Source organism: Kitasatospora sp. LaBMicrA B282 (assembly GCF_050325825.1).
GTDB lineage: Bacteria > Actinomycetota > Actinomycetes > Streptomycetales > Streptomycetaceae > Kitasatospora.
In genome coordinates, this window is the sequence record NZ_JBNQTI010000045.1 from 1 (window position 1) to 52,497 (window position 52,497).

Annotated in this window: 45 protein-coding genes, 1 tRNA gene and 1 pseudogene; 23 read left to right on the plus strand and 24 right to left on the minus strand. The window is 73.7% G+C overall.

Going from position 1 to position 52,497, the window contains the following annotated elements; translation table 11 throughout:
- Positions 1-211: 211 nt before the first annotated feature.
- Positions 212-454: a hypothetical protein gene (locus ACQRUO_RS15255; RefSeq protein ID WP_428316434.1), complete on the minus strand. Its 243-nt coding sequence runs from the start codon at positions 452-454 to the stop codon at positions 212-214.
- A gap of 435 nt (positions 455-889) precedes the next feature.
- On the opposite strand from ACQRUO_RS15255, the gene ACQRUO_RS15260 reads away from it, so the two are divergent.
- Positions 890-1,249, plus strand: a complete 360-nt coding sequence (locus ACQRUO_RS15260; protein ID WP_428316435.1) for a hypothetical protein — start codon at positions 890-892, stop codon at positions 1,247-1,249.
- Positions 1,250-1,411: 162 nt separating this feature from the next.
- Here ACQRUO_RS15260 and ACQRUO_RS15265 read toward each other — a convergent pair whose 3' ends face one another.
- The 5 genes from ACQRUO_RS15265 to ssd all read right to left on the minus strand — a co-directional run bounded on the left by ACQRUO_RS15265 (position 1,412) and on the right by ssd (position 6,439).
- Complete coding sequence (locus ACQRUO_RS15265) at positions 1,412-1,777, minus strand: hypothetical protein (RefSeq protein WP_428316436.1); 366 nt, start codon at positions 1,775-1,777, stop codon at positions 1,412-1,414.
- 111 nt (positions 1,778-1,888) lie between these two features.
- A complete protein-coding gene (locus ACQRUO_RS15270) occupies positions 1,889-2,746 on the minus strand; it encodes a type II secretion system F family protein (protein WP_428316437.1) in 858 nt (285 codons plus the stop codon).
- Complete coding sequence (locus ACQRUO_RS15275) at positions 2,743-4,008, minus strand: type II secretion system F family protein (RefSeq protein ID WP_428316438.1); 1,266 nt, start codon at positions 4,006-4,008, stop codon at positions 2,743-2,745. Before ACQRUO_RS15275 ends, ACQRUO_RS15270 begins: the two co-directional genes overlap by 4 nt.
- Positions 4,008-5,330, minus strand: coding sequence for a TadA family conjugal transfer-associated ATPase (locus ACQRUO_RS15280; RefSeq protein ID WP_428316439.1), 1,323 nt, complete (start codon positions 5,328-5,330; stop codon positions 4,008-4,010). Before ACQRUO_RS15280 ends, ACQRUO_RS15275 begins: the two co-directional genes overlap by 1 nt.
- A complete protein-coding gene (gene ssd / locus ACQRUO_RS15285; protein WP_428316440.1) occupies positions 5,327-6,439 on the minus strand; it encodes a septum site-determining protein Ssd in 1,113 nt (370 codons plus the stop codon). Before ssd ends, ACQRUO_RS15280 begins: the two co-directional genes overlap by 4 nt.
- Before the next feature lie 954 nt (positions 6,440-7,393).
- On the opposite strand from ssd, the pseudogene ACQRUO_RS15290 reads away from it, so the two are divergent.
- A pseudogene (locus tag ACQRUO_RS15290) lies at positions 7,394-8,188 on the plus strand (HAD family hydrolase); the annotation flags it as partial.
- A 506-nt stretch (positions 8,189-8,694) separates the two neighbouring features.
- On the opposite strand, the gene ACQRUO_RS15295 reads toward ACQRUO_RS15290, so the two are convergent.
- Positions 8,695-9,627 (minus strand): oxidoreductase, encoded by a 933-nt coding sequence (locus ACQRUO_RS15295; RefSeq protein ID WP_428316441.1) that lies wholly within the window; start codon positions 9,625-9,627, stop codon positions 8,695-8,697.
- Between the two features lie 199 nt (positions 9,628-9,826).
- Here ACQRUO_RS15295 and ACQRUO_RS15300 point away from each other — a divergent pair, with 199 nt between their 5' ends.
- A complete protein-coding gene (locus tag ACQRUO_RS15300; RefSeq protein WP_428316442.1) occupies positions 9,827-10,912 on the plus strand; it encodes an ATP-binding protein in 1,086 nt (361 codons plus the stop codon).
- Positions 10,913-11,334: 422 nt separating this feature from the next.
- Complete coding sequence (locus ACQRUO_RS15305; protein ID WP_428316443.1) at positions 11,335-13,677, plus strand: SulP family inorganic anion transporter; 2,343 nt, start codon at positions 11,335-11,337, stop codon at positions 13,675-13,677.
- A 242-nt stretch (positions 13,678-13,919) separates the two neighbouring features.
- On the opposite strand, the gene ACQRUO_RS15310 is transcribed toward ACQRUO_RS15305, so the two are convergent.
- A complete protein-coding gene (locus tag ACQRUO_RS15310) occupies positions 13,920-14,849 on the minus strand; it encodes a chitinase (RefSeq protein ID WP_428316444.1) in 930 nt (309 codons plus the stop codon).
- A gap of 239 nt (positions 14,850-15,088) precedes the next feature.
- A complete protein-coding gene (locus tag ACQRUO_RS15315) occupies positions 15,089-15,529 on the minus strand; it encodes a hypothetical protein (protein ID WP_428316445.1) in 441 nt (146 codons plus the stop codon).
- Between the two features lie 581 nt (positions 15,530-16,110).
- On the opposite strand from ACQRUO_RS15315, the gene acs reads away from it, so the two are divergent.
- Complete coding sequence (gene acs / locus ACQRUO_RS15320; protein ID WP_428316446.1) at positions 16,111-18,096, plus strand: acetate--CoA ligase; 1,986 nt, start codon at positions 16,111-16,113, stop codon at positions 18,094-18,096.
- Positions 18,097-18,221: 125 nt separating this feature from the next.
- Here acs and ACQRUO_RS15325 read toward each other — a convergent pair whose 3' ends face one another.
- Complete coding sequence (locus tag ACQRUO_RS15325; protein ID WP_428316447.1) at positions 18,222-20,219, minus strand: serine hydrolase; 1,998 nt, start codon at positions 20,217-20,219, stop codon at positions 18,222-18,224.
- A gap of 488 nt (positions 20,220-20,707) precedes the next feature.
- Between ACQRUO_RS15325 and nhaA the strand changes: the two genes are divergently transcribed.
- The 4 genes from nhaA to ACQRUO_RS15345 all read left to right on the plus strand — a co-directional run bounded on the left by nhaA (position 20,708) and on the right by ACQRUO_RS15345 (position 24,168).
- Positions 20,708-22,066 (plus strand): Na+/H+ antiporter NhaA, encoded by a 1,359-nt coding sequence (gene nhaA / locus ACQRUO_RS15330; RefSeq protein ID WP_428316474.1) that lies wholly within the window; start codon positions 20,708-20,710, stop codon positions 22,064-22,066.
- Positions 22,067-22,228: 162 nt separating this feature from the next.
- Positions 22,229-22,696, plus strand: coding sequence for a phage holin family protein (locus ACQRUO_RS15335; RefSeq protein ID WP_428316448.1), 468 nt, complete (start codon positions 22,229-22,231; stop codon positions 22,694-22,696).
- A gap of 86 nt (positions 22,697-22,782) precedes the next feature.
- A complete protein-coding gene (locus ACQRUO_RS15340; protein ID WP_428316449.1) occupies positions 22,783-23,817 on the plus strand; it encodes an alpha/beta fold hydrolase in 1,035 nt (344 codons plus the stop codon).
- Positions 23,818-23,967: 150 nt separating this feature from the next.
- A complete protein-coding gene (locus tag ACQRUO_RS15345) occupies positions 23,968-24,168 on the plus strand; it encodes a hypothetical protein (protein WP_428316450.1) in 201 nt (66 codons plus the stop codon).
- Between the two features lie 59 nt (positions 24,169-24,227).
- On the opposite strand, the gene ACQRUO_RS15350 is transcribed toward ACQRUO_RS15345, so the two are convergent.
- From ACQRUO_RS15350 to nth, 4 genes are all read right to left on the minus strand, one after another.
- On the minus strand, positions 24,228-24,929 hold the full coding sequence (locus ACQRUO_RS15350; protein WP_428316451.1) for a metal-dependent hydrolase: 702 nt from the start codon (positions 24,927-24,929) through the stop codon (positions 24,228-24,230).
- Between the two features lie 196 nt (positions 24,930-25,125).
- The gene (locus ACQRUO_RS15355; RefSeq protein ID WP_428316452.1) at positions 25,126-26,313 is read right to left on the minus strand and encodes a MarP family serine protease; all 1,188 of its coding nucleotides are present in this window, start codon (positions 26,311-26,313) and stop codon (positions 25,126-25,128) included.
- Between the two features lie 55 nt (positions 26,314-26,368).
- Entirely contained in the window at positions 26,369-27,037 is a 669-nt protein-coding gene (locus tag ACQRUO_RS15360; RefSeq protein ID WP_428316453.1) for an NUDIX hydrolase, read from the minus strand.
- Complete coding sequence (gene nth, locus ACQRUO_RS15365; protein ID WP_428316454.1) at positions 27,034-27,888, minus strand: endonuclease III; 855 nt, start codon at positions 27,886-27,888, stop codon at positions 27,034-27,036. The genes ACQRUO_RS15360 and nth overlap by 4 nt, the downstream gene beginning before the upstream one ends.
- 220 nt (positions 27,889-28,108) lie before the next feature.
- Here nth and ACQRUO_RS15370 point away from each other — a divergent pair, with 220 nt between their 5' ends.
- On the plus strand, positions 28,109-28,579 hold the full coding sequence (locus tag ACQRUO_RS15370) for a DIP1984 family protein (protein ID WP_428316455.1): 471 nt from the start codon (positions 28,109-28,111) through the stop codon (positions 28,577-28,579).
- Between the two features lie 261 nt (positions 28,580-28,840).
- On the opposite strand, the gene ACQRUO_RS15375 is transcribed toward ACQRUO_RS15370, so the two are convergent.
- Positions 28,841-29,269 (minus strand): hypothetical protein, encoded by a 429-nt coding sequence (locus ACQRUO_RS15375; RefSeq protein WP_428316456.1) that lies wholly within the window; start codon positions 29,267-29,269, stop codon positions 28,841-28,843.
- A gap of 434 nt (positions 29,270-29,703) precedes the next feature.
- Between ACQRUO_RS15375 and ACQRUO_RS15380 the strand changes: the two genes are divergently transcribed.
- Positions 29,704-30,378, plus strand: a complete 675-nt coding sequence (locus ACQRUO_RS15380; RefSeq protein ID WP_030288117.1) for a Crp/Fnr family transcriptional regulator — start codon at positions 29,704-29,706, stop codon at positions 30,376-30,378.
- Positions 30,379-30,443: 65 nt separating this feature from the next.
- Here the strand turns inward: ACQRUO_RS15380 and ACQRUO_RS15385 are convergent, their stop codons facing one another.
- The 5 genes from ACQRUO_RS15385 to ACQRUO_RS15405 all read right to left on the minus strand — a co-directional run bounded on the left by ACQRUO_RS15385 (position 30,444) and on the right by ACQRUO_RS15405 (position 33,186).
- The gene (locus tag ACQRUO_RS15385; protein WP_428316457.1) at positions 30,444-31,265 is read right to left on the minus strand and encodes an MBL fold metallo-hydrolase; all 822 of its coding nucleotides are present in this window, start codon (positions 31,263-31,265) and stop codon (positions 30,444-30,446) included.
- A gap of 81 nt (positions 31,266-31,346) precedes the next feature.
- A complete protein-coding gene (locus tag ACQRUO_RS15390) occupies positions 31,347-31,511 on the minus strand; it encodes a hypothetical protein (protein WP_428316458.1) in 165 nt (54 codons plus the stop codon).
- The gene (locus tag ACQRUO_RS15395; protein WP_428316459.1) at positions 31,498-32,478 is read right to left on the minus strand and encodes an NUDIX hydrolase; all 981 of its coding nucleotides are present in this window, start codon (positions 32,476-32,478) and stop codon (positions 31,498-31,500) included. The genes ACQRUO_RS15390 and ACQRUO_RS15395 overlap by 14 nt, the downstream gene beginning before the upstream one ends.
- An 85-nt stretch (positions 32,479-32,563) precedes the next feature.
- Complete coding sequence (locus ACQRUO_RS15400; RefSeq protein ID WP_428316460.1) at positions 32,564-33,028, minus strand: RidA family protein; 465 nt, start codon at positions 33,026-33,028, stop codon at positions 32,564-32,566.
- Positions 33,028-33,186, minus strand: coding sequence for a DUF4177 domain-containing protein (locus ACQRUO_RS15405; RefSeq protein WP_100889483.1), 159 nt, complete (start codon positions 33,184-33,186; stop codon positions 33,028-33,030). Before ACQRUO_RS15405 ends, ACQRUO_RS15400 begins: the two co-directional genes overlap by 1 nt.
- A gap of 301 nt (positions 33,187-33,487) precedes the next feature.
- On the opposite strand from ACQRUO_RS15405, the gene ACQRUO_RS15410 reads away from it, so the two are divergent.
- Both ACQRUO_RS15410 and ACQRUO_RS15415 read left to right on the plus strand, forming a co-directional pair.
- Positions 33,488-34,504, plus strand: coding sequence for an ArsA-related P-loop ATPase (locus ACQRUO_RS15410; RefSeq protein WP_428316475.1), 1,017 nt, complete (start codon positions 33,488-33,490; stop codon positions 34,502-34,504).
- Positions 34,501-35,796 carry an ArsA family ATPase gene (locus ACQRUO_RS15415; protein ID WP_428316461.1) on the plus strand — a complete coding sequence of 432 codons (1,296 nt, stop codon included), beginning with the start codon at positions 34,501-34,503 and terminating at the stop codon, positions 35,794-35,796. The genes ACQRUO_RS15410 and ACQRUO_RS15415 overlap by 4 nt, the downstream gene beginning before the upstream one ends.
- 51 nt (positions 35,797-35,847) lie before the next feature.
- On the opposite strand, the gene ACQRUO_RS15420 is transcribed toward ACQRUO_RS15415, so the two are convergent.
- On the minus strand, positions 35,848-36,171 hold the full coding sequence (locus ACQRUO_RS15420) for a WhiB family transcriptional regulator (RefSeq protein ID WP_428316476.1): 324 nt from the start codon (positions 36,169-36,171) through the stop codon (positions 35,848-35,850).
- A gap of 677 nt (positions 36,172-36,848) precedes the next feature.
- Between ACQRUO_RS15420 and ACQRUO_RS15425 the strand changes: the two genes are divergently transcribed.
- Entirely contained in the window at positions 36,849-39,224 is a 2,376-nt protein-coding gene (locus tag ACQRUO_RS15425) for a transglycosylase domain-containing protein (protein WP_428316462.1), read from the plus strand.
- A gap of 206 nt (positions 39,225-39,430) precedes the next feature.
- Here the strand turns inward: ACQRUO_RS15425 and ACQRUO_RS15430 are convergent, their stop codons facing one another.
- Positions 39,431-39,889: a GatB/YqeY domain-containing protein gene (locus tag ACQRUO_RS15430; protein ID WP_428316463.1), complete on the minus strand. Its 459-nt coding sequence runs from the start codon at positions 39,887-39,889 to the stop codon at positions 39,431-39,433.
- A 218-nt stretch (positions 39,890-40,107) separates the two neighbouring features.
- On the opposite strand from ACQRUO_RS15430, the gene ACQRUO_RS15435 reads away from it, so the two are divergent.
- From ACQRUO_RS15435 to ACQRUO_RS15445, 3 genes are all read left to right on the plus strand, one after another.
- Entirely contained in the window at positions 40,108-41,052 is a 945-nt protein-coding gene (locus ACQRUO_RS15435) for a metallophosphoesterase (protein WP_428316464.1), read from the plus strand.
- Between the two features lie 77 nt (positions 41,053-41,129).
- Positions 41,130-41,203, plus strand: a tRNA-Pro gene (locus ACQRUO_RS15440).
- A gap of 309 nt (positions 41,204-41,512) precedes the next feature.
- Positions 41,513-42,286: a ScbR family autoregulator-binding transcription factor gene (locus ACQRUO_RS15445; protein WP_428316465.1), complete on the plus strand. Its 774-nt coding sequence runs from the start codon at positions 41,513-41,515 to the stop codon at positions 42,284-42,286.
- 36 nt (positions 42,287-42,322) lie between these two features.
- Here ACQRUO_RS15445 and ACQRUO_RS15450 read toward each other — a convergent pair whose 3' ends face one another.
- Positions 42,323-43,183 carry a phytanoyl-CoA dioxygenase family protein gene (locus tag ACQRUO_RS15450; RefSeq protein ID WP_428316466.1) on the minus strand — a complete coding sequence of 287 codons (861 nt, stop codon included), beginning with the start codon at positions 43,181-43,183 and terminating at the stop codon, positions 42,323-42,325.
- Between the two features lie 330 nt (positions 43,184-43,513).
- Between ACQRUO_RS15450 and ACQRUO_RS15455 the strand changes: the two genes are divergently transcribed.
- From ACQRUO_RS15455 to ACQRUO_RS15480, 6 genes are all read left to right on the plus strand, one after another.
- Positions 43,514-44,137: a SigE family RNA polymerase sigma factor gene (locus tag ACQRUO_RS15455; protein ID WP_428316467.1), complete on the plus strand. Its 624-nt coding sequence runs from the start codon at positions 43,514-43,516 to the stop codon at positions 44,135-44,137.
- Positions 44,134-45,105, plus strand: coding sequence for a hypothetical protein (locus ACQRUO_RS15460; protein ID WP_428316468.1), 972 nt, complete (start codon positions 44,134-44,136; stop codon positions 45,103-45,105). The genes ACQRUO_RS15455 and ACQRUO_RS15460 overlap by 4 nt, the downstream gene beginning before the upstream one ends.
- Before the next feature lie 119 nt (positions 45,106-45,224).
- Entirely contained in the window at positions 45,225-46,253 is a 1,029-nt protein-coding gene (locus tag ACQRUO_RS15465) for an N-acetylmuramic acid 6-phosphate etherase (RefSeq protein ID WP_428316469.1), read from the plus strand.
- Positions 46,250-47,170 (plus strand): N-acetylglucosamine kinase, encoded by a 921-nt coding sequence (locus ACQRUO_RS15470; protein ID WP_428316470.1) that lies wholly within the window; start codon positions 46,250-46,252, stop codon positions 47,168-47,170. The genes ACQRUO_RS15465 and ACQRUO_RS15470 overlap by 4 nt, the downstream gene beginning before the upstream one ends.
- A 161-nt stretch (positions 47,171-47,331) precedes the next feature.
- On the plus strand, positions 47,332-48,984 hold the full coding sequence (locus tag ACQRUO_RS15475) for an alkaline phosphatase family protein (protein ID WP_428316471.1): 1,653 nt from the start codon (positions 47,332-47,334) through the stop codon (positions 48,982-48,984).
- A 131-nt stretch (positions 48,985-49,115) separates the two neighbouring features.
- On the plus strand, positions 49,116-51,302 hold the full coding sequence (locus ACQRUO_RS15480; RefSeq protein WP_428316472.1) for an MMPL family transporter: 2,187 nt from the start codon (positions 49,116-49,118) through the stop codon (positions 51,300-51,302).
- Positions 51,303-51,338: 36 nt separating this feature from the next.
- Here the strand turns inward: ACQRUO_RS15480 and ACQRUO_RS15485 are convergent.
- A partial coding sequence (locus ACQRUO_RS15485; RefSeq protein ID WP_428316473.1) for a helix-turn-helix transcriptional regulator occupies positions 51,339-52,497 on the minus strand: 1,159 nt, incomplete at its 5' end.

Sequence of the window (52,497 nt, forward strand, 5' to 3'; positions counted from 1 at the left end):
GGGGGGTGGGGCCCGGTGAGATTGGATAAAAAAAAAAAGAAAAGAAGGGATCAAACATCCTTTCCCCCCTCCCCGGCGGCACCTTGTCCTGCCCCATGTGCACTGGCACTGACACACCTGAGGCCACCCATGCGTACTACCGCATGGGTGGCCTCGACGGTGCCGGGATTGAGACTGTGCTGCCGTTAGCCAGCGGCACGGCGGTGAGCCGTTAGACGATGTGGACGCGCTCCATGGTGCCGTCCTTATCGCGCAACAGCACCTCCTTCCCGGAGTCCATCTGCTCCGCCAGGAACCCATACACCTGTACAGAGCGGTTGATGGCATCTGCCCGGGATAGGCCGGTGACGCCCATGAGCTTTGCGAGGGCCTGGAGTGCAGCCGGGATCAAAGTGATGCTGAAACGCTCGCTGTCCCCGGAGCGAGTGGCCTTCGGCTCAGATTCTCGAGTCATGCGGGGTCCTTCCTCCTCCCCCTGCCGTTGCCTGCACGCTGTGTGCAAACGTGCCTCAAGGCTAGCATTAGAGGACTCAATACGCACCGATGAATGTACGGTTTTGCGCCTTCACCGGTGCCCTGGGGGTACAGTTGCCGTAGCTCGTCCGCGCTAACGACGTGGACGAGCTACGTGGCGCACGTATGCCACGCGGGTGCCTCCGCCCAAAGTGGGTGGACCGCGAGAGGAGAACCCATGTCGCTCAACGTCTCCGGTGACCACCGAAGGCTCTTGAGGCCTGCTTCTCAGCGTGCTGCTGTGCCCTAGCTCAGGGACCGCACCTGGCTGAGGGCGGCTTCAGCGCATCAGACCGTCAGGTTGCGCTGAGGGGCAGCCGGGGACTCCGGGGTCACCAGCGATCCCGGGCCCGGCCGCACAGAAAGTACGCCATACATGCCGAATTCGAACGAGTCGGACGAAGTGCCCTCGCAGGAGGCTGAAATCCGGATCAGGGTGACGCCGCTCGGCCGGCCTGAGGACATCGACAAGCCCACGGCGGATGCCTACGCGGCTATCTCGGTGACCAAGGACGGGGCCAAGAGCGAACTGTCCGTGCCGGGCAACAACACCAACCAGCTGATCCAGGCCACCAGCGAGATCTCCAAGCTGCTGGTCCTCGCCGCAGCCCTGATCGCCGTTCTGTGGATCGGGTCAGCGGCCGGGGTGCCCTGGTACATCGAGTCCGTCATCGCCCTGCTCCTGGTGATCGCCATGATCATCGTCATCACGGAGTACAAGCGCACCGAGAGCTGACTCGCTCGCGCATGACCTTGTCGTCCAGGAACAGCGCCACCAACGCCGTGGCCTCCGTTCAGCCGGAGGCCACGGCGATTCTGCATGGTTTCGCGGGCCAACGTGCCTCATGTGCCGGAACAGATCACTCTTGGGCTGACCTGCGAGAAGCCCTTGACAACCCTAGATAAAGTTCGTGCCGACCGCGTACTCCGCGGTCGACATACCGAGGTCGGTGGCACCGGCGAACTTCCGCCGCATGCGGTCCGCGACCCTGTGGAGCGCGCCGCACCTGGCACCGACCGCTCGCCACCCGGCGCGGCACTTGGCGCGGCACCTGGGCACGGCTCCCGCACCGCGCAGCAGCGGCCCACCCCGCGCCACCGGCACCGGCACCGGCCCGGACCCGCCGCCAGAAACCGGCCCCGGCCCCACGCCGGTCACCGGGCCGCCGCCGAGGCGCAGTCGGTTCACCCGCCGGTTCCGCCGGGAGGGAACGTAGGTCACCACCGGCACCGTCCGGGTGGCGACGTCACTCAGCTCGTTCATGGATCTGTTCTCCTTAGTCTGTGAGAGGGACCGCCGGCCGTGGACGACCGCCGTCCCCTGCGAACCACTTCACTCACCGCGGTGCCCTGACCCGGCACCACGGCCGCCCGCTCAGAGCTGCCGGCCGAAGGCGGCCGCCAGCCCGACCACCACCGGGACGACGCCGATCAGGACGAAGGCCGGCAGGAAGCAGAGCCCCAGCGGTGCCGTCGCCAGCACCCCGGCCCGGCGCACCCGGGCGTGTGCCGCACGCGTGGCGGCCGCCCGTTGTACGACGGCCAGTCCGGCCAGCGAGGCGGCCGGCGGCGTTCCGCTGATCGTCGTCCGCACCAGGCAGCGGGCGAGCGGGGCCAGCGCCGGGGACTCGTCCCCGAGCCGTTCCCAGACGGCCACCGGCGGTGCGCCCAGGGCCAGTTCCGCCGCGACGCCGGTCAACCGCGACTCCATCGGGTTGCCGATCGTGCGGGCAACGGCCTCGGCCGCCTGGTCCGGCGCCGCCGAGGAGCCGAGGCAGGCGGCCAGCAGCTCGGCGGTCAGCGGGAGTTGTGCCAGCAGCAGCTCCTGCTCGCGGGCCGCCCGCCGGAGTACGGCCCGGCGGCCGGGCCGCACCCGCCACAGCAACAGCGCGAGCAGGACACCGCCCAGGACCCCTGCCACTCCGGGCAGCACCGTGCCCGCCAGCAGCCCGACGAGCATCGGCACAGCCCGTTCGACGCGTTGGTGCCGTCGGCCCGGCAGCTCCGGCCGGCCCGTTGCCGGCGACCGGCTCGGCGGCCCGGCCGCCCCCGGAACGGACAGTTGCCAGGAGGCCGTTCGCCGCCGGGCCCGTCGTCGACCGAGCAGCCCGCGCAGCCATCGCCCAGCGCCGGCCACCAGCAGCACCGCCGGGGTGAACCCGAGGACGCCGATCACCAGCGGCAGCAGCTGCACCGGCAAGGCCGGCTCGAACCCACTCGGGCGGCCGTTCACCAGGACACCTCCAGCCCTGGGCTCCCCACCAGCCCGCCCGTCGGACGGGGCCGGTGGCTGCGGACCGCCCCGCGGGTACCGGCACGGTGCCGACCGGAAGCACGGGTTCGCCGCACCGCCTCCCACCACCGTCGCTCGCGCCCGCGGCCTCGATGCAGCCCGCCACGACCCGCACCGGTCCGGACCGCCGGGCGACGACTGCCCCGGCGCACCGGCACCGGGCCGGCAATGCCCCGGGGCCCGCCGACAACCGTCGGCGGCTCCGAGCGGCCTGGCTGCTGCGGCACAGCGGCCCGGGCGGCGGGTCTCGCCGCCGCTCCTCCGTGGATCCCCAGATCGGCGAGTGCGTCACGCACGATCCGGCCGCTCCAGTACAGCCCGACCGCCTCCAGGACGGCGCCGGCCGCCAGGCACCCCCAGCCCAGCGGGGTGTGCAGCAGGATCCCCACCGGCGCCGCCCCGAGGGCGGAGCCCAGCACCAGCCCGAAGGCGGGGAGCGCTGCGAGCAGAGCGACCGTCGTGCGTGGCCCGGCCAACTCGCCCTGCACCTCCTCCCGCAGCGCCAGGTCCGCCCGCAGCGCGTCGGCCACCTGGTCGAGCGCGGCGGCCAGTCCGGTGCCGCTCTCCGTCGCGACCTGCCAGCAGGCGGCGAGCGCGGCACCGCCGCCACCGCCCGGCAGGGTCGCCAGCCATCGCAGCGCGGCCGGGATGTCGGCCCCGAAGCGGCCGGCCACCAGCCGGGCCACCGCCTCCTCCCCGAGCCGCTCCAGCAGGCCGGCCGTGGCCCGCCCGGGGCCCGTGACCGTGTCCAGCGCCTGCTCCGGGGTCGCACCGCTGCGGAGCTCCCCCGAGAGCGCGGCACACAGTTCGATCACCGCGGTCGCCCGCGCGTGCTCGGCCCGAGCCGCCCGGCGCCGCTCCCGCCAACGGCAACTGGGGAAGATCAGCAACACCGCGGCCACCGCCGGGACCGGCGAACGCAGCAGGTACCCCGCCACCACCCCGCAGGGCACCGACAGCAGCTCGGGGACCAGCCAGCGCGGCCACAACGGCCCCGGCCGCAGCAACCAGCGCAGGCGCTGCAGCCCGACCCGCAGCAGGACCTGGGCACCGCCCCACCGGTCCAGCACGGCGCGCGATCGCCGCCGCACCCGGGCCCGGTGGTTCAGCCAGGCCCAGGCCGCCACCGCCGCCGCACCGAGCAGCGCGACGAGCACGCAGTCGACCTGTCGCCCGGTCGGCACCGGCATCCACCCGCTCATCACTGCCTCCCGTCGAGCGCGACGCCACGGGCCGCGCAGAGCTCTGTCAGGCGCTGCCAACCGGGGCCGTGGACGACCGATCCGTCCGCCCCGAAGCGCACCGCGGGAACCGTGACGGCGAGCCCACCGACATCGCCCGCCAGGGTGTGCAGCTCCGCCACCCGCCGCCGACCGGTGGCCTGGTCCCGGACCAGGTGGATCACCAGGTCCAGGGCGGCGCGCAGTTGGCTGTGCAGGGCCGTGCGTTCCAGCCCGGCCATCGAGCCGAGGGCTTCCAGCCGGACCGGAACGTCGGCGGCGGTATTGGCGTGCACCGTGCCGCAGCCGCCCTCGTGGCCGGTGTTGAGCGCGGCCAGCAGGTCCAGCACCTCGCCGCCGCGCACCTCCCCCACGACCAGGCGGTCCGGCCGCATCCGCAGGGCCTGGCGGACCAGGTCCCGCAGGGTGAGCTCGCCGAGACCCTCCTGGTTGGGCGGCCTGCCCTGCAGGCGCACCACGTGCGGGTGGCGGGGTCGCAGCTCGGCCGAGTCCTCGGCGATGACGACCCGTTCGTTCGGGCCGACCAGGCCGAGCAGGGCGTTCAGCAAGGCGGTCTTCCCGCTGCCCGTCCCCCCGCTGACCAGCAGCGAGAGCCGTGCCCGGACGATGGCGCCGAGCAGCCCGGCAGCGGCCGGCGGGATCGTGCCGAGCGCGACCAACTCGTCGATCTCGAAGGGCCGCCGACGGCTGATCCGCAGCGAGATGTGGGTGCAGTCGGTCGCGATCGGCGGGAGCACCGCATGGAGCCGGGTGCCGTCCGGCAGGCGGGCGTCGACCCAGGGGCGGGCGTCGTCGAGCCGGCGACCGGCCGCGGTGGCCAGGCGGTGGGCCAGGTGCCGCACCGCCGCCGCGTCCGCGAACCGCACGCCGGGCTCGGGGCGGAGCCCACCGCCGCGGTCGGCCCAGACCTCGTCGGGCCCGTTGACCAGGACATCGGTGATGCCGGGCGCGCGCAGCAGGGCCTCCAACGGCCCGGCGCCGACGAGTTCGGCGCGCAGCGCGCCCACCGTCTCCAGCAGGTCGTCGCCACCGAGCGGCGGGCGGGCGGCGCGCAACGCGGCGGTCAGCTCGGCCGTGGTCGGCGCAGCGCCCGCCTCGGCCAGCCGCAGCCGGACCGCATCGAGCAGGTCGGTGCCGGGCTCGGGCGGGGCGGTGCCCGGGGTGGTGACGGTCCGGCGTCCGAGGACGGCCGGGGTGGACCGTGGCCGCCCGCGCCCGGGCGCTGCGGGCCACGGCAGGTGGCGGTCCGGTGAGTGGCCGACGAGGCCGGCGTGGGCGCTCATGAGCGTGGTCCCCCTTCGCTGCTGGGCAGGACGTGGTCGAGGTAGGTGACGCAGAACCGGGCGAGCGGGCCGCGGCCCCGCAGGCCGGGCGGACGACCGCGCTCGGCATCGAGCCGGAGCCGGGCCTCGTCCGGGATCTCCCCGGCCAGCGGCAGGCCGAGCCCGCGGGCGACCTCGGCTCCTCGCAGGCCTGCCGAGCCGGGCAGCCGGACCACCGCGCGCAGGTCGGCCAGTTGTGGCGCGGCGGTGGCCGCGACGCGGCCGGCGGCCGCCAGCGCGCGCAGCTCCGCGGGTACCACCAGGAGGCCGGTGTCGGCCTGGTCCAGTGCCAGGCCGGCTGCGCGGTCGAGGTGGCGTGGCAGGTCGAGGACGACCAGGCCACCGCGTCTTCGTGCGGCGGTGAGAACGCTGCGCATGGCCGTCGGCGGGATCGGTGGGGCGCTTCCGCGGTCCCAGGACAGGGCGCTGATCCGGTGCAACCGGGGCAGCGCCTGGACGAGTTCGGTGCCGTTGACGCGGCCGCGGGCCGTGGCCAGGTCGGGCCAGCGCAGCCCGTCGACCGCCTCGCCGCCGAGCAGCAGGTCGACCCCGCCGCCGAGCGGATCGGCGTCGATCAGCATGGCCCGGTGGCCGAGCCGGGCGGCCGTGACCGCCAGGGCACAGGCGAGCGTGGAGGAGCCCGCACCGCCTCGGCCGCCCAGGACGGCGACGGTCAGCGCCGCGTCGCCCGGGCCCTCCACGGCATCGGCGATCCGGTCCAGCAGCCAGGTCTGCGCCGCCGGGAGGAACAGCACCTGCTCGGCGCCGAGTTGGACGCCACGGGCCCAGACCCCGCAGTCCTCGGGGGCGAGGCCGAGCAGCACCACGCCGGGCCGCCTGGGCAGCTCCGCGCAGCGCTCGTACTGGTCGTCGCCGAGCAGGACGAGCGGGGCGCTCTCCCAGAGCCGGCGGGGCGGGGCCCCGGAAGGCAGCCGGGGCTCGGCCCCGGCCGCCGCGCAGAGTCTGACCAGGTGCTCCGCGAGGGCTTCGTCCTCGGTGATGATCAACGGGCCGGCCGAGCCGGGGGCTTCGAGCGCCGGCTCGACAAATTCGAGCACGGGTGCGGACATGGTGGCCTCCCCAGGGCGGAATCCTCCCGAGACCCCGCAGGCCGGGCACCGCGGACTTCGCGAGCGAAGGCGTGCGGTGGACCCGGTCCGGCGCGGCGCGGGTGCGGACGATGGCGCCGCGGCCCTGCATCGCCCTGGTCGGCAGCTGTACGCCACCGGTCGGGCCGGGCCTCGGCTTGCGCACTACGGTGCCGCCGTCCCGCCCATGCCGCTGCGACCCTTCGATTCGCTGTGGATAACCCCGGGGATGTGGATATCCGAACTCACCCGGACGGCCTCACATCACTCGTCCGAGGAGTTCCGCACACCGAAATTGACGAGGCCGCGCAGTGGACTCCACACACCACCCGGATAACTACTCACAGTAACCATCGGGCTGGACTGCCGCCGCTCGCGGGATCACCCGGATCGCCACCCCCGCGCCCCTCAGCAGTCACCCGAGGCACGGCGCCAGGCCCGGAAAATGGCCCCGGACATGCGACGACCCCCGCCGGGGGGGAGAGCGGGGGTCGTCTATCCACGGCCCGACTCGGGGGGGAGGAGCCGGACCGGGTTAGCACGGTCGCGAACGATCCGTGACTTCCATGGTGTACCCGAGCGGCCAGAAACACAAACCAGCATGCCCTCGCGTCCACCGAATGGCCGTGCCGATCGGACCGCCATCTATCCTCGGTTCCTGTGGACGCCACCGAGAACGCCGATACCGCCAGCGGTACCGAGAACACCGCTCCGGAGAGCGCAGCGAATGTCACGCCGGACGACGGCCGGACCGCTCCGCAGACGATCGACGAGCCCGCGGCCGGGCCCGCCGACGCCGGCGACGACGCGCCCGGTCCCGACGCCCGCACCGGCACCGCGCCACACGGTGCCCACCCCACGGCCGCGCCGGAGCCCGCTCCCGGCCGCCACGGCGCCGGCCACCGGGCCACCGCGCTCCCGGCCGTCGACTTCACCCGTACGGCGGCGTTCTTCGACCTCGACAAGACGATCATCGCCAAGTCGAGCGCCCTGGCCTTCAGCCGCCCCTTCTACCAGGGCGGCCTGATCAACCGTCGGGCCGTGCTGAAGAGCGCCTACGCGCAGTTCGTCTTCCTGGTCGGCGGCGCGGACCACGACCAGATGGAGAAGATGCGGCAGTACCTCTCCGCACTGACCCGCGGCTGGAACGTCCAGCAGGTCCGCGAGATCGTGGCCGAGACGCTGCACGGCCTGATCGCGCCGATCATCTACGAGGAGGCCGCCGCACTGATCGAGCAACACCACGCCGCCGGACGGGACGTGGTGATCGTCAGCAGTTCCGGCGCGGAGGTCGTCGAGCCGATCGGCGCGCTGCTCGGGGCCGACCACGTGATCGCCACCCGGCTGGCCATCGAGGACGGCTGCTACACCGGCGAGATCGAGTACTACGCGTATGCCGAGAACAAGGCGGCGGCGATCCGCGAGTTGGCCGACCGCAAGGGCTACAACCTCGCCGACAGCTACGCGTACAGCGACTCGGTCACCGACCTGCCCCTGCTGGAGGCCGTCGGCCGCCCGTCGGCCGTGAACCCGGACCGGGCGCTGCGCAAGGAGGCCGCCGCCCGCGACTGGCCGGTCCTGGTCTTCGACCGGCCGATCGAACTGCACCGCCGACTGCCGGAGTTCAAGGCCCCGAGCCGCTCCGTGCTGGCCGTGGTGGCGGTCGGCACCGCCTGCCTGAGCGCGGGACTGGTCTGGCAGCTGGCGAGGCGGCGCCGCCCGGTCGGCTGACCTGCCCCGAGGCTCGTCGCGCCCCGGCCGCAACGGGACGCTCCCACGGGCCCGGCCGGCCCGCCGGAAGCCCGCCCGGCGGCGGACGGCGAGGACTGCCAGCCAGTCAGACCATGTCAAATGGGACAAAAGGTAAAGACTTCGCCATTCGAGTTCCGTTTGCCCAGGATCCGAGATACAAAGGACTCACGGCCCGCGAGACCCGGAAGGACCCGAAGAGGTCAGACCGACACCGCAGTTCAGGCCCCACGGACCGCGTACAACCTCCGAGCACCCACGTGCAGCCGACCCGCGATCGGGCCGCCGCACCAGGCGAACGGGCAGGATCCCCGCCTGATGGGCACATCCGGTGCACGCATGGTCACCCGGATCGTTGTACCAGCGGCGACACCAGCAGTCGGGGTGTCGCCGCAACTCTGTGCGCAGCCGGGCGCACTGCCCGATCCGCCGGCCGGGGCGACGGCGCAGCGACCGCCGCACCCGTCGCCACCGCCCGGCCGCACCGCTCAGACCATGCCGCGCTGCATCGCCTCGCACACCGCCGTGCTCTCCCGGACCCCGAGCCGCAGCGCCCTGCCGCAGTGCGTGATCCAGCGGGCCATGCCCTCCGCCGTCCCCGACAGGTAGCCCGCGAGCGCCTCCCGGTAGGCCGTGGTGCCGAGTTCGACCAGGCCCACCTCCGCCGGGCAGATCGCCTTCGGGTCCAGCCCCTCGGCGATCAGCACGATCCGCTGGGCGGCCCGGGCCACCAGGCCGTCGTGGCTGCCGAACGGCCGCAGCGCGAGCAGTTCGCCGTGCACCACCGCGGCGATCACCAGCGCGGGCGCCGCCCCCTGGGCGCCGGCCGTGCGGGCCGCGAGCAGTTGGGCGAGCTGGTCGAGTCGGGCCGCCACCTCGCCGGCCGGCGGTGCGGGCGGCAACGGCGTCGGGACGCCGTCCACAGCTCCGCCGGCCGGCACCGAGCCCTGGCCGGGCTCCACGTCGGGGGCGGCCGCCACGCCGTCCAGGGGTGCGATGTCGACCGGGAAGAGCTCGTCGAGGGCGTCGCCGTCCTGGCGCGGCCGCCCGGCCGCCGGGCTCGCGTCGCCCGCGGCCAGCAGGTGCAGGCGGGCCAGGACCTGCAGCGGCGAGGTGCGCCAGACGCTGAGCAGCTGGCCCGCCTCCGCCGAGATCCGCAGCGAGGCGCCCACCACGCGGTCCTCCGGCCCGGCACTGAAGTCACTGCGTCGGCGCACCTCCTCCAGCGGCCAGTCGGCACCGGCCAGTGCCGCCGACGCGCGGGCGCCGCGCAGAGCGGCCTCGGAGGTGACCTCGGGGGCGCGGCGCCGCATCACCCGGTGGCCGTAGAGCCGGTCCACCGCCTTGCGGACCTCGGCGACGGCTTCGGGCACCCCGGGCAGCTCGGCCAGCGGGACAAGCGGATCAGTTCCAGTGCTCACCTACCCGAGAGTAACGACACCCCCGCCGCAGGCCGCACAGCAACCCCGGCATCACCCGTTCGAGGCAATCCACCGTTCCCTCCCGCACACCACCCCAAACCCGGTCTACGATGGCAACTCTCGGATACGATAACGATTATCAACAAGTCCGCCGATCGCCACCCCGAGCCGCTCGACGGACCGAGAGCCGGAGTCCCAGATGAAGATCGCCTTCGTCGGCAAGGGCGGCAGTGGCAAGACCACGCTGTCGGCACTGTTCATCCGCCATCTGGCGGCCGCCGGCAGACCGGTGATCGCGGTGGACGCCGACATCAACCAGCACCTGGGCCCGGCACTCGGCCTGACGGACGATCAGGCGGCCCGACTCCCCGCGCTCGGCACCCATCTGCCCGAGATCAAGGAGTACCTGCGCGGCAGCAACCCGCGGATCGGCTCGGCCGCGGAGATGATCAAGACCACGCCGCCCGGCCGGGGTTCGCGACTGCTGCGGGTCGTCGAGGAGAACCCGGTGTACGCGGCCTGCGCCCGCCCGGTGGCGTTGGACGAGGGTTCGGTGCGACTGCTGGTCACCGGCGCGTTCGCCGAGGAGGACCTCGGCGTCTCCTGCTACCACTCCAAGGTCGGCGCGGTCGAGTTGATGCTCAACCACCTGGTCGACGGCCCCGACGAGTACGTGGTCACCGACATGACCGCCGGCTCCGACTCCTTCGCCTCCGGGCTCTTCACCCGCTTCGACCTGACCTTCCTGGTGGCCGAACCGACCCGCAAGGGGGTCTCGGTCTACCGCCAGTACAAGGAGTACGCCCGGGACTTCGGCATCGCCCTGCGCGTGGTCGGGAACAAGGTGCAGTCCGCCGAGGACTTCGCGTTCCTGCGCCGCGAGGTCGGCGAGGACCTGCTCGCCGTCTTCGGCCAGTCGACCTGGGTCCGCCAGCTGGAGCAGGGCGCCGAACCGCCCCTGGACTCGCTGGAGCCGGAGAACCGCGCCGTCCTGCAGCTGCTGCGCGCCGAGCTGGACGCAGCGCACCAGCACCGCGACCCGCGCCGGTACACCGCGCAGGCCGTCCACTTCCACCTGCGAAACGCCGAGAGTTGGGGCAATGCCAAGGCGGGCGTCGACCTGGCGACCCAGGTCGACCCGTCGTTCGTCCTCGAGTCCGCGGCGCTCGACGCCCACGACGGCGAACCTGCGGCCGGGCCGGCGGAGCCCGCCTGCGCCGCCGCAGCAGCCGCGCCGGCCGCCGAGACCGTCCCGGACACCGACCCGGCCGGCGCCGCGGTCTGAGCCGGCATCACCCGGAGGGCCGGGCACCCGCGACGCACGCGGGCGCTCGGCCCTCCGGCGTACCGGCCACCCGTCGACATGGCGTCATACCCCGCTGACCTGCGGTGATACCACCTGGGGGCGCCTGCCTGAGACCCTCACAGGGGCGCTCGGTGAACTCCGCACGCCGTCCACCGGAGTGAATCTCCACCAGAAGGCTCCCGCACACACTTGCGCTATGCGAAGCTTCCATTACTCATAGTTTACCAAGTCTTGGTGCGTGAGATCGGTGGCCAGAGCTCTGCGCCCGCCTCCGGCGCAGCTCCGCAGCCACCCCAGCTCCTGTCGTGCCCCAGGCAGTCGTCCCGATCGACCGCACCGGCGCCGGACTTGGCCGCAGCACTGGACGCGACGGCGTCCGTTCCCCGGAAGGACGGGAAGCCATGGCCCTCGACACTCCCCCTCTCCCGCCTCGCACCGACGTCACCACGGAGAGCCACGCCCCGCCGGCCCGGGCCGTGCCCGGCCCACAGCCGGAGTCCGCGGCGACCGCCCGTCACGGTGGCCCGAGCCGACCGGATCTGGCGGCCTCCCTGGCGGTCTTCCTGTTCGCGGTGCCGTTCTCGCTCGGCATCGCGCTGGCCGCCGGTGCGCCGCTGACGGCCGGGCTGATCGCGGCGGGAGCCGGCGGCATCGTGGCCGGACTGCTGGGCGGAACGCCCCTGCAGGTCAGCGGCCCGTCAGCCGCGCTCATCGTGATCGTCGCCAGCCTGACCGCCCGCTACGGCTGGCAGGCCACCTGCGCCATCACGGTCGGCGCCGGGCTGTTGCAGCTCCTGCTCGGCTCGCTGCGGGCAGCCAGGTCCGCCCTGGCACTGTCCCCGGCGGTGGTCCACGGCATGCTGGCCGGCGTCGGCATCACCATCGCGGTCGCCCAGCTCCACGTGGTGCTGGGCGGCAGCCCGCAGGGATCGACACCGGCCGACCTGCTCGCCCTGCCGGCCCAGCTGTCCGGGCCGCACCTGCCGGCGGTCGCGGTGGGTCTGCTGGCCATCGCGGTGCTCTGCGGGTGGCCACGGCTGCACCGGCTGCCCGGCCGGGCCGGCCGGGTCGGCGCCCTGCTGGGGCAGGTACCCGCCGCCCTGGTGGCGGTGGCCGCCGGCACCGCACTGGCGATGGCCTGCGACTTCCGGCTGGCCCGGGTGGAGCTCGCCGACTGGAGCCTGCGCGACCTGCCCGTGCTGCCGCACGGCCCGGTGCTCGGCGTGCTCGGCGCCGTCCTGACGGTCGCCGCGGTCTCCGGCGTGGAGTCACTGCTCTGCGCGGTGGCCGTCGACCGGCAGAGCGGGCTGCCCGGTGACCTCGACCGCGAGCTTCGCGGGCAGGGCGTCGCCAATCTGGTCAGCGGCCTGCTGGGCGGACTCCCGGTGGCCGGCGGCACGATCCGCAGCGAGGTCAACCTTCGCGCCGGCGCCCGCACCCGCTGGTCCGCCGTGCTGCACGGCTGCTGGGTGCTGCTGGCCGCGGCCGCGCTCACCGGCGGGCTGCGCCGCATCCCGCTCGCCGCTCTGGCGGCGCTGGTGCTGGTGGTCGGCCTCCGGATGGTGGGTGCCGCGCACATCCGCAAGGTGCACCGCCACCGCGAGTTCGCCGTCTACCTGGCCACCGTGCTCGGCGTGATCCTGCTCGGCGTCCCGCTCGGGGTGGCCACCGGGGCCGCCATGACCGCGGTGCTCGGCCTCTACCGACTCGGCCGGGCCAACATCGAGGTGGGGAGCGATCGGCACGGCGGTCGCGAGCTGCGCCTGCACGGCCCGCTGACCTTCCTCTCGGTGCCGCGGCTCACCGGAGCGCTCGCCGCGATCCCGCTCGGCACCCCGGTCACCATCCGGCACGACGGCGCGTTCCTGGACCACTCCGCCTTCGAGGCCCTGCGGACCTGGCGGTCGGACCGGATCGCCCGCGGCGACCGGATCACCATGGTGACCGACCGCCACGACGAGCAGGTCCTGAACCCCGACGGCACGGTCCTCCCCGCCGACGACGCCGGCCCGCACCGCTGCCGCGCCTGGACCCCGTGGGTCGGCCACCACTGCATCGACCAGGAGGACGACCCGCACGGGCGGCTGCTCAGCGGGGTCCGCGGGTTCCAGGTGCACACCGCCCCGCTAATCCGCCCCGAGCTGGCCCGCCTGGCCCGGGAAGGGCAGAGCCCCTCCCAGCTCTTCCTGACCTGTGCCGACTCCCGCCTGGTCACCAGCATGATCACCAACAGCGGCCCGGGCGACCTCTTCACGGTCCGCAACATCGGCAACCTGGTGCCCGCGCCGCACGAGCCCGGCGCGGCCGACGACTCGGTGGCCGCGGCGGTGCAGTACGCGGTGGAGGTCCTGGAGGTGCGCAGCATCACGGTGTGCGGGCACTCCGGGTGCGGCGCGATGAAGGCGCTGCTGAACGGCGTACACGAGCAACCCGGTCGGCCCACTCCGCTGGCCCGCTGGCTGCGCAACGGGCGCGGGTCGCTGGCCCGGCTCGCCCGGGTCCCGGCGGAGTTCACGGACCGACCGGTGGTCGATCAGGTGGAGCAGCTCTGCATCACCAACGTGATCCAGCAGCTCGACCAGTTGCTGACCAATCCGGCGGTCGAGGAGCGCGTGCTGGACGGCACGCTGACGCTGGTCGGCATGTACTTCGACTTCGCCACCGCCCAGACCTACGTACTCGACCGGGAGAGCGGGAGGTTCAGCCCCGTCGTGGGAACCCGACAGATCGCCAGCGCCGCCTGACGCCGGCCGCGCGCCAGCAGCCACCCGGCAGCAGACACCAGGCGACAGACACCAGGCACCGGGTGCGCAGCAGGCGGCGCACCGGGTGTGCCGGCCGGGCCGGGAAGCCCGACCGGTCAGGCCGGCACACCCTCCGTCCACCGGCGACCCCACCAACCAGCGACCCTGCCGACCGGTGGCCCCGTCAACCGATGCCCGCCGACCGATGCCCCGCCAACCAGCGATCCGGCAGCCCGTGATCGTCAGCCAGTGATCTTGTTGAAGATCTTGGAGTACGCGTACCCCGTGCCCTTGTCGTAACCGTCGACTTCCCAGAACGCCAGCTCCTGCACGCCCTTGCCGGCCGCGAAGCTCTCCAGGGTGGCGGCGTTCGCCTGGGTGAAGTTCTCGTTGTCGTCGTTGCGACCCGCGATCGGGGTCAGGCCCAGGCGGCCCCAGACCTGGGCCGAGCTGCCGCCGTAGAGTCCGGCCAGCTGCCCGTGCGTCGCGTTGGCGGCCGACTCCGCGTCCTTCAGGGCGTTCTGGCCGTTGCCGAAGTCCATGGTCATGATGTTGACCAGGTTCACCCGGACGCCCTTGCTCTTGGCGTCCTTGAGCAGGTCGAGGGCGTTGGACTCCAGACCGGTCGGGTCGACCGGGACGGTGAAGTCGACCTGTACCGAGGGGTTGGCCTTCTGCAGCGCCGCGAGGGCCTGGTCCCGGCGGGCGTTGGCCGCGGTGTCGTCCAGCACGCTGCCCTCGATGTCGAAGTCGAGCCGGGTGATGCCGTAGGTCTTGACCACGTTGGCATAGCTCGCGGTGAGGGCGGAGACCGAGGAGCAGGTCTGGGCCAGTTCGCCGCCCGACTCGCCGCCGAAGGAGATGATCACGTTCCCGCCGGCCGACTTGAGGGCGTTGACCTGCCCGGTGAAGGCACCGAGCGCGTCGTTGCCGTCCTCCCACATGGGGGTGCAGCCCGACTTCGGGGTGAGGAAGGCCAGGGTGTAGTAGCGCACCCCGCTCGCCTGGTGGTCGGCGGCGAGGTCGCCCGCGTCCGACCCGCCGATCTGCAGGTAGGGGGCGGCGTAGTGGGCGGGGAAGGCGGAGGCCGCCTGCGCGGGGGTGGCGCTGAGGCCGAGGCAGGCCGGCAGCAGCGCCGAGGCCGCTGCGGCGAGGCGGATCTTCTTGTCCATGACAACCTTTCAGATGCCAACCTGTCCGGCCCGCGGGGCACCCCAACACGGCGCCCCATGAGACACCATGACGGGGCGCCGGACCGAAGTCGGCACGCGGAGTGGGGGATCCACCAGTTAGTAAAGGTTCCTAACCGGAACTGCGATGGTGTCGCCCGGCCAGGAACCTGTCAAGGGAATGCGCACGCCCTGGCATCGGCAGCGCCGGCCGACACCAGGGCGCGCCCCGCCTCATCCCCTCAGTCGATCACCCGCGCCAGGTCCGCCGGCGTGACGTACCCGGGCCAACGACCGTCCGAAAAGAGGTGGATCCCGGCGTCCTGGTAGCACTGGTCGACCAGCTGGGAGCAGATCTGGTGCCGGGTGTCCGCGACGTACCCCTTGACCAGCCCGCCACCGGGCAGGCGGAGCCGGTGGGTCGCCAGGGCCGCGTAGTCGAGGAAGCTGTACGGCACCCCCAGGTACCGGCGGGCGGCGGCGATTATCGCCACCCGCTGATCGCTCGTCAGCGCTATCCGATCACTGGACCACAGGGTCTGATGACCCCCGTAGGTCGACAGCGGCACCTGCCGCGCGCCACCGGGTTCGGCCTCGACCACCTCGTCGTCACCGACCAGGATGAAGGCGTGCTCGTAGTCGGCGAAACCGTCGCCATTGAGCCACTGGCCCAGGCGAATCAACCGACCGATATCGCCACCCATGTGCACCACGGCGAAATCGCCGGGTCTCGGCAGCGGGGCGGATGGAACAGGAGATTCCGACATGGCTCAACTCCCCTGAGTGCCACGCCAGCGAGCGCACGCCGCCGCGCCACTGCGGCCACACCAGGCCCAGGCGAATCGGTGGCGGCCTTGCTGGGCTGATGACTTCAGTGGAGTACCGGCCACACCAGGCGTCAAGGCTCGCCGCAGCACCTGAAACGAGGTCGTCCACGACTCCCGAAACCTGCGGGGACGCGCCATCACCCACGACTCGACCGCAACATGACACACTGCGAGCAAAACAGATCACGAAACGGTGGAAAACAGACACCAATCCGCTTCACGTGCACGTAGCCTTGCCCCTGACGACCAACAATCGATCAAAGGTCTACACCAATTTGGCAGGGCCCCTTGTCAAGTGACCTGTTCAGCTGGTGAGCTGTGCGCTGGGACACACGGGACAATCCCTCAGCAGGGGGTATATCCCGCAACACTGGCGCCCATTTCCCGCGGGGCTCGCGAGGGAAAGCGCCGCGAACAAACTCGATGAGGAGTACGCGTTGAGCAACGAGAGCCTGGAGAACCTGCTCAAGGAGGAGCGGCGCTTCGCCCCGCCCGCCGAGCTCGCCGCAGCAGCCAACGTCACCGCCGCCGCGTACGCGCAGGCCTCCGAGGACCGGCTCGGGTTCTGGGCCGAGCAGGCCCGCCGCCTCGACTGGGCCGTCGAGCCGACCCAGACGCTTGACTGGTCCAACCCGCCGTTCGCGAAGTGGTTCGCCGACGGCAAGCTGAACGTCGCCTACAACTGCGTCGACCGCCACGTCGAGGCCGGCCTCGGCGACCGGGTCGCCATCCACTTCGAGGGCGAGCCCGGCGACAGCCGCGCGATCACCTACGCCGAGCTGAAGGACGAGGTCTCGCGGGCGGCCAACGCGCTGCTGGAGCTCGGTGTCGCCAAGGGCGACCGGGTCGCGGTGTACCTGCCGATGATCCCCGAGGCGGTCGTCACCATGCTGGCCTGCGCCCGGATCGGCGCGGCCCACTCGGTGGTCTTCGGCGGCTTCTCCGCCGACGCCGTCGCCTCCCGGATCCAGGACGCCGACGCCAAGGTGGTCATCACCTCCGACGGCGGTTACCGACGCGGCAAGCCGTCCGCGCTCAAGCCGGCCATCGACGAGGCGCTGGCCCGTCCGGACGTCCAGGTCGAGCACGTCCTGGTGGTCCGCCGCACCGGCCAGGAGATCGCCTGGACCGAGGGCCGCGACGTGTGGTGGCACGAGCTGGTCGAGCGTCAGTCCGCCGAGCACACCCCCGAGGCGCACGATGCCGAGCAGCCGCTCTTCATCCTGTACACCTCCGGCACCACCGGGAAGCCGAAGGGCATCCTGCACACCTCCGGCGGCTACCTCACCCAGGCCTCGTACACGCACCACGCGGTCTTCGACCTCAAGCCGGAGACCGACGTCTACTGGTGCACCGCCGACATCGGCTGGGTCACCGGCCACTCGTACATCGTCTACGGCCCGCTCTCCAACGGCGCCACCCAGGTGATCTACGAGGGCACCCCGGACACCCCGCACCAGGGCCGGTTCTGGGAGATCATCCAGAAGTACAAGGTCAGCATCCTCTACACCGCCCCCACCGCGATCCGCACCTTCATGAAGTGGGGCGACGACATCCCGGCGAAGTTCGACCTGTCCTCGCTGCGGATCCTGGGCAGCGTCGGCGAGCCGATCAACCCCGAGGCGTGGATCTGGTACCGCAACCACATCGGCGCCGGGAGCACCCCGATCGTCGACACCTGGTGGCAGACCGAGACCGGCGCCATGATGATCAGCCCGCTGCCGGGCGTCACCGAGACCAAGCCGGGCTCGGCCCAGCGCGCGCTGCCGGGCATCGCCGCCACCGTCGTCGACGACGAGGGCCGCGAGGTGCCGAACGGCTCCGGCGGCTACCTGGTGCTCACCGAGCCGTGGCCGTCCATGCTGCGCACCATCTGGGGCGACGACCAGCGCTACATCGACACCTACTGGTCGCGCTTCGGCCACGGTCACGACGCGAGCATCCCCGAGTGGCGCTACTTCGCGGGTGACGGCGCGAAGAAGGACGAGGACGGCGACATCTGGCTGCTCGGCCGGGTGGACGACGTCATGCTCGTCTCCGGTCACAACATCTCGACCACCGAGGTCGAGTCGGCCCTGGTCGGCCACCCCGCCGTGGCCGAGTCGGCCGTGGTCGGCGCCACCGACGCGACGACCGGTCAGGCGATCGTCGCCTTCGTGATCCTGCGCGGCAACGCCGCCGAGAGCGACGAGCTGATCGCCGAGCTGCGCAACCACGTCGGCAAGACGCTGGGCCCGATCGCGAAGCCGAAGCAGATCAAGGTGGTCACCGAGCTGCCCAAGACCCGCTCCGGCAAGATCATGCGCCGCCTGCTGCGCGACATCGCCGAGGGCCGCGAGGTCGGCGACACCACCACGCTGGCCGACTCCTCGGTGATGAACCTGATCCAGTCCCAGCTGCCGTCGGCCGGTAGCGAGGACTGAGTCACCGGGCGGCCGTCGCTCCGAACGGGCTGAACCGGACGGACTGAACCGAACGGGCTGAACCGAACGGCTGTGGGCCTCCCCCGCGCGAAGCGGAGGGGGCCCACAGCCGTTTCTGCGGTCGGTCAGCAGCGCTGCCGGTCGGCGTCGGCGGCCAGCTCGCGCAGCGTCACGTGCGCGGCCTGCAGGAACCGGCGGCGTTTGGCCGGCGGGGAGCTGACCAGCGCCACCAGACCGGTCCCGGCCTGCGGGTCGAAGCCGGCGAACGCGAGGAACCCACGGGTGCCGCCCTCGTGGAAGAGGACCTGCTGCGCCTCCGCCCGGCGGTCCCAGGCACCCAGGGCAGCAGGAGCACCCGCAGTACCCGCAGCACCCCAACCGTCCCGACCGTCCCGGGCACCCCAGTCGTCCCGCGCACCCCGGCCGTCCCGGACCCGCTCCTCGCCCGGCACCGCCGCCCGACCGCGCCCGACCGCGCCGCCGGCGGAGTCCCAGGCCGCGCTGTCCCGGGCAGCCGGCGCCCGTGGGCCGCCGCGCCACCCACCACCCGTCCGGTCCGCGGGCATCCGGGCCGCCGCCCGCCCGGCCCGACCCCGCACCCCGGACATGCGGGAGGCCGCAGCCCCCTGGGGCAGACCGAGCAGCACCTGCCGCAGCCGCTGCTCGGGACTCGACGCGCTCGGCTCCCTTGCCGTCGCCTGACCGCCCAGCTCCCAGGCCGCCTGACGGTCCATCTCCTCAGCTGCCTCCGCCCGCTCGGCCTCCCCGCCGATCGCCCCGACCAGTTGCTGCTTCCAGCCCAGGCAGATCCCCCCGCCGGTGGCCCGCCAGGGTGCCCGCGGCCGGCGGACCTCGCTCAGCGCGGTCCGCAGCGACGCGTCGAGCCCGTCGGCGGCACCGGCCACCACCAGCGCCTGGAGGTAGCGGAGCATGTCGTCGGCGCTGGACCGCAACGCGGCCGCACCGGGGAGCGCCGGCATCCGGAACGACGGGACCCGACGGCCCCGCCGGTACCCGCTGCCCACCTCTCCGCCCGGCCCGCAGGAGGTGTCCAGCAACCCGAGCGGGGCGCAGACCCGGTCCGCGAGCAGGTCCTCGTACCGCAGGCCGGCCGCGTTCTCCAGCACCAGTCCGAGCAGCCCGCAGCCGAGGCTGGAGTAGCGCACCTGGTTCCCGGGCGTGCCGCGCACCGGCGTGCGGGCCAGCGAGTGCAGCAGGTGGGCCACGCCGAAGGTCGCGCAGGGCCGGGTGAACCAGTGCGGCGTGGTGCTCGGCAGCAGGCCGACCGGCAGCCGGGGCAGGCCGGAGGTGTGGGTGGCGAGGTGCAGCAGGGTGATCGGGCGTTCCTTCGGGTACCCGGGGACGGCACCCGCCGGCAGGTACTGCTCGATCGGATCGTCGTACCGCACCTCGCCGCGCGCCACCATCTCGGCGAGCAGCAGCGCCGTGAAGGTCTTGGTCACCGAGCCGAGCTCGAACCGGGTGTCGGCCCGGACCGGCCGCAGGGCCGCCGGATCGGTGTACCCGCGGCAGGCGACGGCCCGCTGCTCGCCCTGGATCACCGCGACCGCGATGCCGCTGTGCGGCGGCAGGCCCTGGAAGAGCGGTCGCAGCCGGCGTTCGATCCGCAGGGCGTCGGCGGTGGCGAGTTCCCGGCCCGGCGCGCGCCGGGCGCCGGCGAGCCGGACGGCACCGCGGGAGGGCGCACGGACGGCACCGCGGGAGGGCGCACGACCCGGGGAGTCGGCAGGCGGCACGCCACCAGCCGGCGCGTCCCCGGCGGCCGACCCGCGCAGCGAGAGCGCGACGGGCGGGTGGGACCGCAGTTGGCGGGCCGGCAGTGCGGTGGCGCCGGCGGGCCGGCCGGTGAACGCGACCTGCGGCGCGGTGTCGGGCACGGCTGCCGGGGCCGGCGTGAGGGGGGTGCTGGTCGGGTCGGACGGGGTGGTGGGCCGGGGCGGGACCGCGGGCGGGGGCGGAACGGGCGAACGCCCGGCCGGCGGTAACAGGGGCGGCGTGCTCTGCGCGCCCTCACCTCCCGCTGCTGGGTTCGGCACGGCGGTCCGGCCGGACGGCACCGCCGCGGTGGGCCCGGCCTGCTCGGCCGGTTCCTGAACGGACATGGGGTTGCCTCCGAATGGAGTCGATTGCGGCCGCTTCTCCGCGCGGCGCGTTGACATGACGATAAGTTCGCCCACGCTCCGCCGCATGCGCTCGACCTGGGCCGCAACCGCGGAAGTCGAGGCTCCCCCACCCCCACCCAGGCCGCCCCGACGCCACCCTGGCGCCACCCGCACCGCCGCCCGGCTTGCCCCAGCACCCCACCTTCTGCGCCAATAAAATATGACAATACGGATATCACTCTCGGCCTCCCGTAGACTGTCAAGGTCGCAACAAGATCGGCGACAGTTCTCCGAGGCGCGCCGGGAAGTCTGGTCGGCACTGCACCACCGGTGCATCCACCCGTCCGTCCCGCGCCCTGGAGGTCCCCCGCGTGGCCAGCCCGCCGCCCCATGACCACTCGACGGACCGCCCGGACCGCTCGGCGGACCGGCCGTCAGACGGCTCGCCGGACCGCTCGACCACGCACCCGCGCCGTCAGTTCCTCGGCCTGCTCCCGCTGCCCGAGCGCCGCTACCTGGCCGAGGCCCTGCGCACCGAGACGGTCGGCGGCATCCTGCTGCTGCTCGCCGCCGTCGCCGCGCTCGTCTGGGCGAACGTCTGGCCGCACGCCTACCAGAGCGTGCTGCACCACCCGGTCGGCCCCTCCGCCCCGCTCCACCTGAACCTCCCGCTGGAGGCCTGGGCCAAGGACGGGCTGCTGACCGTCTTCTTCTTCGTCGCCGGCATCGAGCTCAAGCGCGAGTTCGTCGCCGGTGAACTGCGCAGCCCCAGTGCCGCGCTGCTGCCGGTGGTCGCCGCGGTCAGCGGCGTGGTGCTGCCCGCGATCGTCTTCACGGTGGCCAACAGCGGGGCCGGCGGGCACCCCGGCGGCTGGGCGATCCCGACCGCCACCGACATCGCCTTCGCGCTCGGCGTGCTCGCCGTGGTGGGCAGTCACCTGCCCTCCGCGCTCCGCGCGTTCCTGCTCACCCTGGCCGTGGTGGACGACCTGATCGCCATCCTGATCATCGCGGTCTTCTACAGCTCCGGGATCAGGTTCTGGGCGCTCGGGCTCGCGCTGGCGGGGCTGGTGCTGTTCTGGTTCCTGCACCGGCGCGGCGTCCACGGCTGGTACCTGTTCGTCCCGCTGGCCCTGGTCATCTGGGCGCTGATGCACGAGAGCGGGATCCACCCGACGGTGGCCGGCGTGGCGATGGGCCTGATGCTGCGTTGCCACCGGGAGGGCGCCGAGGAGCACTCGCCGGGCGAGCACATCGAGCACCTGGTCCGCCCGCTCTCCGCGGGGGTGGCGGTGCCCGTCTTCGCGCTGTTCGCGGCGGGGGTGACGATCTCGTCCGGCGCGATCCGGGACGTCTTCACCCAGGCGATGCCGCTGGGCGTCGTGCTCGGTCTGCTGGTCGGCAAGACCGTGGGCATCTTCGGCGGCACCTGGCTGGCCGCGCGGTTCACCAGGGCCGAGCTGAACCCCCAGCTCAGTTGGTCCGACCTGTTCGCGGTGTCCACCCTGGCCGGCATCGGCTTCACCGTCTCGCTGCTGATCAGCGAGCTGGCCTTCCCGAACGACCCCGAACTGGCCGACCGGGCCAAGGCGGCGGTGCTGATCGGGTCGCTGCTCTGCGCGCTGGTGGCGACCGTGCTGCTCAAGCTGCGCAACCGGCACTACCGGCAGCTCTGCGAGGAGGAGGACCGGGACAGCGACGGCGACGGGATCCCGGACGTCTACCAGCGCGACGACCGCCCAGCGGACGACCAGCACCAGGACGACCAACACCAGGACGACCGCCAACGGGACAGCCGCCCGACGGCCGGCGACGGCACGGCCCGGCCTGGCCCGGTCACCGGCTGACGGGGCGCCGGGCATGATGGGATGGTCTGCGAACCGGAGAGCTGCCGGGCGGCTGCGGAAGGGTGACACGTCATCCGGCTCGGTCGGCCTGAAGTGGTGCCTGACTGGCCGGTAGGGGCATGATTCTGAGCTGTCCGGAATCTCAGCAGAGGAGAAGACCAGATGTCCGCAGGAACCGCAGGCCCGTCCGACAGCACCCGGCCGCCCTACGAGGGCGAGCGCTCGGTCGGTCAGCTGTTCGCCGCGGCCACGGCTGACCTGTCGGCCCTGGTCCACGACGAGATCGCGCTGGCCAAGGCGGAGATCCGACAGGACGTCAAGCGCGGCGTGGCCGGCAGCGTCTCGATCGTGGTGGCCGGCGTGGTCGCGCTGGCCTCGATCCCGATGTTCAGCTTCGCGGCGGCCTACCTGCTGAAGTACTGGGGGGTGCCGCTCGGCGGCGCCTTCGCCCTGGTCGGCGTGGCCTTCCTGCTGCTGGCGGGCCTGCTCGGCCTGCTGGCCTGGCGCTCCTTCAAGAAGATCGAGCCGCCGCGCCGCACCATCGAGGGCGCGCAGGCCACCGCCGACGTGCTGAAGAACGCGCGGCCCCGGCCGGCCACCGCCGAGGAGCGCGCGGCCCTGGAGCACTGAGCCGGGTTCCGGAACCCGGCGCCTCGGTTGTAGCCCGAACGAGTGCCGGGACGATGTTCCCGGCCCGAATGTGACACGCTCTCCGTATGCCGCTCGACCAGACGCCCGTTCCGCCAGCCACCACCGTCCCGCACGCCGGTTCGACCCCCGAGGACCCGGCCGACGGCTCGGGCGCGGCGGGCCGGCCCCTCGGCGCGTCGCCGCTGGGCGGACGGACCGCCGGCTGGAACGTCCGGGTCGCCGGTCCGTGGGTGCACCGCGACCTGGCCGCGAACGGCGCCCGGTTCCACATCGCGGAGCAGGGTGACGGCCCGTTGGTGCTGCTGGTGCACGGCTGGCCGCAGTACTGGTGGACCTGGCGGCACCAGATGGCGGCCCTGGCCGAGGCCGGGTTCCGCGCGGTGGCGCTGGACCTGCGCGGCATGGGCGGCAGCGACCGCACCCCGCGCGGCTACGACCCGACCAACCTGGCGCTCGACATCACCGGTGTGATCCGCTCGCTCGGCGAGCACAGCGCCCACCTGGTCGGCCACGACACCGGCGGAGCGCTCTCCTGGGTCGCCGCGGTGATGCGGCCCTCGGTGATCCAGAGCCTGACCGTGGTCTCGGCCGCGCACCCGCGGCACCTGCGCCGGGCCCTGCTGCGCGACCGCCGGCAGATGGCCGCCTTCGACCACGTGCTGGCCTTCCAGCGTCCCTGGATACCGGAGCGCCGGCTGGTCGCGGACGACGCCGCGCAGGTCGGGGACTTCCTCGCGGCCTGGACCGGCCCGAACACGCTCTCCGCGGAGGCGGTCGAGAACTACCGCAAGGCGATCCAGATCCCGAGCACCGCGCACTGCTCGATCGAGCCGTACCGCTGGCTGGTCCGGTCGATGGCCCGCCCGGACGGCCTGCAGTTCGCCCGCCGGATGAAGAAGCCGGTCACCGCGCCCACCCTGCACGTCCAGGGCGCGGCCGACCCGGTGCTGCTCGCGCAGACGGCGCTCGGCGCGGGCGAGTACGTCTCCGCCCCGTACCGGTGGCGGCTGCTGCCCGGGGTGGGCCACTTCCCGCACGAGGAGGTGCCGGAGGAGTTCAGTGCCGAGCTGGTCTCCTGGGTCCGCGAGCACAAGCGGTAGGGCCGATTGGGCGCGTCCCCGGGCCGGACGCATATCGGCCCCACTCGGGCGATATGACGAGATGTTCGCATGCCGGGGGCATAGGCCGATTCGCCCGAACGAACGGGGTTACCCCCACCGGCCTACGGGCATCCATTCCTTATGACCTGGATGCCCGATCGAACCGCCGCACCTCGCGGGCGACGTGTCAGCCGCAGCCCGCAGAACGCCGCCTACCCGACCTCGGCCGCCCTGCCCGCCTGGCCGCACGAGGCCGACCACCCGGCCGTCGAGCCGCATCCGCTGGGCATCCCCCGCATCCTCGGCCGACGCGCCCGCTGGTTCGGCGCCCGGTTGCGCCGCGAGGCCTGAGCTCCGCGCCGCAGCGCGGGGCTCAGGCCTCGCTCCCGATCGTCCGACCCGACGCCGGGTCAGCTGACGAACGCCGTGCCGACCGTGCTGAAGGCGAGGAACGCCACGGTCGCCACCGTCATCAGCGGGACCAGCACCTTGGTCTCCATGTCGTTGCCGCTGCGCTTGATCAGCACGATCTCGTAGCGCTGCTTGTGCGGCCACAGCCAGGGCGCACCCATCTTGGTCAGGCTGTCGCCGAGCAGGTGCGCCAGCGTGCCCAGGGCCACCGCGTACGGCAGCCAGCCCGGCGCGTTGGGCATCCACCGGTCCAGCACGAAGGTGCCCAGCACCGACAGGCCGAGGACGCTCAGCCAGGTGGTGTGACCCTCGCCCGGCACGTGTATCCGCAGCGCCTTGACCGCCAGCGCGAGCAGGAAGAACGTCATCCCCAGGGTGAACGGCCGGCCCAGGTAGGTGACGCCGGCCCAGGTGCCGCCGCCCATCAGGGCGACGAAGAGCAGCGAGTGGGTGGCGTGCCGGTGGCCGCCGGAGATCCAGGCCACGAAGCGGCAGAGCATCTTGGAGACCGGGCCGAGGAAGTTGGCGATGGTCCCGTCGTGGTGGTCCAGGTCGGGCAGCAGCGCGGCACCGGCGCAGAGCGCGGTACCGAGCAGTATGTCGGCCGGCTTGAGTTGGGTGTGCAGCACCAGCTGCGGCAGGAACGACGCGGTGCCCGCGTACAGCATCGCGCCGCTGACCGCGTGCGAGTGACCCATCATGGCCGAGAACTCCTTCTGACTGACGTGGTGTCGGCTGTCCGGCCGGCCGGGCTCGCGGCACGGCCCGGACTGGGCCGAACGGGTGAGCGCCGCCGACGCTACCAGGAGGAGCTGACGGTCCGACGGATCTGCGGGCGGACACACTGAGGCGGCGTCAGCCGGAGCCGACGCCGCCTCGAAGGAGGGGAGGGCCAGGTCAGAGGGCGCAGCCCTGGGTGTCGGCCTGGGTGCTGTCGGTGGCGCCGGCCAGCGCGTCCGCCTTCACCTCGGCGGCGGTCAGCACGTAGCCGGTGTCGGCGCTGTCCAGCGACTTGGCGAAGACCACGCCGTACACCTGCCCGTCGGTGGTGAGCAGCGGGCCGCCGCTGTTGCCCTGGCGGACCAGCGCCCGGATCGAGTAGACGTCCCGGACCACCTGGCCGCGGTGGTAGATGTCCGGACCGTTGGCCTGGATCTCGCCGCGGATGCGGGCCGGCTGCACGTCGAACGGGCCGTTCTCCGGGAAGCCGGCCACGATCGCGTCGTCGTTGGTCTTGGCCTCGCCCGCGAAGCTCAGCGGCGGGGCGTCGAGCTTGGGCACCTCGAGGATCGCGATGTCGCGCTGCCAGTCGTAGCGGACCACGGTGGCGTCGTAGAGCGGGCCGGTGCCGCCGATCTGCACGGTCGGCTCGTCCACCCCGCCCACCACGTGCGCGTTGGTCATCACCCGGTGCGGGGCGAAGACGAACCCGCTGCCCTCCAGGGTCTTGCCGCAGGAGGGGGCGGTGCCGACCACCTTGACCAGGCTCTGCCGGGCCCGGGCCAGCGCGGGGTTGCCCGCCAGCGCCGGGTCGGGTGCCTGGACGTCGGTAATGGGTTCGTGCTCGAAGGGGTTGAAGACCTGCGGGAACCCGTTCTGCGAGAGCACCTTGCTGAAGTCGGAGAACCAGTTGGGCGCGTCCGCCGGCAGCGCCTCCTGGACCCCGCCGAGCACCTTGGAGGTGCGCACCTGCTTGGAGACCGTGGGCATCGAGGTGCCGGCCAGCGCCGAGCCGATCAGCCAGGCGACCAGCAGCATCGACAGCACGTTCACCACCGAGCCGCCGAGCGCGTCGATCACCTTGGCCGGACCGCGCTCGCCGATCCGGCCGCGCAGCTTCCAGCCGAGCTGGGTGGTGGCGGCCTGGCCGACCGCGGCGAAGACGATCACCACCACCACGGCGACCACCGAGGCCGTGGTGCCCGGGCTGAGGTGGCTGAGCAGCAACGGCAGCAGCTGCACCGCGACCAGCCCGCCGCCGAGGAAGCCCAGCACGGAGAGGATGCCCACCACGAAGCCCTGCCGGTACCCGGACACGGCGAACCCGAGCGCGGCGGCTAGCAGCAGCAGATCGAGCACGTTCACCCGGCCACCCTCCCATGGAATTATTAGCGCGCGGCAGCGGACCCGGCCGGGGGCCTCACACCAGGTCGAGCAGGCGCGAGCCGTCCCAGGGGAGCTCCAGCCCGCTGTGGTGCAGCAACCGGTCGATCACCCCGGCCGTGAAACCCCACACCACGTACCCGCCGACCGCGAAGGCCGGGCCGGTGAACCCGGACGGATGCCGGTAGCGGCCGCGGTTGCCCGGGTCGGCGAGCTCGGTCAGCGGCACCCGGAAGACGTCGCCGGTCTCTCCCGGATCCACCGGCGCCACCGGGCTCTCCTCGCGCCACCAGCCCAGCACCGGGGTCACCACGAAGTCGCTGACCGGGATGTAGAGCGCGGGCAGCGTCGCGAAGACCTGCACGCCGTGCGGGTCCAGCCCGGTCTCCTCGGCCGCCTCGCGCAGCGCGGCCGCCACCGGGCCGTCGCCGAGCGGGTCGCCGTCCACCGCGTCCAGCGAGCCGCCGGGGAAGGAGACCTGGCCCGGGTGCGAGCGCAGTTCCGCGGAGCGCCGGGTGAGCAGCAGGTCGGGGCCGCCCGGGCCGTCGCCGAAGAGCAGCAGCACGGCGGAGTGCCGGCCGCCCTCGGCCGGCGGCAGGAAGCGGCTCAGTTGCTCCGGGCGGACCGTCTCGGCCGCCCGGCGCACCGGCAGCAGCCACTCGGGCAGGCCGTCGCGGACGATCGTGGTCGGCGCGCTGCTGGTCACTCGGCCACCTCGCCTTCGGCGCCGCCGGCGGCCGGGCTCCCGGCGGCGGGCTGCGCGGCCCGGCCCGGGTAGTCGCCCGGCGGACGCAGGCGCTGGCCCGGCTGCCCGCCCATCTCGTACTTGAGCAGCTTGGCCGCCGCCTCCGGGTCGGTCTCCCCGGCGCCGTAGGAAGGGCAGAGCGAGGCCACCGGGCAGGCCCCGCAGGCCGGCTTGCGGGCGTGGCAGATCCGCCGGCCGTGGAAGACCACCCGGTGCGAGAGCATCGTCCACTCCGACTTCGGGAAGATCTCGGCGACCGCGGCCTCCACCGCCACCGGGTCCTCCTCCGTGGTCCAGCCGAACCGCCTGGCCAGCCGCCCGAAGTGGGTGTCCACGGTGATCCCCGGCACCCCGTAGGCGTTGCCGAGCACCACGTTGGCGGTCTTCCGGCCGACGCCGGGCAGCGTGACCATCTCCTCCAGGGTGCGCGGCACCGCGCCGTCGAACCGGTCGCGCAGCGCGATCGAGAGCCCGATCAGCGCCTTGGCCTTGTTCCGGAAGAAGCCGGTCGGCCGGATGACCTCCTCCAGCTCGTCCGGCACCGCCGCCGCCAGGTCGGCGGGGGTCGGGTACTTCGCGAAGAGCACCGGAGTGGTCTGGTTCACCCGCAGGTCGGTGGTCTGGGCCGACAGCACGGTGGCCACCAGCAGCTGGAACGGCGTCTCGAAGTCCAGCTCGGGGTGCGCGTACGGATACGTCTCCGCCAGGACGCGGTTGATCTTCCGTGCCCGGCGCACCATCGCCAGCTGCGACTCCGGCTTGCGTGGCTTCGCCTGGGGCGCCGCCGCCTTTCCGACCTTGCTCTCTGCCATGCAGGAAGGCTACGCCGAACCCTCGGGGCCCGAGGCCGGTTCGGCTCGGACCGTGCTGCCTCCCGCGCGGGACGGCGCCGGTCGAGCCGCCACCTGCACGCCGGAGCTCCGCCACCGCTGAGCACCGCGTCCGGCGGGCCGGAAAACCGGTGCCGCGCCGACGCCCGGCTCGGCATACTTGCGCAGGTCAGTCGGGATGGAAGGGAACGGGGGTGGCGCGATGAAGTTGGCCGAGGCACTGGCGCAGCGCGCGGACGCGACGCGCCGGGTGGAGCAGCTGCGGTCGCGGATCGTGGGCAGCGCCCGGTACCAGGAGGGCGAGGAGCCGGCCGAGAACGCCGTCGAGCTGCTGGCCGAGACCGATGCGGTGATCGCCGGGCTGGAGTCGCTGGTCCGTCGGATCAACCGCACCAACGCGAGCGCCACGGTGGGCGGCGCACGGACGCTGACCGACGCGCTGGCCCGCCGGGACGCGCTGCGGCTGCAGCACTCGGTGGTCAGCACGGCGGCCGACGCGGCCGCGGGGCGCGACCAGCGCGGCGCGGTCCGGCAGCTGCGCTCGGAGCTGAAGATGTTCGCGGCGCTGCCGGTGGCGGCGCTGCGGACCCGGGCGGACGAGCTGGCCCGCGAGATCCGCGAGATCGACGTGGCGATCCAGCGCACCAACTGGGAGGTCGACCTGCTGGACTGACCGGCAGGACGGAGGTGGCGCAGGTAGTCGTCACGGAGGCGTGCACAACCGTGGGTCGGCGGTATATCCGACTCCTTCTTGGCGCGCGGCGGGCAGCGCGGGGGTTCGACTCCCCTCTTCACCGAAGAGCCCCGCACCGCGTACAAGTGACGGTGCACAGCACACAGCTCATCACCACGTGCAGATCCGCGGCGACGAGGGCGGGCACGGGGCGGCCACCTCGGAGCGGCCCGGCGACAGGCGACTGTCACCGGGCCGCTCTCATGCTTCCTGGGTGACCTTGACCCGGCCGAGCACCGAGTAGGAGCGGACCCTGACCACCGGGCCGCCGGGCTCACCGGCCACCCCGGCGCTGCGGCCGCCGAGCAGCGAGAAGCCGCTGACCTCGACCGTGGTCCCGGCCGGGACGGTCAGGTCGACCCCGCCGAGCACCGAGAAGGCGTCCACCTCGGCCGAGGCGCCCTCGGGGTAGACCAGTTCGGCACCGCCGACCAGCGCCGCCTTCACCAGGTGGGTCGGGCCGGCCGGCAGGCTCGCCTCGGTGTGGTCGAGCTTGGCGCCGCCGACCGCGGCGACGTGCACCGTGCGCTCCCGGGCCGCGAAGGCCCCCTGGTGCTTGAGGCCGCCCAGCAGGCCGACGCTCCACTCGGTGCGGCGGGCCCGGGACGCGGTGTTCTTCGTGATCTCCATGCCGACGACAGTACGGAACCGCCCTGAGGGGGCGTCAGTGTCGCCGGGCACGGGGTCGACGTGACAGCTGTCATGCCGGCCCCTGCCGCCCGGCACCGCCGTATGCCCCGGGGGTCCGGCCGGCCTCGGGCGAGGCGCAGCGCGGGCTGCCACCGGCCCGACAGCGGCCGGCGGACGGCCGGTCCGCGGCGCCCGAGGCCGTGACCGGCGGATGACCGATCAGTAACCAATGCGTACGGATGGCCCTGTACCGACCTCCACAGCGCACCCCCTCCTCATATGATCGGAGCGACATGCGCCATGCTTGGTGATGAAGAGCACTGTTTCGCCGCCCTCGACGGGGCCGAAGACCTCGACATCGTCGGAGCGTGGCGGAGCACCACACGCGAGCCGCCCGAAGGCCCCACGGCGGGCGGCCGAGAAGGAGGAAGCACGTGGACGACGTTCTGCGGCGCGCCGCGCTCTTCGCGGCGCTGGACGACGAACAGGCCGGCGAGCTGCGCGCTTCCATGACCGAGGTGACCCTCGCCCGCGGCGAGTCGCTGTTCCACGAGGGCGACCCGGGCGACCGGCTCTACGTGGTCGCCGAGGGCAAGGTGAAGCTGCACCGGGCCTCGCCGGACGGCCGCGAGAACATGCTTGCGGTGCTCGGCCCCAGCGAGATGATCGGCGAGCTCTCGCTCTTCGACCCGGGCCCGCGCACCGCCACCGCCAGCGCGCTGACCGAGGTCAAGCTGCTCGGCCTCGGCCACGGCGACCTGCAGCCCTGGCTGCACGCCCGCCCCGAGGTGTCGATCGCGCTGCTGCGCGCCATCGCCCGCCGGCTGCGTCGGACCAACGACGTGATGAGCGACCTGGTCTTCTCGGACGTGCCGGGCCGGGTGGCCAAGGCGCTGCTGGACCTCTCCCGCCGCTTCGGCGTGCAGTCGGAGGAGGGCATCCACGTCGCCCACGACCTGACCCAGGAGGAGCTGGCCCAGCTGGTCGGCGCCTCGCGCGAGACCGTCAACAAGGCGCTGGCCGACTTCGCCGGCCGCGGCTGGCTGAAGCTGGAGGCCCGCGCGGTGGTGCTGCTGGACGTCGAGCGGCTCTCCCGCCGGTCCCGCTGACCCGGACGGCCGACCGACACCGGGCAGCAGCGGCTGCCACCGGACCCTTCCCGAGGACCACGGGCTCAGATGAGCCCGTGGTCCTCGAGGTACTGCAGCTGGGCCCGGACCGAGAGCTCGGCGGCCGGCCAGAGCGCCCGGTCCACGTCGGCGTAGACCCGGGCCACCACCTGCTCCGCGCTCCGGCAGCCGGCCTCCACCGCCGTCTCCACCTGGGCCAGCCGGGCCGCCCGGTGGGCCAGGTAGTACTCCACCGTGCCGAGCGCGTCGGCCAGCACCGGGCCGTGGCCGGGCAGCACGGTGCGCACCCCGTGCTCAGCGGCCAGCGCGCGCAGCCGGCGCAGCGAGTCCAGGTAGTCGCCGAGCACCCCGTCCGGGTGCGCCACCATGGTGGTGCCACGGCCGAGCACGGTGTCGCCGGTGAGGATCGCGCCGTCCGCCGGCAGGTGGAAGCTGAGCGAGTCCGAGGTGTGCCCCGGGGTGGCCACCACCCGCAGCTCCAGGCCGCCGACCTCGACCACCTGGCCGCCGTGCAGCCCCTCCTCGCCCAGCCGCAGCGCCGGGTCCAGCGCCCGCACCGAGGTGCCGGTCAGCTCGGCGAACCGGGCGGCGCCCTCCGCGTGGTCGTGGTGACCGTGGGTGAGCAGGGTGAGCCCGATCCGCTGACCGCGCGCCTCGGCGGCGGCGATCACCGCGCGCAGGTGGCCCTCGTCCAGCGGCCCTGGGTCGACCACCACGGCCAGCTCGGAGCCGGGCTCGGCGAGCAGCCAGGTGTTGGTGCCGTCCAGGGTCATCGGGGACGGGTTGGGGGCGAGCACGCAGAACGCACGCTCGCTCGCGGCGCCGCCGACGGTAGCGGCGGGGTCACCGGGGAGCGGACCGGTCACGGGGAAGTCCTCGGGCCTCGGGGCCGGGGGCGGCCTGGACGGGTGCCGGCCGCGGGGCGGCCGGCACGGGGATCGGGTGGGTCAGCCCCGCAGCACCCGGGGGAACGCGCGCAGCGGCAGCTCGCGGGTCAGGGCACGGCGGCCGGCGACGGGCGGCGCGGCGTCGTCGAGGGTCAGCGAGCGGGTCAGCGGCCTGGCCGCCAGGGCGCGGGGGACGAGCACACGAGCCACGTCATTGTGGGTCATCGGCTGGGAGTCCTTCCTCGGGATAGTCACCGTCGATGGTCAGCTCCTCATACCCTGACCAGCGAATAGTCATACGATCACCCATCACCTCGGCCTGGCCAAGCACCGGGGTCAGGGTGCGCCGCTCGGCCAGCTCCAGTGCCTGCCGGGCGGAGCGGGCCGGCAGCAGCTCGCGGAGCACCGAGACGGTGGGCGGCAGCATCCCGTAGCGGCCCTCGGCGTGGCCGCGGACCGCCTCGGCCGGGGTCAGCCAGGCCACCCGGTCCGCCTCGCCCACCTCGCGCGCGGCCCGCTGCCCGGGCGGCAGCGCGGCGACGAAGAACCAGGTGTCGTAGCGCCGCTCCTCGAAGGCCGGGGTGATCCAGCGGGCCCAGCCGGCCAGCAGGTCGGTGCGGAGCACCAGCCCGTGCTCGCGGCAGAAGTCGGCGAAGGAGAGTTGGTGCGCCTCCAGCGCGGCCCGCTCGGCGCTCCAGTCGCGCTCGGGGGCGATGGTCCGCTCGTCGGGGCCGGCCAGCAGCACGCCGGCCTCCTCGAAGGTCTCGCGGAGCGCCGCGCAGACCACCGCCTGGGCAGTGGCCCGGTCGGTGCCGAGCCGCGCCGCCCACGCGTCCGGCCCCGGGCCGGCCCAGGCGGGCGGCTGCTCGGCGTCGCGCGGGTCGACGCCGCCGCCCGGGTAGGCGTACATGCCGCCGGCGAAGGCCATCGAGCTCTTCCGGCGCAGCAGGTAGGCCTGCGGGCCCGACGGCTCGACCGCCGCGGCGTCCGGGCCGGTGACCGGGCCCGCGGCGGGCGCGGGACCGCCCGGCAGGGGACCGCGCAGCACGGGATCGCGCAGCAGCACCACGGTGGCGGCCTGCCTGGGGGTGACCGGGGTCAGCCGGCCGGCCGCCAGCGCCCGGATCCGGGCGGGCCAGCCGGGCGGCATCGGGTTCGCGGTGGCGGGCGGAGTGGGGAGGTTCGCTGCCATGCCCGGATGCTATGCACCCGGGCCCGGCGCTGAGAAGGCCCCGCGATCACCGGCCGGCGATCGACGGGGCCCTGCGGGGTGCGGCTCAGCCGCGGACCCTGACCTGCACCTCGACCTCGACCGGCGCGTCCAGCGGCAGCACCGCCACGCCGACCGCGCTGCGGGCGTGCACGCCCGCGTCGCCGAAGACCTTGCCGAGCAGCTCGCTGGCGCCGTTGATGACCCCGGGCTGGCCGGTGAAGTCGGCGGCGGAGGCGACGAAGCCGACCACCTTGACCACCTGCTCGACCTGGTCCAGGTCACCGATCACGGACTTCACCGCGGCCAGCGCGTTGAGCGCGCAGATCTGCGCCAGCTCCTTGGCCTGCTCGGCGGTGACCTCGGCGCCCACCTTGCCGGTGTGCTCCAGCTTGCCCTGCACCATCGGCAGCTGGCCGGAGGTGAAGACGAACTCACCGGTGCGCAGCGCCGGCACGTAGGCGGCGACCGGCGCGGCGACTGCCGGCAGGGTCAGCCCCAGCTCGGCCAGCCGGCTCTCGACCTGCCCCATCAGTTCTTCTCCCGCTTGAGGTAGGCCACCAGCTGCTCGGGGTTGTTCGGCCCGGGCACGACCTGGACCAGCTCCCAGCCGTCCTCGCCCCAGGTGTCCAGGATCTGCTTGGTGGCGTGCACGAGAAGCGGCACGGTTACGTATTCCCACTTGGTCATGGGGCTGACTCTAGACCGTCCGCGCCCGCCCCCGTCCGAGGCTGGACGACGGCGGCCGGCGCCGCCGGGCGGCGGGCCGGCCGCGGGGTGCCGGCGATGTGAAGTGGGGCACAAAGCGGGCCGCTGGACCGCCCGGCAGCCGAATGCTCCCGGCATCGGGGACGGAGCCTGGTTACCCTCGCGGGGAGGGCCCATCGGAGGGGGACATGGAGGGAGACGGAGCGTGCCAAGGACCCAGCAGCCCCCCGCGGCCGCGGCACCGGCGGACGCCGTGGAGCCCGCCGGACCGGACTGGGAGGGCGTGCGCCTGCACGTGGTGAGCGGCAAGGGCGGCACCGGGAAGACCACGCTGGCCGCGGCGCTCGCGTTGGCGCTGGCCGCCGAGGGCCGGCGCACGCTGCTGATCGAGGTGGAGGGCCGGCAGGGGATCGCCGAGCTCTTCGGGCTCGCCGCGCTGCCCTACGAGGAGCGGAAGATCGCCACCGTCTCCCCCGCCCGGCTCGGGCGGCCCGGGCGGGGCACCGGTGAGGTGTTCGCCCTGGCGATCGACACCGAGCAGGCGCTGCTCGAGTACCTCGAGATGTTCTACAAGCTCGGTCGAGCCGGGAAGGCGCTGCAGAAGGTCGGCTTCGTCGACTTCGCCACCACCATCGCCCCGGGCGTGCGGGACGTGCTGCTGACCGGCAAGGCCTGCGAGGCGACCCGGCGCAAGGGCCCGGACGGCCGGCTGGTCTACGACGCGGTGGTGATGGACGCGCCGCCCACCGGGCGGCTCACCCGGTTCCTGAACGTCAACTCCGAGGTGGCCGGGCTGGCCAGGTTCGGCCCGATACACACTCAGGCCCAGGCCGTGATGGGGGTGCTGAAGTCGCCGCAGACCGCGGTGCACCTGGTCACCCTGCTGGAGGAGATGCCGGTGCAGGAGACCGTGGACGGCTTCGCCGAGCTGCGCGAGGCGGGGCTGCCGGCGGGCGGGGTGCTGGTCAACATGGTGCGCCCGCCGGTGCTGGACGCCGCGGCGGTCGAGGCGGCGCACGGCGACCACCGCGAGGAGGTGGCGCGGGCCCTGGTGGAGGCCGGGCTCGGCGGGCGCTCGCGCACCGCGGCCACCCGGCGGGCGGCGGTGGAGCCGCTGCTCGACCCGCTGCTGGCCCAGGCGCGGGAGCACGCCGAGCGGGTCTCGCTGGAGCACGGGCAGCGGGAGGACCTGGGCACGCTGGGGCTGCCGACCTACGAGCTGCCGCTGCTGGGCGGGGGCGTGGACCTCGGCGGGCTGTACCGGCTGGCCGGCGAGCTGAAGCGGCAGGGGGCGGCATGAGCGGCCGGAACACCAACGGCAACGGCGGCGGCAGCGGCGGTCATGGCGGCGGCAGCAACGGCGGCCCGGCCGGCGGCGGTGCGGGCGCCCCGGTCGCCGGAGTGCTGGACGTCGACCGGCTGATCGACGACCCGGAGACCCGGATCGTGGTCTGCTGCGGCTCCGGCGGGGTCGGCAAGACCACCACCGCCGCGGCGATCGGCCTGCGGGCCGCCGAGCGCGGCCGGCGCACCGTGGTGCTGACCATCGACCCGGCCCGGCGGCTGGCCCAGTCGATGGGCCTGACCGAGCTGGACAACACGCCGCGCCCGGTCAAGGGCGCGGCCGGGCCGGACGGCCCCGGCGAGCTGCACGCCATGATGCTCGACATGAAGCGGACCTTCGACGAGGTCGTGCTGGCCCACGCCGACCCCGAGCGGGCCCGGGCGATCCTGGAGAACCCCTTCTACCAGTCGCTCTCGGCCGGCTTCGCCGGCACCCAGGAGTACATGGCGATGGAGAAGCTCGGGCAGCTCCAGGCCACCGGGGAGTGGGACCTGATCGTGGTCGACACCCCGCCCTCGCGCTCCGCGCTGGACTTCCTGGACGCACCGGGCCGGCTCGGCTCGTTCCTGGACGGGAAGATCATCCGGATCCTGATGACCCCGGCCAAGGTCGGCGGGCGCAGCGCCATGAAGTTCCTCAACGTCGGGATGGGCCTGCTCACCGGCACCCTGGGCAAGATCTTCGGCGCCCAGCTGCTGACCGACCTGCAGACCTTCGTGGCTGCGATGGACTCGATGTTCGGCGGCTTCCGGGAGCGGGCCGAGGGGACCTACCAGCTGCTCAAGGCGCGCGGCACGGCCTTCCTGGTGGTCGCCGCGCCGGAGCGGGACGCGCTGCGCGAGGCGGCGTACTTCGTCGACCGGCTGGCCGCCGACCAGATGCCGCTGGCCGGGCTGGTGCTCAACCGGGTGCACACCACCGGGGCACCGCAGCTCACCGCGGAGCGGGCGCAGGCCGCGGCCCAGGCCCTGGAGGAGAACGGCACGGACCACGCGGCCGGGCAGGCGGAGGCGGAACGGCTGGCGGCCGGACTGCTGCGGCTGCACGCCGAACGGGTGGCGGTGATGGGGCGGGAGCAGCGGACCAGGGACCGGTTCGTCTCGGTCTACCCCGATGTGCCCCTGGTGGAGGTGCCCGCGCTGGCGGGTGACGTCCACGACCTGGACGGGCTGCGCCTGATCGGGCGACAGCTCGCGGGCGAGCCGTCCGACGGCTCCGACCGACCCTCGCGGGTCGAGCAGGCCTGACCGACCCGCGAGGCATCGCGCCGGGCAGGCCCGCGGCGCGATGCCTCCTGGTCAGCCGGCCTGCGCGTAGTCCGAGAGGATGACGCCGGTGGCCAGCGACTCCTCGTACTCCATCCGCGCTGTCTCCAGCAGCCGGCGCCAGGAGATCACCGTCGGACGGCGGCGCAGCAGTGCCCTGCGCTCCCGCTCGGTCATCCCTCCCCAGACACCGAACTCCACCCGGTTGTCCAGCGCATCCGCCAGGCACTCGGTGCGCACCGGACACCCGCTGCACACGGCCTTGGCCCGGTTCTGCGCCGCCCCCTGGACGAACAGCTCGTCCGGATCGCTCGTGCGACAGGCAGCCTGCGCACTCCAGTCATCTACCCAGCCCATCCCGGCGCCGTCCTCTCCCGACATCGAGGCTCCCCCCACGGCGGTAACGGCATATTCACCGCTGCCAGTTGAGGACGTTACGGAAGATTGGCGGAGCGCAACAGCCCCTTGGGGTCCAATCTCGAATGACCCGATCGGACTATGGGTGCCGGTCACATCACTCGTTGGAGTGATCGCAGGTCGCGGGGCTTGCGCCCGTCCCGATCGTCCGCTTTGACGCGGCTTTGGTAACGCAGAGCCATCACAGCCCCCTCGAGTCTCACGCGAGGAGGCGTCGACAGACGGGGCCAGCTACCGCATAACCCGCCATACCGGACAACTCTCGACACCCACAGGAGGGTTAACCGGCTGGGCTACGCCTACTGTGTGTTTCCGGCGGATCTTCGGTGTGGCTTCCGCAGGGGTCCTGCGACCGTTCGGCGAAGCTCCGCGACGGTTCGCACCGCTTGGTGCCCGTTGGGAGCACTTGGGGTCGATTCGCACCATCCGGCCCCACTTGGCACCAGTTGGCGCCACCTGATCCCCCGCAGCGCCGGTCGCGCACGCCTCGCGACACGCCGCGACGGACCGTCAGGACCACGCAAGGGCACCGCAATGCGAAGCTGTCGCAAGCTTGTGACAAGCGTAGGCGAACACCTGCCCCCATGCGCTTATTTTGGCAACGTAGAGTCCTCTCCATGGCACCGAAGCGCTCCTCAGCAGCCCCGCGCCCCCGCCGACGGCGCGCCTCCCCCTTGGAACTGGTCGGGCACGGGATCAAGTTCCTGGGCGTCAGCATCCTGTCCGGCGTGCTGGTGGCGGGCATCGCGCTGCCCGCCGTCGGAGCCATCGGCCTCGGCGCCAAGGACAGCGTCCAGGGCTTCGACAACATCCCGGACGACTTCAAGACCCCGACGCTCTCCCAGGCCTCGTACATCCTGGACTCCAAGGGCAACCAGATCGCCAAGGTCTACGCCGGCGACCGGGACCGCACGATACTGACCCAGGACCAGATGTCCCCGCTGTCCCGCGAGGCGCAGGTGGACATCGAGGACGCACGCTTCTTCCAGCACGGTGCCATCGACCCCAAGGGCGTGCTGCGCGCGATCGGGAAGAACGCCTCCTCCGGCGGCGACGCCGAGGGCGCCTCGACGCTGACCCAGCAGTACGTGAAGAACGTCTTCGTCGAGGAGGCCGGTGACGACAAGACGGCCGTCGCCGCGGCCACCCAGAAGAGCCTGGGTCGCAAGATCAAGGAGCTGAAGTACGCCATCCAGTTGGAGAAGGACCTGACCAAGGACCAGATCCTGACCAACTACCTCAACATCACCTTCTTCAACCACCAGGCGTACGGCATCGAGGCGGCCGCCGAGCGCTACTTCGGCAAGGCCGACAAGGACCTCGACGTCGCCCAGGCGGCGCTGCTGGCCGGCATGGTGCAGAACCCCTCGGCGTACGACCCGCTGGCGCACCCGAAGGCCGCGCAGAACCGGCGCGACACCGTGATCAACAAGATGCTGCAGTACAAGCACATCACCCCGGACCAGGCCAAGGCGGCGCTGGCCAGCGGGCTGGAGCTGAACTACCAGCCCCCGCAGAACGGCTGCATCACGGCCGGCAACGGCATGGCCTTCTTCTGCGACTACGTGCAGAAGGTGGTCGAGAACGACCCGGCCTTCGGCGCCTCCGCCGCGGCCCGCAACAAGCTCTGGTCCCAGGGCGGCCTGCGGATCACCACCACCATCGACCCGGCCATGCAGGCGGCGGCCTACACCGCGGTCACCAAGAAGGTGTACGTCAGCGACCCGGTCTCGGCGGCGATGACCATGGTCAAGCCGGGCACCGGCGAGATCCTCGCGATGGCCCAGACCCGGCCCTACGGCCTGGACGCCGCCCAGCACCAGACCGTGGTCAACCTCAACGTCGACTCCTCGATGGACGGCGGCAGCGGCTTCCAGCCCGGCTCGACCTTCAAGGCGATCGTGGCCGCGGCGGCGCTGGACGGCGGGACCGCCCAGCTGAACACCCCGTTCCCGTCGCCCGGCTCGATGCCCTACCCGGACATGTCCACCTGCACCGGGACCTGGAAGAACATCGCCCACGACAACGTGAGCAACGACGACCCGGTCCACGAGGTCGGCCCGTTCATGATGCCGGAGGCGATGGCCCGCTCGATCAACACCTACTTCGTCTCGCTGGAGCAGAGCGTCGGCCTCTGCGCCGTCACCCAGATGGCCAACAAGCTGGGGATCAAGAACCAGGCCGACGGCCACCCGCTGCAGCAGGTCGGCTCGATGACCCTGGGCACCCAGCTGGTCAGCCCGCTGCAGATGGCCGGCGTCTACGCCACCTTCGCCGCCCGCGGCCTGCACTGCGACCCGGTCGCGATCAAGTCGGTCACCGGCATCGACGGCAAGCCGATCAACGTGCCGCAGGCCAACTGCCAGCAGGTGATGCAGCAGAGCACCGCCGACGGCGTCAACACGCTGCTCAAGGGCGTGACCGAGAAGTCCGGCACCGGCAGCCAGCTGGGCCTGAGCGACGGCCGCCAGATCTACGGCAAGACCGGCACCACCGACAAGCGGAAGGCCGCCTGGTTCGACGGCTACACCCCCGACCTGGCCGGCGTGGTCTGGCTCGGCGGCCCGGAGAGCAGCGTCCCGATGAACGGCGACATCACGATCGGCGGCACCGACTTCCCGCAGGGCGTCTACGGCGCCAGCGGCCCCGGCCCGATCTGGCAGCAGGCGATGAACCAGGCGGTCGCGGGCACCCCGCAGACCCAGCTCCCGCTGGTCCCGGGCGCACCGTCGGCCACCGCGTCCACCGACAACCCGCAGCCGCAGCAGCCGAGCCCCAGCCCGAACCCGGGTGACCCGAACAGCCCCAACCCGGGCGACCCGAACAACCCGGCCACCAACGCCGGCCTGGTCACCGGCGACCCGGCCCCGCCGCCGGGCGGCCCGGGCCTGCCGGGCGGCGGTCTGATCGGCGGCGGGTTCACCCTGCCGCCGGGGATGATCGGCGGCGGCACGGGCGGCCCCGGCAAGCCGGGGCGGCCGGGCCACCACTGAGCGGGGTGGCCTGGCCCGCCGCTCGGGCACCGGACGCGAACGAGAACGAAAAGGCCCGGGGCCGCTGGATCCTCCACTGGATCCGGCGGCCCCGGGCCTTTCGGGCACCTGCTCGACGGCCGGGCGACGGTGCTCGGCGGCGGCCGGTCGTGCGGCGGCCGGTCGGCGACTGCTCAGCCGCTGGTCGGCGAGCGGTCAGCGGCCGGTCAGCGGCCGGTCAGGGCCGCCTTGACCGCGGCGGCCACCCGGCCGCCCTCGGCCAGGCCCTCCACCTTCGGGCGGACGATCTTCATCACGGCGCCCATCGCCTGCGGCCCGGTGGCGCCGGCCTCCGCCACCGCCTCGGCGACCACGGCGGCCAGCTGCTCGTCGCTGAGCTGCGCGGGCAGGTACTCGGCCAGCACCGCGCCCTCGGCGAGCTCGCGCTCGGCGGACTCGGTCCGCCCCGCGTCGCTGAAGGCGGTCGCGGCGTCCCGGCGCTTCTTCGCCTCGCCCTGGACCACCTGGACCACCTCGGCGTCGCTGAGCTCGCGCTTCTCGTCACCGGCCACCTCGGCCCGGTTCAGCGCGGTGAGGGTCAGCCGGAGGGTGGACGAGCGCAGCTCGTCCCGTGCCTTGATCGCGGCCGTGAGGTCCTCCCGCAGCCGCTCCTTGAGCGTTGTCATGGGGCAATCCTCACATCTACGGCGCCGCGCTGCCGCTGATTAACGGCGGCGGGCCGGACCGGCGGCCCGGGAGGCCCGGGCGAGCGGGCCAGCGGGCGAGCGGGCGAGCGGGCGAGCGGAAGGCCTGCAGCCGGGTGGGCGGCAGGGCGAGCCGACGGGAAGTCAGGCAGGCCCGGGCCCGGTTCTCCTGGGCGGGCCCGGTCTGCGACGATGGACTGATGCGAAAGCTGTACTCCGTCCCACTCGCTGTCCTCGCCACCGGAGCCGCCGGGCTCGCCTACTCCGCCGGCTACGAGGTCCGCGCCTTCCGGCTGCGCCGCGTCGACGTCCCGGTGCTGCCGCGAGGGGCCAAGCCGCTGCGCGTGCTGCAGGTGTCCGACATCCACATGGTCACCGGACAGGGGAAGAAGCAGCGGTGGCTGCGGAGTCTGGCCGGGCTGCGGCCCGACCTGGTGGTGAACACCGGCGACAACCTCTCCGACCCGCTCGGCGTGCCCGCCACGCTGGACGCGCTCGGCCCGCTGATGGAGTTCCCCGGCGCCTACGTCTTCGGGTCGAACGACTACTACGGCCCGGCCCGCAAGAGCCCCACCCGCTACCTGAAGGCGCTGGCCAGCGGCAACCACGGCCTGAACAACGCCGACGGCAGCGGCCGCGCCGGCATCTCCGGCGCGGTCCACAACCCGTGGGAGAAGCTGCGCGACGGCTTCGACGCGGCCGGCTGGCTGGACCTGACCAACGCACGCGGCCGGCTCACCCTGGGCGGGCTCGACATCGAGTTCACCGGCCTGGACGACCCGCACATCCGCCGCGACCGGTACGCCACGGTGGCCGGCGGCCCGTCCGCCGACGCCGACCTGTCGATCGGCGTGGTGCACGCCCCCTACCTGCGCAGCCTGGACGCCTTCACCGCCGACGGCTACCCGCTGATCCTGGCCGGCCACACCCACGGCGGCCAGCTCTGCGTCCCCTTCTACGGCGCCCTGGTCACCAACTGCGACCTGGACGCCAAGCGGGTCAAGGGCCTCTCCACCCACCGCGCCGGGGGCCGGCAGTCCTACCTCCACGTCTCGGCCGGCTGCGGCACCAACCGCTACACCCCGGTCCGCTTCGCCTGCCCGCCCGAGGCCACCCTGATGACCCTCACCCCACGCCCCAGCTAAACCGGATTTCGTCTCCCGACCAGCATGGGATAGAGTTCTACTCGTTGCGACGGAGACGGAAGCAACAAAGGAAAGACCGGGGTGTGGCGCAGCTTGGTAGCGCGCTTCGTTCGGGACGAAGAGGCCGTGGGTTCAAATCCCGCCACCCCGACCCAGTAGTAGCAGGCAAGGGCCCTGCCGGAGAGATCCGGTGGGGCCCTTCCTCGTTGTGCGCGGCGATCTGCGTGACTACCGCTCAGGTGACCGCTCGACGATGTCGCGGTGCCGGAGTGCCCGACGAGCCGTGAGATCTTCGCCGGCGGCGCCCTGACCGGTTTTCACGGACCGGTGAGGAGGGCTCCGGGAGGGGCGGTCGTGCGCCGGGGGTGCGCGTGGGGTGACGGGGTGTACGGACGGCGGGTGCGGGCAGATAGGTAAAGGTCGTTCGCCCCGTTTCGTCGAGCAGAAGCCGGAGCACGTCGTGCCGCGCGTCCAACAAGACCGAGCCGTACGCACCCGCGGGACGCTGCTGCGGGCGGCGGCGCAGGTGTTCGACGAGTACGGGTTCAACGGATCGAGCATCAACAAGATCATCAAGCAGGCGGGCATCACCCAGGGGGCGATGTACTTCCACTTCAGGTCCAAGGAGGAGCTGGCCCGGGCGGTGATCAGCGCGCAGGCGGCCGACCTGGAGCTGCCGGGCGAGCCGCGGGGGCTGCGGCAGTTGATCGAGCTGACCCTGTACGTGGCGCACCAGTTGCGGAGCAACGTGTTGCTGCGCGCCGGGACCACCCTGGCGCTCGAGCAAGGGGCGCACGGGCTGCGGGAGTTCACGCCGTACGAGATGTGGGCCGACACCTTCCGCCGGGAGCTGGCAGCGGCCCGGCAGGCCGGCGAGCTGTTGCCGGAGCTGGACGTGGAGGAGATCGCCGAGCTGCTGGTGGCGGCCTACACGGGGGCGCAGGTGATGTCCTGCGCCGCCATCAACCGCGCCTTCCTGCCGCAGCGGGTGATCCGGATGTGGTGGTACCTGCTGCCCGGGATCGCCCCCGCGCCGCTGGCCGCCTCGCTCCGGGAGGCGCTCGCCGGGTACCCGGAGCCCCCGGCGGCGGCGCTCGGGAAGCCGCCCCTCACGGCGAGCGCCAAGCCGCCGGCCCGGGTGGAGCCGGCGCCGGGGCCGCAGGGTCAGCGGCCGCACGGGCAGCCGGCGCGCAAGCAGAAGCAGCCGGCGCGGGCCGGTGGGGCCGGCGGGTGATCCGTCGGCCCCACCGGCGGCCGGTGGCCGCCCGGGTCAGGGGCGCAGCGGCGGGTACTGCTCGTCGAGCAGGCCGCGGGCGGCCAGCTGGCCGTGGAGCGGGGTGGTGTCGGGGTGGTGACCCCACTGGTGGTCGCCCGGGAGCTGGCCGGGGCCGGCCAGCGGGGCCCCGAGCAGCTGGCGCTGGACCGGGGTGAAGGCGGCGGCGACCGGGGACGCCAGGAGCGCGTCGTTCTCGTCGCGGCCGTAGGACCAGCGGTGCGAGTAGGCGAAGAACATGCCCTTGCGGGTCAGCTCCGAGTGGTTGTCGGTCCTGGTGTGCCAGAGCCGCCGGTCGAAGAAGACCGCGTCGCCCGGGGCGGCGGTGACCTCGACGGCGCCGGGCGGCTCGGGCCAGCGCACGTCCCGGCGCGGCGGGCCGTCGATCCGGTTGGTCAGGTGACTGCCCGGGACCACCTTGAAGTTGCCGCGGCCCGGCTCGGAGACGTCGGAGAGCCAGTAGGCGAGCTTCACCGAGAGGCGCGGGCGCGGGTCGGTCTCCAGCTCGCGGTTCTGCCGGCCGCCGTCCTGGTGCCACTCGAAGCGGTAGGGCTTGGGGCTGCGGATCGGCGGGTGCACGTCGAGGTGCGAGTGGTAGACGTGGACGTTCCAGCCGAGCACCGACCAGACCAGCGGGAAGGTGCGCGGGTGGTCGATCAGGTCGACCACCTCGGGCAGCGCGGCCACCGCGCTCAGCAGGTGCAGCGAACCGTCCGGAGCGAGTCGCCCGGCCGCCTGCTGCTCGGCGTACACCCGGTCCAGTGCGGCGGAGTAGCGGGCCACCTCGTCCTGGTCCAGGACGCCCGGGAGCACCAGGTACCCGTCCCGCTCGAACCGGGCGCGCTGCTCGGCGGTCATCGGGGTGTCCCCCGGGGCCCCGGTCGTGGTCGTCGCGGTCGCGGTCGCGGTCGTCGCGGTCCCCGTCGCGGTCTCGGCAGGTGTCTCAGTCGTCAGGCTGTGCATGTCGAACGTTCCCCCCTCATGCGTGGCGGCGACCGGCGGCAGGGGCCGGCGCGGTCACCGATCTCGCCCTGATGACGCGGTGATCGCCCGGTCCTGTTGTGCCGGGACGACGTGACGAGCGCCACAGCGGACCGAGGCAACGCGCCGCACGCGCGTTCGCGTTGTTGGACGGTGCGGTGGCGAACTGCCCCGCGCCCGGCCACGGAGCAACGCAGGGGGAACGGCGTGCGGCGCAGCGAACGAGAGATCAGGTTCGAGGAGTTCGTGCTGGCCCGCTCCGGTGCCCTGCTGCGGCTCTGCCACCTGCTCACCGGCGACCACGGCCTGGCCGAGGACCTGCTGCAGACCGCGCTCGCCAACTGCTACCGGCGCTGGGACCAGGCCACCTCGCAGGGGCGGGAGGAGGCGTACGTCCGGGCCGCGATCGTGAACACCCACATCAGCTCGGTGCGCCGCCGCCGGCTCCAGGAGATCCTCACCCTGCACCTGCCGGAGGTCGGGCGGGACGAGCCCTCGTCCTCGTCCGCGATCGACGACCGCGACCTGCTGCGCCGGGCGCTGGCCGCGCTGGCCCCGCGCACCCGGGCCGCGGTGGTGCTGCGCCACTACGTGGGACTGAGCGAGCAGGAGGCGGCACTCACCATGGCGTGCTCGGTGGGCAACATCAAACGGCTGAGTTCCCGCGGGCTCGCCCAGCTGCGGGCCTCGCTGGACCAACGGCCCGCGCCGGAGCCAGGACCGGCCCCCGCCCAGCGACCGGTCCCGGAGCAACGGTCGGTCGCGCTGGCGGCGCCGGCGACCGCCGCGGCCGAGGCCGCCCTCTGCGTCCTGCCGGGGGTGGCCCGGTGAGCACCTCGATGAACTGGTTCGAGGAGCAGCTGGAGCACCGGCTGGACGAGCTGGCCGAGCACGGCGGCCTGCCGGCGCCGGACTTCACGGACCGGCTGCGCGTGCGGATCACCCGGCAGCGCCGGCGCCGCCGGGCGAGGCTGGCGGCGGGCGTGGCGGGGTGCGCGGCGGTGGCGCTGGCGGTCGCCCTCACGGTCACCGGGCCGCTCCGGGGGGCCGCGCCGGTGCGCGCCGCCGGGGTGGGGCAGAGCGGGGCGAGCCCGGGCGGTGTACCGCAGCAGGGCGGCGGCCTGCTCCAGTTGCCGTCCGGGATGCCGTCCGCCCTGGTCAACGGCGATCCGGCGGCCCAGCCCGACGGCGGCGCGAACCTGCCGGCGCTCGGCACCCCGTGGTGGGTCGCCGGCCCGACGGACCACGCCGTGGAGCTGGCCGCGTACTGGGACGGCGTCTCCGGGGGCGGCCACCACGAGGTGCACCTGCTGGACCAGGAGCCGTGGTACGGCTCGTTCCTGCTCGTGGTCAGCGGCACCTCCGCCGGCGGGCAGCGGCGTCTGGCGCTGTTGGTGAGCGACCGCAGCGCCCAGAACGACGGCCTGTCCCTGGGCACCCTGAAGCTGCTCACCGACCAGCCGGCGCCGCAGTCGCAGGTCGCCCCGATCGGGCTGTCCACCAATGACTCCAGCACGAGCCAGACCAATCTGACCGTGCTGGCCGGACCCTGCCCGAACGGGCAGCGGCAGTTCGGTTTCGGCGGGAAGCCGCTGCCGAACCCGGGATCCAGCTGGGGCGAGAGCACCCCGGGGGTCTGGCGCTACGTCTGGGGCGACGCCTCCTCGCTGCAGAACCCGACCCTGCGCTGCGACGCGCCCGGGGACGGGATCAGCTACCAGCTGCTGTCGGTCTCCGCGCCGGCGCTGGTCGACGGCCACTACGTCTGGCTGATGGTGGGACAGGCGGGCCCGCTCTGAGCGGCCGCACCGGCCCGCGGTGAACCCCGCCGCCCCGGCCCGCGGTGAACCCGCGGTTCCCGCGGCGCGGGCGTGCCGGGTGGCAGACTGCTGGCGGCCGCCCAGCAGAAGGAGCCGCTGTGTCCGAGGAGCTCGACGCACTGCCCGGCAACGCCCCTGACGACCCCTCGGCCGAGGCGCCGCAAGCCCGGCCCCCCGCCCACGCCGGGCCCCTCGACCACCCCGACCCCGCCGACCCCGCCGAGCACCCCGACCTGCCCCCCACCGAGCGCCGCAACCCCGCCAGCCTGGCGCTGGACCGGCTGGACACCGCCGAGCTCCTGGCCCTGATCAACGATCAGGACGCCACCGTGCCCGGCGTGGTCCGGGCGGCCCTGCCGCAGCTGGCCGAACTGGTCGAGGCCGGGCTGCGGACGCTGCGGGCCGGCGGCCGGGTGCACTACTACGGCGCCGGCACCGGCGGCCGGCTCGCGCTCGGTGATGCCGTCGAGCTGGGCCCGACCTACGGCGTGGGCCCGGAGCAGGTGGTCGCGCACCTGGCGGGCGGCCCCCGGACGGCGGCCCGGGCCCGGGAGAACGCCGAGGACCGGCCGCCGGACCAGGACGAGCCGACCCCGCCGACCGCCGGTGACCTGGTGATCGGCATCACCGCCAGCGGCGGCACCCCGTACGTGGTGAGCGCGTTGCGGGCGGCCCGGGCCGCGGGCGCGGTCACCGCGCTGCTCTCCGGGAACCCGCAGGCGCCCGCCGCGGCCTTCGCCGACCTGCACGTGCTGCTGGACACCGGGCCCGAGGTGGTGACCGGCTCGACCCGGATGAAGGCCGGCACCGCGCAGAAGCTCGCGCTCAACGCGTTCTCCACCGCGCTGATGGTGCGCAGCGGGCGGACCTGGTCCAACCTGATGGTCACCGCCTCGGCCGGCAACGCCAAGCTGCGCGCGCGGGCCGTGCGCACCCTGGTGACGGCCGCTCGGGTGACGCCCGAGCAGGCCGTCGCGGCGCTCGACGCCGCGGCCGGGGAGACGGTCACCGCCCTGGTGGCGCTGGTCGGCGGCGCCACGCCGGAGGCGGCCCGGGGGGCGTTGCGGCGCGCCCAGGGGCAACCGTGGGCGGCGGTGCAAGAGCTGACCGGCGGGGGCGTCCGGTGAGCGCGCTCTTCCTCGGGCTCGACGGCGGCGGCAGCTGGGCGCGGGCCGCGGTGCTGGACGCCGACGCTCGGCCGTGCGGGCGGGCGGCGGTGCGCGGGGCGTCGGTCGCCGGCGGGGGTGCGGAGCAGGCGCTGGCCGCGCTGGCGGGAGCGGCCCACCTGGCGCTGCGGGGGTTGGACGCGGAGGCGGTGGCCGGCTGCGTGGCGGGGCTGGCCGGCTACCGGGCGCTGGCCGAGCCCGCGGAGTTCGCCGAGCGGTGCCGGGCCGCGTTCGGGATCCCCGTGCCGGTGCGGCTCTGCTCGGACGCAGTGCCCGCCTTCGCGGCCGGGTCCACGGCGACGGCCGGCACCGTGCTGATCGCGGGCACCGGTGCGGTCTGCTGCCGGGTGGCGGACGGCCGGGTGACCCACTACGGCGGCGGGTTCGGCTGGCTGCTGGGCGACGAGGGCAGCGGGTTCTGGCTGGGGCGGGCGGCGGTGCGCCGGGCGCTGGACGAGCCGACCGGGCCGCTCGCCGCGGCGGTGCTGCGGCATTGCGGCGCGGCCGGGCCGGTCGAGCTGTTGCACTGGGTCTACGACGGGCCGCCGCGGCGGCTGGCGGAGCTGGCCCCGCTGGTGGGTGCCGCCGCCGAGGCGGGCGACCCGGCCGCGGGGGCGATCGTGGCGGAGGCGGCCGAGCACCTGGCCGCCCTGGTCCGGGCCACCGCGCAGGACGGCCCCCTGGTGCTGGCCGGCTCGGTCGCCGCCGCCGCGGGTCCGGTCCGCGCCCGGCTGCTGGCGCTGCTCGCCGACCCGCGCACCGGCGTCGCCGGCCCGCTGCACACCGCCGGCGACGCGGCCCTGGCCGCGGCCCGGCTGGCGATGACCCCGCCGCCCGGGGCCGATGATCCCGCCGTCCGGAGCCCGGAACTCTCCTGACGGTCCGTAGCACCGGACACCACCGTCCGCCGCCCGCCCGACGCTCCACCACCGCGCTTCGCCGACCGTTCAGCCCCCCGACGCCCCCGGTATACGGCCGGCCACTACTCATGTCGCGAGCCCCGCACACAGCCCGCCCCTGTGAGTACCAGGAGAACGCCGTGAACCGTCGCTCCATCCGCCTCGCCGCGGTCATCGCCACCACCGGTGCGCTCGCCGTCGGCACCGTCGCCCCGGCCCTCGCCAGCGCCCCGGACGCGCATCGCCGCGGACCGGCCAAGCACGTGCTGCTGATCTCGGTCGACGGCCTGCACCAGTCGGACCTGAGCTGGTACGTCGCCCAGCACCCGCACTCGGCGCTGGCCAAGCTGGTCGGCGGCGGCGTGGACTACACCGACGCGCAGACCACCATCCCCTCGGACTCCTTCCCCGGCATGGTCGCCCAGGCCACCGGCGGCGGCCCGGGCACCACCGGCGTCTACTACGACGACACCTACAACGCCGCCCTGCTGCCGGCCGGCACCACCGACTGCGCCACCGCCAAGCCCGGCGTCGAGGTGGACCTGACCGAGGACCTGGACCGCAACAAGGCCTCGATCGACGCCGGCCAGGGCCTGGCCGGCCTGCCCGGCTCGATCCTCTCGATGACCGGCAAGCCGCAGACCCTGCTCGACCCGACCAAGCTGCCGGTCGACCCGGCCACCTGCAAGCCGGTCTACCCGCACTCCTACCTGCAGGTGAACACCGTCTTCGAGGTGGCCAGCCAGGCCGGGCTGCGCACCGCCTGGTCGGACAAGCACGCCGCCTACGACATCCTCAACGGCCCGTCCGGCACCGGGATCCAGGACCTGTTCACGCCGGAGATCAACAGCGACGCGCCGGGCTACCCGGCGGGCGGCGACTGGACCACCGACAACCAGGCCACCGAGCAGTACGACGGCTACAAGGTGCAGGCGGTGCTCAACGAGATCGACGGCTACGACCACAGCCGCAGCACGAAGGTCGGCACCCCGGCGATCTTCGGGCTGAACTTCCAGTCCGTCTCCACCGCCCAGAAGCTGCCCACCTCCGAGGGCCTGACCGGCGGTTACAGCGCGCCAGGCACCCCCGGCCCGCTGCTGGTGAAGAACCTGGACTTCGTGAACGCCCAGATCGGCGCGCTCACCGCGGAGCTGCGCAAGCAGCACCTGACCGGCTCCACCACCATCGTGCTCTCCGCCAAGCACGGCCAGTCGCCCACCGACCCGAGCCAGCTGACCCGGATCGACGACGGCCCGCTGCTCGACGGCCTGAACGCCGCCTGGCGCAAGCTGCACCCGGGCGCGGCGGACCTGGTGGCCCACTCGGTGGACGACGACGGCATGCTGCTCTGGCTCAGCGACCGCTCCGCGGCGGCCACCACCTTCGCCAAGGACTACCTGCTGGCCCAGAACGGCACCGGCAACGACATCAAGGGCGCCCCGAAGGCCTTCACCGCCAGCGGTCTGACCAAGGTCTACGCGGGCGCGGACGCCGCGAAGTACTTCGGGGTGCGGCCGGGCGACGCCCGGGTGCCGGACCTGTTCGGGATCAGCGCGCAGGGCGTGGTCTACACCGGCGGGCACGGCAAGGTGGCCGAGCACGGTGGCGCCCACCCCGACGACCTGGACGTGCCGCTGGTGGTCTCCGGCGCCGGCACCCCGAAGCACGTGAAGGACGCCGCGCCGGTGCAGACCAAGCAGATCGCGCCGACCATCCTCAACCTGCTCGGCCTGAACCCGCAGGCGCTGCAGGCGGTGCGCGAGGAGCACACGCCGGTCCTGCCGGTGCGCTGACCCGCGCCGCGGTGGGCGGTCCGCGGGCCGCCCACCGCGCGAGCGGCCGGAGCCCGCGGCGGATCGGATGACCTGATCGGGCGTATGTCGTACCGTCGGTCGACCACCACCGCGGGGTTACCGTCGGCCCTATGTCGACACCCGGTCCCCGCCCCGGCGGCCTCCAACGGCTCGGCCGCTGGTGCGCCCACCGCTGGGTACTGGTGCTGGTCGCCTGGCTGGTCGGGCTCGGCGTGCTGCACGGCCTGCAGAACAGCGTCGGCGGCACCTACTCCGACGACTTCTCGCTGCCCGGGGTCCAGTCGCACACCGGCCAACAGGTGCTCGCCGCGCACGCCCCGACCTCCGGCGGGATCGGCGCCCAGGTGGTGCTGCACGACCCGAACGGCCCGCTGACCGACGCCGCCGGGCAGATCGACCAGGCCGTCGGCTCGCTGCAGCAGCTGCCGCACGTGCTCTCCGCGCAGAACCCGCTGCCGGCGCCCGGCGCCCCGCCCACCGGGGCGCTCTCCGCCGACCAGAAGATCGGCTACATCACCGTCAGGTTCCAGGCCAACCCGACCACCTACGGCACCGACTACCTGACCGGCGTGGACGCCGCGGTGGCCCCGCTGCGCGCCGCCGGGGTGCAGGTCGAGTACGGCGGACCGCTGGGCGAGCTGGCCCGCCCGCACACCAAGGACTTCACCAGCGAGGCGATCGGCTTCGGGGTCGCCGTGGTGGTGCTGCTGATCGGCTTCGGCAGCCTGATCGCCGCCGGGCTGCCGCTGCTCAGCGCGCTGCTCGCGGTGATCGTCGGCCTCTCCCTGCTGAGCCTGCTGGCGATCGCCTTCACCTTCGCCAACGTCTCGCCCACCCTGGCCACCATGATCGGGCTGGGCGTGGGCATCGACTACGCGCTCTTCCTGATCACCCGGCACCGCCAGCTGCTGATGGACGGCGTGGAGCCGGCCGAGGCGGCCGGGCGCTCGGTGGCCACCAGCGGGCGGGCGGTGATCGTCTCCGGCTGCACCGTGGTGATCGCGCTGGCCGGTCTGACGGTCTCCCGGGTGAGCTTCATCGGCAAGCTGGGCGTCGCCGCGATGATCACCGTGGTGACCGCGGTGCTCGGCGCGGTCACCCTGGTCCCGGCGCTGCTCGGGCTGATCGGGCGGCGGATCGACCGGTTCACCGTGCGCACGCCGGTCGCCGAGGGGCACACCGCCGGCGGCGAGTCCACCGGGTTCTGGCACCGCTACGCGCGCCGGGTGGAGCGGCGGCCCTGGTGGTACCTGCTCGGCGGGCTGGTGGCGATCGGGGTGCTGGCGATCCCGCTCTTCTCGATCCGGCTGGGGCACATCGGCGACGGCGCCGATCCGACCAGTTTCACCGACCGCCGCGCCTACGACCTGATCGCCCAGGGCTTCGGGCCCGGCGCCAACGGCCCGCTGACCATCGTGGTCGACCAGAGCGCGGTGCCCGCCGGCGACCGGGCGGCGCTGCTCACCAACGTCCAGCACGCGCTGACCGGGGTGCCGAACACCGCCAGCGTCAGCCCGCCGCAGCAGACCCCCGACGGGGACGTGCTGATCTCCACCGCGATCTCCACCGGCGCCCCGCAGGACGCGGTGACCACCACCCTGTTCAACCACCTCAAGGACACCGTGCTGCCGCAGGCGCTGTCCGGCAGCGCCGCCAAGGGCTACCTGACCGGCACCACCGCCGCCCAGCTGGACTTCCTGGAGCTGGTCGCCTCGCGGCTGCCGTTGATCATCGCGGTGGTGGTGGGCCTGGCCTTCCTGATCATCCTGGCGGTCTTCCGCGGCCTGCTGGTCGCGGTCAAGGCGGCCGTGCTCAACCTGCTGTCGATCGGCGCCTCCTACGGCGTGGTGGTGGCGGTCTTCCAGTGGGGCTGGGGCGGCCCGGCGCTCGGCGTGGCCGGCAAGGTCCCGATCGAGAGCTACGTGCCGATGATGATGTTCGCCATCGTCTTCGGCCTGAGCATGGACTACGAGGTCTTCCTGCTCTCCCGGGTGCACGAGGACTGGTACCGCACCGGCAACAGCAAGGACGCGGTGGCGCACGGCCTGGAGATCACCGCCCGGGTGATCACCTGTGCCGCGCTGATCATGGTCAGCGTCTTCGCCGCCTTCCTGCTGAGCGACGTCGTCGTGATCAAGATGCTGGGCCTGGGCCTGGCGGTCAGCGTGCTGGTGGACGCCACGGTGGTGCGGCTGCTGCTGGTCCCCGCGGTGCTGACGCTGCTCGGCGACCGCGCCTGGTGGGTGCCGCGCTGGCTGGACCGGGTGCTGCCGCACCTGAACGTCGAGGGCGACTGACCCCGACGACGCCGTGGCGGTCACCCCAGGACCGGGTCAGAGCAGGGCGGCCAACTCCGCCCGGGAGGCGATGCCCAGCTTCGGGTAGGCCTTGTAGAGGTGGTGACCCACCGTGCGCGGGCTGAGGAAGAGCTGGGCGGCGATCTCCCGGTTGGAGAGCCCCGTCGCGGCCAGCCGGGCGATCTGCTCCTCCTGCGGGGTCAGCCCGGCCAGCGGGCCGGCCGGGGCCGCGACCGGGGTGGCCGACCCCGCGGCCGCCAGCTCGGCGCGGGCCCGCTCGGCCCAGGGCTGCGCGCCCAGCCGCTCGAACACCTCCAGCGCGGCGCGCAGCTGCGCCCGGGCCTCGGTCTTGCGCCGGTCGCGGCGCAGGAACTCGCCGAACAGCAGCGCGGTGCGGGCCCGTTCGAAGGGCCGGTCGGCCCGGGCGTGCAGCTCCAGCGCGGCCGGGTAGCCGGCGTCGGCCGACTCGGCCGGCCCGAGCAGCGCCTGGCAGCGCAGTACCAGGGCCCGGGCCCAGGCCGGCTCGCCGATCCGCCGCGACCACTCCCGGAACCGTTCGAAGGCCGCCGCGGCCCGCTCCGGCCGGCCGATCCGGACCGCCGCCTCCACCAGGTCCGGCACCGTGCGGATGCCGGAGACGTGGTGCCGGTAGTGGCCGGCGGTGTGCGGCTCCAGCCGCTCCACCACCTCGGCGGCCCGGCCCCGGCCCAGGTCGTGCAGGGCCAACGCCCACTGGCACCAGGAGGTGCCGGCCGCCGGCGCGCCCCAGGCGGTGGCCCGGTCGTCCTGCGCCTCGGCCACCCGCCGGCCCACCAGCTCGTCGTCGCCGCGCAGCGCCGCCAGGTAGGCGTCCAGCGCGGACAGCTGGCTGGTCCACTGCGGCTGCGCGGTGTCCCGGGCCAGCGCCAGCGCCTCGGCGACGGCCAACTCGGCGTCCCGGTGCCGGCCGTGGAACAGCTCGGCCTCGGCCTGGAAGAAGAGCAGGGTGGGCAGCAGGGCCAGCGCACCGGCCGCCCGGGCCTCCGCCACCAGCTCCTCGGCCAGCGCGAAGGTCTCCGCGTCCCGCCCCGGGACCAGCGCCGCCCCACAGAGCTGCACCAGCTCGCGCGGGCTGTCCGCCCCGGCCGCCCGGGCCAGCGCGGCGGCCTCGCGCAGCGGGCCGCCCGGCGCCGCCGGACGGCCGAACGCCGGGGCC

Excerpts from the sequence above, each read along its gene's own strand:
- ACQRUO_RS15350 (WP_428316451.1), bottom strand. The coding sequence starts at position 24,929 with ATGATGGGTCACTCGCACGCGGTCAGCGGCGCGATGCTGTACGCGGGC.
- ACQRUO_RS15450 (WP_428316466.1), bottom strand. The coding sequence starts at position 43,183 with ATGACCGCCGAGCAGCGCGCCCGGTTCGAGCGGGACGGGTACCTGGTG.
- ACQRUO_RS15405 (WP_100889483.1), bottom strand. The coding sequence starts at position 33,186 with ATGACCAAGTGGGAATACGTAACCGTGCCGCTTCTCGTGCACGCCACC.
- ACQRUO_RS15400 (WP_428316460.1), bottom strand. The coding sequence starts at position 33,028 with ATGGGGCAGGTCGAGAGCCGGCTGGCCGAGCTGGGGCTGACCCTGCCG.
- ACQRUO_RS15280 (WP_428316439.1), bottom strand. The coding sequence starts at position 5,330 with ATGAGCGCCCACGCCGGCCTCGTCGGCCACTCACCGGACCGCCACCTG.
- nth (WP_428316454.1), bottom strand. The coding sequence starts at position 27,888 with ATGGCAGAGAGCAAGGTCGGAAAGGCGGCGGCGCCCCAGGCGAAGCCA.
- ACQRUO_RS15305 (WP_428316443.1), top strand. The coding sequence starts at position 11,335 with ATGGCCCTCGACACTCCCCCTCTCCCGCCTCGCACCGACGTCACCACG.
- ACQRUO_RS15415 (WP_428316461.1), top strand. The coding sequence starts at position 34,501 with ATGAGCGGCCGGAACACCAACGGCAACGGCGGCGGCAGCGGCGGTCAT.
- ACQRUO_RS15395 (WP_428316459.1), bottom strand. The coding sequence starts at position 32,478 with ATGGCAGCGAACCTCCCCACTCCGCCCGCCACCGCGAACCCGATGCCG.
- ACQRUO_RS15340 (WP_428316449.1), top strand. The coding sequence starts at position 22,783 with ATGCCGCTCGACCAGACGCCCGTTCCGCCAGCCACCACCGTCCCGCAC.
- ACQRUO_RS15325 (WP_428316447.1), bottom strand. The coding sequence starts at position 20,219 with ATGTCCGTTCAGGAACCGGCCGAGCAGGCCGGGCCCACCGCGGCGGTG.
- ACQRUO_RS15425 (WP_428316462.1), top strand. The coding sequence starts at position 36,849 with ATGGCACCGAAGCGCTCCTCAGCAGCCCCGCGCCCCCGCCGACGGCGC.
- ACQRUO_RS15375 (WP_428316456.1), bottom strand. The coding sequence starts at position 29,269 with ATGGAGATCACGAAGAACACCGCGTCCCGGGCCCGCCGCACCGAGTGG.
- ACQRUO_RS15265 (WP_428316436.1), bottom strand. The coding sequence starts at position 1,777 with ATGAACGAGCTGAGTGACGTCGCCACCCGGACGGTGCCGGTGGTGACC.
- ACQRUO_RS15435 (WP_428316464.1), top strand. The coding sequence starts at position 40,108 with ATGCGAAAGCTGTACTCCGTCCCACTCGCTGTCCTCGCCACCGGAGCC.
- ACQRUO_RS15370 (WP_428316455.1), top strand. The coding sequence starts at position 28,109 with ATGAAGTTGGCCGAGGCACTGGCGCAGCGCGCGGACGCGACGCGCCGG.
- ACQRUO_RS15345 (WP_428316450.1), top strand. The coding sequence starts at position 23,968 with ATGCCCGATCGAACCGCCGCACCTCGCGGGCGACGTGTCAGCCGCAGC.
- ACQRUO_RS15335 (WP_428316448.1), top strand. The coding sequence starts at position 22,229 with ATGTCCGCAGGAACCGCAGGCCCGTCCGACAGCACCCGGCCGCCCTAC.
- ACQRUO_RS15300 (WP_428316442.1), top strand. The coding sequence starts at position 9,827 with ATGAAGATCGCCTTCGTCGGCAAGGGCGGCAGTGGCAAGACCACGCTG.
- ACQRUO_RS15275 (WP_428316438.1), bottom strand. The coding sequence starts at position 4,008 with ATGAGCGGGTGGATGCCGGTGCCGACCGGGCGACAGGTCGACTGCGTG.
- ssd (WP_428316440.1), bottom strand. The coding sequence starts at position 6,439 with ATGTCCGCACCCGTGCTCGAATTTGTCGAGCCGGCGCTCGAAGCCCCC.
- ACQRUO_RS15420 (WP_428316476.1), bottom strand. The coding sequence starts at position 36,171 with ATGGGCTGGGTAGATGACTGGAGTGCGCAGGCTGCCTGTCGCACGAGC.
- ACQRUO_RS15255 (WP_428316434.1), bottom strand. The coding sequence starts at position 454 with ATGACTCGAGAATCTGAGCCGAAGGCCACTCGCTCCGGGGACAGCGAG.
- ACQRUO_RS15260 (WP_428316435.1), top strand. The coding sequence starts at position 890 with ATGCCGAATTCGAACGAGTCGGACGAAGTGCCCTCGCAGGAGGCTGAA.
- ACQRUO_RS15390 (WP_428316458.1), bottom strand. The coding sequence starts at position 31,511 with ATGACCCACAATGACGTGGCTCGTGTGCTCGTCCCCCGCGCCCTGGCG.
- ACQRUO_RS15480 (WP_428316472.1), top strand. The coding sequence starts at position 49,116 with ATGTCGACACCCGGTCCCCGCCCCGGCGGCCTCCAACGGCTCGGCCGC.
- ACQRUO_RS15430 (WP_428316463.1), bottom strand. The coding sequence starts at position 39,889 with ATGACAACGCTCAAGGAGCGGCTGCGGGAGGACCTCACGGCCGCGATC.
- ACQRUO_RS15310 (WP_428316444.1), bottom strand. The coding sequence starts at position 14,849 with ATGGACAAGAAGATCCGCCTCGCCGCAGCGGCCTCGGCGCTGCTGCCG.